General features: G+C 64.8%; 55 protein-coding genes, 1 tRNA gene and 1 pseudogene. 44 read left to right on the top strand and 13 right to left on the bottom strand.

What is annotated here, in order from left to right:
* Positions 1–76: 76 nt before the first annotated feature.
* The 22 genes from WKH79_RS04330 to WKH79_RS04225 all read left to right on the top strand — a co-directional run bounded on the left by WKH79_RS04330 (position 77) and on the right by WKH79_RS04225 (position 20,541).
* Positions 77–1,507 carry a coniferyl aldehyde dehydrogenase gene (locus tag WKH79_RS04330; RefSeq protein ID WP_082847423.1) on the top strand — a complete coding sequence of 477 codons (1,431 nt, stop codon included), beginning with the start codon at positions 77–79 and terminating at the stop codon, positions 1,505–1,507.
* 130 nt (positions 1,508–1,637) lie between these two features.
* Positions 1,638–2,012 (top strand): NADH-quinone oxidoreductase subunit A, encoded by a 375-nt coding sequence (gene ndhC / locus WKH79_RS04325; RefSeq protein ID WP_050601222.1) that lies wholly within the window; start codon positions 1,638–1,640, stop codon positions 2,010–2,012.
* 1 nt (position 2,013) lies between these two features.
* Entirely contained in the window at positions 2,014–2,580 is a 567-nt protein-coding gene (locus tag WKH79_RS04320) for an NADH-quinone oxidoreductase subunit B (RefSeq protein ID WP_082835494.1), read from the top strand.
* A gap of 6 nt (positions 2,581–2,586) precedes the next feature.
* Complete coding sequence (locus WKH79_RS04315; RefSeq protein ID WP_341859707.1) at positions 2,587–3,477, top strand: NADH-quinone oxidoreductase subunit C; 891 nt, start codon at positions 2,587–2,589, stop codon at positions 3,475–3,477.
* Positions 3,474–4,007, top strand: coding sequence for a hypothetical protein (locus WKH79_RS04310; protein ID WP_341859706.1), 534 nt, complete (start codon positions 3,474–3,476; stop codon positions 4,005–4,007). Before WKH79_RS04315 ends, WKH79_RS04310 begins: the two co-directional genes overlap by 4 nt.
* A complete protein-coding gene (locus WKH79_RS04305) occupies positions 4,004–5,221 on the top strand; it encodes an NADH-quinone oxidoreductase subunit D (RefSeq protein WP_341859705.1) in 1,218 nt (405 codons plus the stop codon). Before WKH79_RS04310 ends, WKH79_RS04305 begins: the two co-directional genes overlap by 4 nt.
* Positions 5,218–5,400 (top strand): hypothetical protein, encoded by a 183-nt coding sequence (locus WKH79_RS04300; RefSeq protein ID WP_063511447.1) that lies wholly within the window; start codon positions 5,218–5,220, stop codon positions 5,398–5,400. The genes WKH79_RS04305 and WKH79_RS04300 overlap by 4 nt, the downstream gene beginning before the upstream one ends.
* Positions 5,393–6,061: an NADH-quinone oxidoreductase subunit NuoE gene (nuoE, locus tag WKH79_RS04295; protein WP_050601227.1), complete on the top strand. Its 669-nt coding sequence runs from the start codon at positions 5,393–5,395 to the stop codon at positions 6,059–6,061. The genes WKH79_RS04300 and nuoE overlap by 8 nt, the downstream gene beginning before the upstream one ends.
* Positions 6,061–6,201: a hypothetical protein gene (locus tag WKH79_RS04290; protein ID WP_197458229.1), complete on the top strand. Its 141-nt coding sequence runs from the start codon at positions 6,061–6,063 to the stop codon at positions 6,199–6,201. The genes nuoE and WKH79_RS04290 overlap by 1 nt, the downstream gene beginning before the upstream one ends.
* Positions 6,201–7,493, top strand: a complete 1,293-nt coding sequence (gene nuoF, locus WKH79_RS04285) for an NADH-quinone oxidoreductase subunit NuoF (protein WP_083437405.1) — start codon at positions 6,201–6,203, stop codon at positions 7,491–7,493. The genes WKH79_RS04290 and nuoF overlap by 1 nt, the downstream gene beginning before the upstream one ends.
* Positions 7,493–9,502 (top strand): NADH-quinone oxidoreductase subunit NuoG, encoded by a 2,010-nt coding sequence (gene nuoG / locus WKH79_RS04280; protein WP_341859704.1) that lies wholly within the window; start codon positions 7,493–7,495, stop codon positions 9,500–9,502. Before nuoF ends, nuoG begins: the two co-directional genes overlap by 1 nt.
* Positions 9,499–10,545, top strand: a complete 1,047-nt coding sequence (gene nuoH / locus WKH79_RS04275; RefSeq protein WP_050601229.1) for an NADH-quinone oxidoreductase subunit NuoH — start codon at positions 9,499–9,501, stop codon at positions 10,543–10,545. Before nuoG ends, nuoH begins: the two co-directional genes overlap by 4 nt.
* A complete protein-coding gene (nuoI, locus tag WKH79_RS04270) occupies positions 10,542–11,027 on the top strand; it encodes an NADH-quinone oxidoreductase subunit NuoI (protein ID WP_050601230.1) in 486 nt (161 codons plus the stop codon). Before nuoH ends, nuoI begins: the two co-directional genes overlap by 4 nt.
* Before the next feature lie 145 nt (positions 11,028–11,172).
* Positions 11,173–11,796, top strand: coding sequence for an NADH-quinone oxidoreductase subunit J (locus WKH79_RS04265; RefSeq protein ID WP_050601231.1), 624 nt, complete (start codon positions 11,173–11,175; stop codon positions 11,794–11,796).
* The gene (gene nuoK / locus WKH79_RS04260) at positions 11,793–12,098 is read left to right on the top strand and encodes an NADH-quinone oxidoreductase subunit NuoK (protein WP_050601232.1); all 306 of its coding nucleotides are present in this window, start codon (positions 11,793–11,795) and stop codon (positions 12,096–12,098) included. Before WKH79_RS04265 ends, nuoK begins: the two co-directional genes overlap by 4 nt.
* A 6-nt stretch (positions 12,099–12,104) precedes the next feature.
* Positions 12,105–14,096, top strand: coding sequence for an NADH-quinone oxidoreductase subunit L (gene nuoL, locus WKH79_RS04255; protein WP_050601233.1), 1,992 nt, complete (start codon positions 12,105–12,107; stop codon positions 14,094–14,096).
* The gene (locus WKH79_RS04250) at positions 14,096–15,652 is read left to right on the top strand and encodes an NADH-quinone oxidoreductase subunit M (protein WP_341859703.1); all 1,557 of its coding nucleotides are present in this window, start codon (positions 14,096–14,098) and stop codon (positions 15,650–15,652) included. The genes nuoL and WKH79_RS04250 overlap by 1 nt, the downstream gene beginning before the upstream one ends.
* Positions 15,652–17,115 carry an NADH-quinone oxidoreductase subunit NuoN gene (nuoN, locus tag WKH79_RS04245; RefSeq protein ID WP_341859702.1) on the top strand — a complete coding sequence of 488 codons (1,464 nt, stop codon included), beginning with the start codon at positions 15,652–15,654 and terminating at the stop codon, positions 17,113–17,115. Before WKH79_RS04250 ends, nuoN begins: the two co-directional genes overlap by 1 nt.
* Positions 17,112–17,834 (top strand): biotin--[acetyl-CoA-carboxylase] ligase, encoded by a 723-nt coding sequence (locus WKH79_RS04240; RefSeq protein ID WP_341860091.1) that lies wholly within the window; start codon positions 17,112–17,114, stop codon positions 17,832–17,834. The genes nuoN and WKH79_RS04240 overlap by 4 nt, the downstream gene beginning before the upstream one ends.
* Positions 17,835–17,837: 3 nt before the next feature.
* Entirely contained in the window at positions 17,838–18,611 is a 774-nt protein-coding gene (locus tag WKH79_RS04235; RefSeq protein ID WP_063505398.1) for a type III pantothenate kinase, read from the top strand.
* On the top strand, positions 18,608–20,257 hold the full coding sequence (locus WKH79_RS04230) for a ribonuclease J (RefSeq protein WP_197459560.1): 1,650 nt from the start codon (positions 18,608–18,610) through the stop codon (positions 20,255–20,257). The genes WKH79_RS04235 and WKH79_RS04230 overlap by 4 nt, the downstream gene beginning before the upstream one ends.
* Before the next feature lie 11 nt (positions 20,258–20,268).
* Positions 20,269–20,541: a DUF1467 family protein gene (locus WKH79_RS04225; RefSeq protein ID WP_050601237.1), complete on the top strand. Its 273-nt coding sequence runs from the start codon at positions 20,269–20,271 to the stop codon at positions 20,539–20,541.
* Here WKH79_RS04225 and WKH79_RS04220 read toward each other — a convergent pair whose 3' ends face one another.
* A complete protein-coding gene (locus WKH79_RS04220; RefSeq protein ID WP_341859701.1) occupies positions 20,542–23,166 on the bottom strand; it encodes an ATPase in 2,625 nt (874 codons plus the stop codon).
* A 71-nt stretch (positions 23,167–23,237) separates the two neighbouring features.
* Here WKH79_RS04220 and WKH79_RS04215 point away from each other — a divergent pair, with 71 nt between their 5' ends.
* The 4 genes from WKH79_RS04215 to WKH79_RS04200 all read left to right on the top strand — a co-directional run bounded on the left by WKH79_RS04215 (position 23,238) and on the right by WKH79_RS04200 (position 27,203).
* Complete coding sequence (locus WKH79_RS04215; RefSeq protein WP_063505397.1) at positions 23,238–23,534, top strand: hypothetical protein; 297 nt, start codon at positions 23,238–23,240, stop codon at positions 23,532–23,534.
* An 86-nt stretch (positions 23,535–23,620) separates the two neighbouring features.
* Entirely contained in the window at positions 23,621–24,799 is a 1,179-nt protein-coding gene (locus WKH79_RS04210) for a hypothetical protein (protein ID WP_341859700.1), read from the top strand.
* 35 nt (positions 24,800–24,834) lie between these two features.
* Entirely contained in the window at positions 24,835–25,797 is a 963-nt protein-coding gene (locus WKH79_RS04205) for a hypothetical protein (protein WP_160766772.1), read from the top strand.
* Between the two features lie 2 nt (positions 25,798–25,799).
* Complete coding sequence (locus WKH79_RS04200; protein WP_341859699.1) at positions 25,800–27,203, top strand: HAMP domain-containing sensor histidine kinase; 1,404 nt, start codon at positions 25,800–25,802, stop codon at positions 27,201–27,203.
* Between the two features lie 116 nt (positions 27,204–27,319).
* Here WKH79_RS04200 and WKH79_RS04195 read toward each other — a convergent pair whose 3' ends face one another.
* Positions 27,320–28,606 (bottom strand): citrate synthase, encoded by a 1,287-nt coding sequence (locus tag WKH79_RS04195; protein WP_050601243.1) that lies wholly within the window; start codon positions 28,604–28,606, stop codon positions 27,320–27,322.
* A gap of 10 nt (positions 28,607–28,616) precedes the next feature.
* Positions 28,617–30,068, bottom strand: coding sequence for a glutamate--tRNA ligase (gltX, locus tag WKH79_RS04190; protein WP_063511699.1), 1,452 nt, complete (start codon positions 30,066–30,068; stop codon positions 28,617–28,619).
* Positions 30,069–30,189: 121 nt separating this feature from the next.
* Between gltX and WKH79_RS04185 the strand changes: the two genes are divergently transcribed.
* Entirely contained in the window at positions 30,190–32,280 is a 2,091-nt protein-coding gene (locus WKH79_RS04185; protein WP_341859698.1) for a ComEC/Rec2 family competence protein, read from the top strand.
* Positions 32,281–32,298: 18 nt separating this feature from the next.
* On the opposite strand, the gene lexA is transcribed toward WKH79_RS04185, so the two are convergent.
* The 8 genes from lexA to WKH79_RS04145 form a co-directional block, all read right to left on the bottom strand.
* Complete coding sequence (gene lexA, locus WKH79_RS04180) at positions 32,299–32,988, bottom strand: transcriptional repressor LexA (protein WP_050601246.1); 690 nt, start codon at positions 32,986–32,988, stop codon at positions 32,299–32,301.
* A gap of 147 nt (positions 32,989–33,135) precedes the next feature.
* Entirely contained in the window at positions 33,136–33,921 is a 786-nt protein-coding gene (trpC, locus tag WKH79_RS04175) for an indole-3-glycerol phosphate synthase TrpC (RefSeq protein WP_341859697.1), read from the bottom strand.
* Between the two features lies 1 nt (position 33,922).
* Positions 33,923–34,915 carry an anthranilate phosphoribosyltransferase gene (gene trpD / locus WKH79_RS04170; protein ID WP_341859696.1) on the bottom strand — a complete coding sequence of 331 codons (993 nt, stop codon included), beginning with the start codon at positions 34,913–34,915 and terminating at the stop codon, positions 33,923–33,925.
* Positions 34,912–35,526 carry an aminodeoxychorismate/anthranilate synthase component II gene (locus WKH79_RS04165; RefSeq protein ID WP_063511164.1) on the bottom strand — a complete coding sequence of 205 codons (615 nt, stop codon included), beginning with the start codon at positions 35,524–35,526 and terminating at the stop codon, positions 34,912–34,914. The genes trpD and WKH79_RS04165 overlap by 4 nt, the downstream gene beginning before the upstream one ends.
* Positions 35,527–35,616: 90 nt before the next feature.
* Positions 35,617–36,579 (bottom strand): prolyl aminopeptidase, encoded by a 963-nt coding sequence (gene pip, locus WKH79_RS04160; protein WP_341859695.1) that lies wholly within the window; start codon positions 36,577–36,579, stop codon positions 35,617–35,619.
* On the bottom strand, positions 36,576–37,409 hold the full coding sequence (locus WKH79_RS04155) for a phosphodiester glycosidase family protein (RefSeq protein WP_341859694.1): 834 nt from the start codon (positions 37,407–37,409) through the stop codon (positions 36,576–36,578). Before WKH79_RS04155 ends, pip begins: the two co-directional genes overlap by 4 nt.
* Positions 37,406–38,893 carry an anthranilate synthase component I gene (gene trpE / locus WKH79_RS04150; RefSeq protein WP_341860090.1) on the bottom strand — a complete coding sequence of 496 codons (1,488 nt, stop codon included), beginning with the start codon at positions 38,891–38,893 and terminating at the stop codon, positions 37,406–37,408. Before trpE ends, WKH79_RS04155 begins: the two co-directional genes overlap by 4 nt.
* A gap of 19 nt (positions 38,894–38,912) precedes the next feature.
* Positions 38,913–40,847 carry a SurA N-terminal domain-containing protein gene (locus WKH79_RS04145; protein WP_341859693.1) on the bottom strand — a complete coding sequence of 645 codons (1,935 nt, stop codon included), beginning with the start codon at positions 40,845–40,847 and terminating at the stop codon, positions 38,913–38,915.
* A 196-nt stretch (positions 40,848–41,043) separates the two neighbouring features.
* Here WKH79_RS04145 and tpiA point away from each other — a divergent pair, with 196 nt between their 5' ends.
* The 3 genes from tpiA to WKH79_RS04130 all read left to right on the top strand — a co-directional run bounded on the left by tpiA (position 41,044) and on the right by WKH79_RS04130 (position 43,995).
* Complete coding sequence (gene tpiA / locus WKH79_RS04140) at positions 41,044–41,805, top strand: triose-phosphate isomerase (RefSeq protein ID WP_050601253.1); 762 nt, start codon at positions 41,044–41,046, stop codon at positions 41,803–41,805.
* 79 nt (positions 41,806–41,884) lie between these two features.
* Positions 41,885–42,256 carry a preprotein translocase subunit SecG gene (gene secG / locus WKH79_RS04135; RefSeq protein WP_063511866.1) on the top strand — a complete coding sequence of 124 codons (372 nt, stop codon included), beginning with the start codon at positions 41,885–41,887 and terminating at the stop codon, positions 42,254–42,256.
* Between the two features lie 104 nt (positions 42,257–42,360).
* Positions 42,361–43,995 (top strand): CTP synthase, encoded by a 1,635-nt coding sequence (locus WKH79_RS04130; protein WP_050601255.1) that lies wholly within the window; start codon positions 42,361–42,363, stop codon positions 43,993–43,995.
* A 324-nt stretch (positions 43,996–44,319) separates the two neighbouring features.
* On the opposite strand, the pseudogene WKH79_RS04125 reads toward WKH79_RS04130, so the two are convergent.
* A pseudogene (locus WKH79_RS04125) lies at positions 44,320–44,798 on the bottom strand (Hsp20 family protein).
* A 165-nt stretch (positions 44,799–44,963) separates the two neighbouring features.
* On the opposite strand from WKH79_RS04125, the gene grxC reads away from it, so the two are divergent.
* From grxC to WKH79_RS04105, 4 genes are all read left to right on the top strand, one after another.
* Complete coding sequence (grxC, locus tag WKH79_RS04120) at positions 44,964–45,227, top strand: glutaredoxin 3 (RefSeq protein WP_063507145.1); 264 nt, start codon at positions 44,964–44,966, stop codon at positions 45,225–45,227.
* Positions 45,228–46,049, top strand: a complete 822-nt coding sequence (locus WKH79_RS04115; RefSeq protein ID WP_341859692.1) for a carbon-nitrogen hydrolase family protein — start codon at positions 45,228–45,230, stop codon at positions 46,047–46,049.
* An 8-nt stretch (positions 46,050–46,057) separates the two neighbouring features.
* Positions 46,058–46,519 carry a DUF1178 family protein gene (locus tag WKH79_RS04110; RefSeq protein WP_230832993.1) on the top strand — a complete coding sequence of 154 codons (462 nt, stop codon included), beginning with the start codon at positions 46,058–46,060 and terminating at the stop codon, positions 46,517–46,519.
* A gap of 37 nt (positions 46,520–46,556) precedes the next feature.
* Positions 46,557–46,633: transfer RNA gene (locus tag WKH79_RS04105), tRNA-Arg, on the top strand.
* Between the two features lie 156 nt (positions 46,634–46,789).
* Here WKH79_RS04105 and WKH79_RS04100 read toward each other — a convergent pair.
* A complete protein-coding gene (locus WKH79_RS04100) occupies positions 46,790–47,458 on the bottom strand; it encodes an OmpW family outer membrane protein (RefSeq protein ID WP_341859691.1) in 669 nt (222 codons plus the stop codon).
* 141 nt (positions 47,459–47,599) lie between these two features.
* Here WKH79_RS04100 and WKH79_RS04095 point away from each other — a divergent pair, with 141 nt between their 5' ends.
* From WKH79_RS04095 to WKH79_RS04050, 10 genes are all read left to right on the top strand, one after another.
* Positions 47,600–48,301, top strand: a complete 702-nt coding sequence (locus WKH79_RS04095) for a helix-turn-helix domain-containing protein (RefSeq protein WP_341859690.1) — start codon at positions 47,600–47,602, stop codon at positions 48,299–48,301.
* Positions 48,302–48,380: 79 nt separating this feature from the next.
* Positions 48,381–50,054 (top strand): cytochrome-c oxidase, cbb3-type subunit I, encoded by a 1,674-nt coding sequence (gene ccoN, locus WKH79_RS04090; RefSeq protein ID WP_050601272.1) that lies wholly within the window; start codon positions 48,381–48,383, stop codon positions 50,052–50,054.
* A gap of 13 nt (positions 50,055–50,067) precedes the next feature.
* Complete coding sequence (gene ccoO, locus WKH79_RS04085; RefSeq protein ID WP_050601273.1) at positions 50,068–50,832, top strand: cytochrome-c oxidase, cbb3-type subunit II; 765 nt, start codon at positions 50,068–50,070, stop codon at positions 50,830–50,832.
* Complete coding sequence (locus tag WKH79_RS04080) at positions 50,829–50,993, top strand: CcoQ/FixQ family Cbb3-type cytochrome c oxidase assembly chaperone (RefSeq protein WP_063507159.1); 165 nt, start codon at positions 50,829–50,831, stop codon at positions 50,991–50,993. The genes ccoO and WKH79_RS04080 overlap by 4 nt, the downstream gene beginning before the upstream one ends.
* Entirely contained in the window at positions 50,983–51,894 is a 912-nt protein-coding gene (gene ccoP, locus WKH79_RS04075; RefSeq protein ID WP_063507160.1) for a cytochrome-c oxidase, cbb3-type subunit III, read from the top strand. The genes WKH79_RS04080 and ccoP overlap by 11 nt, the downstream gene beginning before the upstream one ends.
* On the top strand, positions 51,881–53,464 hold the full coding sequence (gene ccoG / locus WKH79_RS04070; protein ID WP_341859689.1) for a cytochrome c oxidase accessory protein CcoG: 1,584 nt from the start codon (positions 51,881–51,883) through the stop codon (positions 53,462–53,464). Before ccoP ends, ccoG begins: the two co-directional genes overlap by 14 nt.
* The gene (locus WKH79_RS04065) at positions 53,464–53,910 is read left to right on the top strand and encodes a FixH family protein (RefSeq protein ID WP_050601352.1); all 447 of its coding nucleotides are present in this window, start codon (positions 53,464–53,466) and stop codon (positions 53,908–53,910) included. The genes ccoG and WKH79_RS04065 overlap by 1 nt, the downstream gene beginning before the upstream one ends.
* Positions 53,907–56,030 carry a heavy metal translocating P-type ATPase gene (locus WKH79_RS04060; RefSeq protein ID WP_341859688.1) on the top strand — a complete coding sequence of 708 codons (2,124 nt, stop codon included), beginning with the start codon at positions 53,907–53,909 and terminating at the stop codon, positions 56,028–56,030. The genes WKH79_RS04065 and WKH79_RS04060 overlap by 4 nt, the downstream gene beginning before the upstream one ends.
* Positions 56,027–56,179, top strand: a complete 153-nt coding sequence (ccoS, locus tag WKH79_RS04055) for a cbb3-type cytochrome oxidase assembly protein CcoS (protein WP_050601277.1) — start codon at positions 56,027–56,029, stop codon at positions 56,177–56,179. The genes WKH79_RS04060 and ccoS overlap by 4 nt, the downstream gene beginning before the upstream one ends.
* Positions 56,176–56,385 carry a hypothetical protein gene (locus WKH79_RS04050; RefSeq protein ID WP_063510498.1) on the top strand — a complete coding sequence of 70 codons (210 nt, stop codon included), beginning with the start codon at positions 56,176–56,178 and terminating at the stop codon, positions 56,383–56,385. Before ccoS ends, WKH79_RS04050 begins: the two co-directional genes overlap by 4 nt.
* The last annotated feature ends 30 nt before the right edge of the window (positions 56,386–56,415 follow it).

Below are 56,415 nucleotides of genomic sequence, written 5' to 3'. Positions count from 1 at the left end.
ATCGGTTGCCAATGGCGACCTATCTGGTGGCCCACAACCTAGTGCTGCGATGCAGCAATATCAAACGGAGAGAGCAATGGCGGACGACCGGAAAACCGAAATGGAAGCCGTATTGCGCAAGCAGCGCGCCGCGCACCACCAGATGCGCCCCGAACCGCTGGCGCTGCGCAAGGACCGCATCCAGCGCGCGATGAAGCTGCTCACCGATCATGCCGACGACCTTTGCAAGGTGATGGCCGCCGATTTCGGCAATCGCTCGCCGCACCAGTCGATGATCACCGACATCGCGGGCACGGTGAACTTCGGCAAGTACTGTCTCAAGCACATGGACAAATGGTCGCGCCCCGAAAAGCGCCATGTCCAGTTCCCGCTCGGCCTGCTGGGTGCGAAGGCCGAGGTGCGCTACGAGCCCAAGGGCGTGGTGGGCATCCTCAGCCCGTGGAACTTCCCCGTCAATCTCAGCTTCGGCCCGCTGATGCAGATCTTCGCTGCGGGCAATCGCGCGATGATCAAGCCGAGCGAATTCACCGAGAAGACCAGCCTGCTGACCAAGGAACTGGTCGAGGAATACTTCACCCCCGACGAATGCGCGGTGTTCACCGGCGGGCCCGAAGTCGCCGCCGCGTTCAGCGAACTGCCGTTCGACCACCTGATCTTCACCGGTTCGACCGCGACGGGGCGCAAGGTTATGGAATCGGCGGCCAAGAACCTCGTCCCCGTCACGCTCGAACTGGGCGGCAAGAGCCCGGTGTTCCTCGGCGAAAGTGCCGATTTCGCCAAGGCGGGCGAGCGGGTGGCATTGGGCAAGATGCTCAATGCGGGCCAGATCTGCCTCGCGCCCGATTACCTCTACGTCCCCGAAAGCAAGCAGGACGAGGCAATCCACGGCGTGTGGCAGGGCACGGCCAACATGTACCCCACGCTGCTCGATAACGAGGACTACGCCAGCGTCGTCACCGACCGCCATTTCGACCGCCTGCAGGAGCTGGTTGCCGATGCGCGCGACAAGGGCGCAGAGGTGATCGAGGTCAATCCCGGGAACGAGGATTTCTCCAACACCAATGCGCGCAAGATGCCGCTGACGATCCTCAAGAACGTCAATGACGACATGCGCGCGATGCAGGAGGAAATCTTCGGCCCGGTCCTGCCGGTGAAGACCTATCGCCACATCGACGAGGCGATCGATTACGTGAACGACCACGATCGCCCGCTGGGCCTGTATTTCTTCGGCCAGGACAGCGACGAGCGCGAGAAGGTGCTGTCGCGGACGATCAGCGGCGGCGTGACGGTCAACGACGTTATCTTTCACGTGTCGATGGAAGACCTGCCGTTCGGCGGAGTCGGACCGAGCGGGATGGGCAGCTATCACGGGGTCGAGGGCTTCCGCGAATTCAGCCACGCACGCAGCATCTATACCCAGCCCAAGATCGACGTCGCCAAGCTGGGCGGATTCAAGCCGCCCTATGGGCCCGCGACTGAAAAAGCGGTCAAAACGATGATGAAGTAACACCCCGGGGCAGGGGGTGTGCGCGGGGTGCGGAATTGTTGCGAATTGTTCGCATTTCTGCACCCTTGCGCCATCTGGGTGAGGGGCCTAGAGGCGGGCGCGAACCAAGCTTTACGCCTAGGAATCATTCGTGGTCGACCTCGAACAATACCTGCCCATCCTGATCTTCCTGATATTCGCCGCAGGGCTTTCGGCGCTGTTCGTCTTCCTGCCGATGGGCGTGTCGCGGCTGACCGGAGCGCACAAGCCGGATGCCGAGAAGCTTAGCGAATATGAATGCGGTTTCCCCGCCTTCGAAGACCCGCGGAGCCAGTTCGACGTCAAGTTCTACCTCGTGGCGATCAGCTTCCTGCTGTTCGATCTCGAGGCCTCGTTCCTGTTTCCCTGGGCGGTAAGCCTCGAATACACCGGCTGGACCGGCTGGATCGCGATGATCATCTTCCTCGGCATTCTGGCGGTCGGCCTGGCCTATGAATGGAAGATGGGCGCACTGGACTGGGAATGACATGAGCAATTCGACCATCATCACCCCGCCGCAGACCGTGCCCGCCGCGCAGGGCGGCGAAACCCGCCAGCCCGACGCGGACTATTTCAACGCGCTCCAGACCGAGGTGAACGACAAGGGGTTCCTCGTCACCAGCACCGAGGACCTGTTCCAGTGGGCGCGCACCGGATCGCTGTGGTGGATGACCTTCGGCCTCGCCTGCTGCGCGGTCGAGATGATCCACGTCAACATGCCGCGCTACGACATGGAGCGCTTCGGCGTCGCTCCGCGCGCCTCGCCGCGGCAGAGCGACGTGATGATCGTCGCCGGTACGCTGTGCAACAAGATGGCGCCCGCGCTGCGCAAGGTCTACGACCAGATGTCGGAGCCCAAGTATGTCATCTCGATGGGCAGCTGCGCCAATGGCGGCGGCTATTACCATTACAGCTATTCGGTGGTGCGCGGCTGCGACCGTATTGTCCCCGTCGACATCTATGTTCCCGGGTGCCCGCCGACCGCCGAAGCGCTGCTTTACGGCGTGATGCAGCTGCAGCGGAAAATCCGCCGCGCGGGCACGATCGAGAGGTAGGGCGCAATGGCTACGCTACATTCCGCACCCCGCTTCACGCAGATCAACGGGCTGAAGGACACGCTGGGTAAGGCGCTCGGCGCGCACTTGCTCGATGTGCATGAAGAGCACGGCGAACTGCTGTTCACCGTAAAGCGCGAGAGCATCGAGGACGTGCTGCGCATCCTGCGCGACGACCACAAGTACCAGCAGCTGATGGAAATCGCCGGGGTCGACTATCCGAGCCGCGCGGAGCGGTTCGAAGTCGTTTACATGCTGCTTTCGCTGACCACGAACAACCGCATCATGGTCAAGTGTTCGGCGAGCGAGGACACGCCGGTCCCGACGGCAACGACGCTGTGGCCCAATGCGGGCTGGCTCGAGCGCGAAGTGTTCGACATGTACGGCGTGCTCTTCGCGGGCAACACCGACCTGCGCCGGATCCTTACCGATTACGGTTTCGAAGGGCACCCCTTCCGCAAGGATTTCCCGCTCACCGGCTATCACGAGCTGCGCTATTCGGAAGACGAGAAGCGCGTGGTCTACGAACCGGTCGAGCTCGCGCAGGACCTGCGCCAGTTCGACTTCATGAGTCCCTGGGAAGGGGCCGATTACGTGCTGCCGGGTGACGAGAAGGCGGATGTCCCGCCGGTCGACGAACCCAAGACCACCGAAACGCCCAAGGACACGGGTGCGGGCAAGAAAACCGACGAACATGCGGCCGACAAGGTCAGCGCCGGTGCCCCGGCCGAGGAAGACGGCGGCGAGAACGCCCCGGCTCCCGAACCGACCGAGGACCAGCCCGCACGCGCCGAGCGCGAGGGCAAGACCACCGACACCGCCGAAGCGACCGAGCCGGATGCGCCGGATAACGATGCCGGCGGCCCCGCGCCTGCGGCCGGGAAGCGCAAGCCATGAAGCGGCTGCTCCTGATTGCCCTCCCGCTGGCGCTCGCCGGGTGTTCTTCGGAACCCGCCGAGCAGGAAAGCGCCGACGATTTCGCCAGCCGTATCGGCCAGGACGGCAATGCCACTGGCGGACCGCAGGCCGATCCCGACCTGCCCAACACTGCAAGCGTTACGGCGCCCGGCGGTGCCGATCTGACCCAGCTCCAGAAGCTGGGCGATATCGGCGGCGTCGACCTGGGGGCGCGCGACGGCGGCTGCACGCTGATGGTCGGCAAGGACGAAATGCTGATCGCCGGTGCGCCCGATGACGCCTCGGTTCCCGGCAAGGCGGTGGTGCGCCTGGGCGACAGCCTGGTGCTGACCGATGCCGCGGCGGGCGGTCTCGACGCCATCCGCAACGGGACCAGCTTCGCGGGCGAAGGCTTCACCGTCTCGGTCGCTCCCGCTGCGGGCACCGAGCAACGCCGTCCCGCGAATGTCACCGTGACCGACGCGGCGGGCAAGACGCAAAGCTACAGCGGTAACTGGATCTGTTCATGAGCCACGCCATGCATCTGGAAGAGTCGCCGACCACCGGCGACGAAGTGATCACCAATTACACGATCAACTTCGGGCCCCAGCACCCCGCGGCGCACGGCGTGCTGCGCATGGTGATGGAGCTCGACGGCGAGATCATCGAACGGATCGATCCGCATGTCGGCCTGCTGCACCGCGGCACCGAAAAGCTGATCGAGCACAAGACCTATCTGCAGGCGCTGCCCTATTTCGACCGGCTCGACTACTGTTCGCCGCTGGCGCAGGAATACAGCTACGTCCTCGCGATCGAGAAGCTGCTCAATGTAGAGGTGCCCGAACGCGCGCAATACCTGCGTGTGCTGTTCGCCGAGCTGACCCGCATCTGCAATCACATGCTCAACATCGGCGCCCATGTCATGGATGTCGGCGCGATGACGCCGAACCTGTGGGTGTTCGAGCTGCGCGAAGACTGCATGAACTTCTTCGAGCGGGCCTCGGGTGCGCGCATGCACAGCGCCTGGTTCCGCCCCGGCGGCGTCCACCAGGACGTGCCTGAAAAGCTGTTGGTCGACATCGGCAACTGGGTCGATGGCCGGCTCCAGGAACTGTTCGGCGATGCGATGAGCCTCGTGCTCGACAACCGCATCTTCAAGCAGCGCAATGTCGATATCGCCGTGGTCAGCAAGGACGATGCGGTCGCCTGGGGTTTCTCCGGCCCGATGATCCGCGCTGCAGGCATCCCGTGGGACCTGCGCAAGTCGCAGCCCTACGACGTCTACGAGCGGATGGAATTCGACATTCCCGTGGGCACCAATTCCGACTGCTACGACCGTTTCGTGGTGCGCGTGAAGGAAGTCTACGAAAGCGCGAAGATCATCAAGCAGTGCCTGGCGCAGATGCCCGGCGGGCCGATCTGCTCCCACGACCGCAAGGTCTCGCCGCCCAAGCGCGCCGAGATGAAGCAGTCGATGGAAGCGCTGATCCATCACTTCAAGCTCTACACCGAAGGGTTCCACGTCCCCGCCGGCGAAGTCTATGTCGCGACCGAAAGCCCCAAGGGCGAATTCGGCGTCTATCTGGTCAGCGACGGGTCGAACAAACCCTATCGCTGCAAGATCCGGCCGACCGCGTTCAGTCATTTGCAGGCGATGGATTTCATGAGCCGCGGCCATATGCTGCCCGACGCCACCGCCATTCTCGGCGCCATCGACGTCGTGTTCGGGGAGTGTGACCGGTGATCGCGCGCGAAGTATTCATCTTCATCGCGGCATTTGCGGCATTCGCTTCGGCGGTTGCTGCCTATCTGTTCGCCTTCCATGGCGAAAGCTCGCTCAAGGAAATCCTTTCGACGGCCTTCGCTGCCGTCATCGGTCTCTATGTGGGCCGTTATGTCGAACGCAGGTTGATCAATGGCTGACCGTTCCCTCGCTCCCGATACCCCCGAGCTGCGCGAGCGCTGGGGCGGTTTCGAGTTCACCGAAAGCTACCGGGCCCGTGCCGACAGGGCGATTGCGCGCTATCCCGAAGGGCGCCAGCGCTCGGCAGTGATGCCGCTGCTCGACCTCGCCCAGCGCCAGGTCGGCGAAGAAACAAACACGCAGGGCTGGCTGCCGCTGCCGGTGATCGAATATGTCGCCGATTACCTCGACATGCCGGTGATCCGCGTACTCGAGGTTGCGACCTTCTACTTCATGTACAACCTCCGGCCCGTGGGTAAGTACCACGTGCAGGTGTGCGGCACGACGCCGTGCATGCTGCGTGGTTCGGACGGCCTTCTCGCTACCTGCAGCAAGCGCGGGATGAAGAAGGGCCACGTGTCGGAAGACGGGTTGTGGACGCTGACCGAAGTCGAATGCATGGGCAATTGCGCGACTGCGCCGATGGTCCAGATCAACGACGACAATTACGAAGACCTGACCCCCGAGCGCCTCGACGCGGTGCTCGACGCACTGGCGCGGGGCGAGCAGCCGAAGACCGGCACGCAAGAACCCGGCCGGCACACTAGCGAACCCGCCGGCGGGCCGACCACGCTGACCGAGATGGTCGATGCCAATCACGATTACCGGAAGGAATGGTGATGGAGATCGTCACTATCCTCGTCGCGTTGGTGCTCGCCTGGATCGCCTGGAAGGTGCTGGTGGGCCTCGTGAAATTCGGCGTTCTCGCGCTTATCGCGGTCGCTGCCATCTATTTCCTCTCGCAAGGGGGCGCATTCTGATGCTTGCCGACAAGGATCGCATCTTCACCAATGTCTACGGCTTCCAGGACTGGGGCCTCAAGGCGGCGCAGCAGCGCGGCGACTGGGACGATACCAAATCGCTGATTGCGCGCGGCCATGACAGCATCATCGACGAGATGAAGGCTTCGGGCCTGCGCGGGCGGGGCGGGGCAGGCTTCCCCACCGGCCTGAAATGGTCGTTCATGCCGAAGGAATCGAAGGACGGCCGTCCCAGCTTCCTCGTCATCAATGCCGACGAATCCGAACCCGGCAGTTGCAAGGACCGCGAGATCATCCGCCACGATCCGCACAAGCTGATCGAAGGCGCGCTGGTCGCCGGCTATGCAATGCGTGCGCGCGCGGCCTATATCTATATCCGCGGCGAATACATCCGCGAGGCGGAGACTCTTCAGGCCGCGATCGACGAAGCCTATGATGCGGGGCTGATCGGCAAGAACGCTTCGAAGTCGGGCTACGATTTCGACGTCTTCCTGCACCGCGGCGCGGGCGCCTATATCTGCGGCGAAGAGACCGCGATGATCGAGAGCCTCGAGGGCAAAAAGGGCCAGCCGCGGCTTAAGCCCCCGTTCCCCGCGGGAGCAGGTCTCTACGGCTGCCCGACCACGGTCAACAATGTCGAATCGATTGCCGTCGTGCCAACCATCCTGCGTCGGGGCGCATCGTGGTTCAGCTCGTTCGGGCGCGAGAACAACAAGGGCACCAAGCTCTTCCAGATCAGCGGCCATGTGAACAAGCCCTGCGTGGTCGAGGAAGCGCTCAGCATTCCGTTCAGCGAGCTGATCGAGAAGCATTGCGGCGGTATCCGCGGCGGCAAGGACAATCTGCTCGCGGTGATCCCGGGCGGATCGTCGGTGCCGCTGGTTCCGGCCGAGCAGATCTGGGATGCGCCGATGGATTTCGACGGGCTCAAGGAGCTCGGCTCGGGTCTCGGCACTGCCGGCGTCATCGTGATGGACAAGTCGACCGACATCGTCCGCGCGATCAGCCGCATCAGCTATTTCTACAAGCACGAGAGCTGCGGCCAGTGCACGCCCTGCCGCGAAGGTACGGGCTGGATGTGGCGGATGATGGAGCGCCTGCGCACCGGCGATGCCGCGATCGAGGAAATCGACATGCTGCAGCAGGTCACCAAGCAGGTCGAAGGCCATACCATCTGCGCGCTGGGTGATGCGGCTGCCTGGCCGATCCAGGGCCTGATCCGCCACTTCCGCCCCGAGCTCGAGCGCCGGATCGAAGAACACAACGCCAAATTTGCCGAGGCAGCGGAATAATGCCCAAAGTCACCGTAGACGGACAGGAAATCGAGGTCCCCGATGGCGCGACCGTCCTTCAGGCCTGCGAGCTTGCGGGCAAGGAAATCCCGCGCTTCTGCTATCACGAGCGGCTGAGCATCGCCGGCAACTGCCGCATGTGCCTGGTCGAAGTGAAGCCCGGACCGCCCAAGCCGCAGGCGAGCTGTGCGCTGCCGGCTACCGACGGGCAGGAAATCCGCACCGACAGCGAAATGGTCAAGACCGCGCGCGAAGGCGTGATGGAATTCCTGCTGATCAACCATCCGCTCGACTGCCCGATCTGCGACCAGGGCGGCGAATGCGACCTGCAGGACCAGTCGGTCGCCTATGGCCGCGGGGCCACGCGCTACGAAGAGAACAAGCGCGCGGTGACCGAGAAATACATGGGCCCGCTGATCAAGACGGTCATGACCCGCTGCATCCACTGCACCCGCTGCGTGCGCTTCTCCGAAGAGATCGCCGGCGTGGACGAAATCGGCGCGCTCTATCGCGGCGAGGACATGCAGATCACCACCTATCTCGAGCAGGCGGCCGAGCATGAGCTGTCGGCCAATGTGATCGACCTGTGCCCGGTCGGCGCGCTGACCAGCCGCCCCTATGCCTTCGAAGCGCGCCCGTGGGAGCTCAAGAAGACGCTCAGCATCGACGTCTCGGATGCGGTGGGGTCGAACATCCGGCTCGACAGCCGTGGCCGCGAAGTCATGCGCGCGCTGCCGCGCATCAATGACGACGTCAACGAGGAATGGATCTCGGACAAGACCCGTTACCAGGTCGACGGCCTGTCGAAGCGGCGCCTGGACAAGGTCTTCATGCGCAAGCGCGGCAAGCTGCAACCGGCGAGCTGGGACGAGGCGTTCAAGGCGATCGCCAAGGCCAAGCCGGGCAACAGCATTGCCGCCATCGCGGGCGACATGGTCGATTGCGAAACCATGTTCGCCGCCAAGACGCTGCTCAAGGCCTGCGGTTCGTCGCTGATCGAAGGCCGCCAGACCGGCATGGATTACGACGTGTCGAACTTGGCCGCGGTCAATTTCAATTCGACCTTTGCGGGTATCGAAACCGCCGATGCTATCCTGATCGTCGGCAGCCACATCCGCTGGGAAGCGCCGCTGGTCAACGTGCGGATCCGCAAGGCGGTGAAGCGCGGCGCCAGGGTCTTCGTGGTCGGTCCGCAGTGGGACACGACCTATCCGGCGCAGTTCCTCGGCGAGGACCTCGCAGTGCTCGGCGAATTGCCCAAGGAGGTGGTCGATGCCTTCGCCGGCGCCGAACGCCCCGCCATCATCATGGGCGGCGCGGCGCTTGCCAAGGGCGCGCTGGGGGCAGGCCTCGCCTTTGCCGAAACGCACAAGCTGGTGCGCGAGGGCTGGAACGGCTTCAATGTGCTGCACTTCAGTGCAGCACGGATGGGCGGATTGATGCTCGGTTTCGCGCAGAAGGGCGGGATGAAGGACATCGCCGCGGCAGGGCCCAAGGTGGTCATCAGCCTGGGCGCCGACGAGATGGATTTCGAACCCTTCGCCGACAGCCTGAAGGTCTATATCGGCCATCACGGCGACAAGGGCGCGCATGCAGCGGACATCATCCTGCCGGGTTCGAGCTTCGCCGAGAAGGACGGGACCTACGTCAATACCGAAGGCCGCGTGCAATTCGCCGAACGAGCTGTGTTCGCGCCGGGTGACGCGCGCGAGGACTGGACGATCCTGCGCGCGCTGGCCGATGCGCTCAAGGTCGAGGTCGGCTTCGACAGCTTTGCCGAATTGCAGGCCAACATGATCCGCGAAGTCCCCGCGCTGGGCGAGGAAGGCCTTGCCGCTTATGGGGACTTGCCCAAGGGTGGCAGCACGGCCAGGGCGGAAGGGCGGATCACCGCCTATCCGATCAAGGACTTCTACCTCACCAATCCCATCGCCCGCGCCAGCGCGGTGATGCAGCAATGTTCGAGCGAACTGCTCGGCAGCGGCGAGCTTGCGGAGGCCGCGGAATGACCGAATTCTTCCAATCGCTGGGCATGACCTACGAATGGGCCTGGGGTCTTGCGACCTTTGCCGGGATCCTGCTGATCGCGCTGCCGCTGATGCTCAGCGTCGCGATGGTCATCTATGTCGACCGCAAGGTGTGGGCGGCGATCAACCTGCGCCGCGGTCCCAATGTGGTAGGCCCGTTCGGCCTGCTGCAGAGCTTTGCCGACGGGTTGAAGGTGTTCCTGCAGGAAACGATCATTCCCTCGGCGGCGAACAAGGGGATCTTTCTCCTCGCTCCGATCCTCACCTTCACCGTCGCGCTCGGCGCGTGGGCGGTGGTGCCGTTCAGCGCCGAAGCGGTGCTGGCGGACATCAACATCGGGCTGCTCTACATTCTCGCGATCAGTTCGCTGTCGGTGTACGGCGTGGTGATGAGCGGGTGGGCGAGTAACTCGAAATACCCGTTCTTCTCGGCCATGCGCGCCGCTGCGCAGATGATCAGCTACGAAGTCTCGATCGGCTTCATCCTGGTGTGCGTCGTGCTGTTCGCGGGCACGTTCAATCTGAACGACATCGTCCGCGCGCAGGAAGGCTTCGGCCTCGGCTTCATCAACGCCTATGGCATCCATCCGCTGCTGTTCCCAATGTGGGTGATGTTCTTCATCAGCTCGCTCGCGGAAACGCAGCGCGTGCCGTTCGATCTGACCGAGGCGGAAAGCGAGCTCGTCGCCGGGTACCAGACCGAATATAGCTCGATGAGCTTCGCGCTGTTCTGGCTGGGCGAATATGCCAACATCCTGCTGATGTGCATTCTCAATGCGCTGCTGTTCTGGGGTGGCTGGCTGCCGCCGTTCGACTGGGCGCCGCTCTATTACGTGCCCGGGATCGTCTGGCTGCTGCTCAAGACCTTCTTCTTCTTCTTCATGTTCAGCTGGGTGATGGCGACCGTACCGCGCTATCGCTACGACCAGCTGATGCGCCTGGGCTGGAAGGTGTTCCTTCCGATCAGCCTCGGCTTCGTCGTCGTCATTTCGGGCTATCTGATGGCCACGGGACATTACGGATGAGTATCGCGCAAACCATCAAGGCGTTCACCCTGTGGGAGTTCGTGAAGGCGCATGCCCTCACGCTGAAGTATTTCTTCAAGCCCAAGGTCACGATCAACTACCCGTTCGAGAAGAACCCGATCTCGCCCCGCTTCCGCGGCGAGCATGCGCTGCGCCGCTATCCCAACGGGGAAGAACGCTGCATCGCCTGCAAGCTGTGTGAGGCCGTCTGCCCCGCGCAGGCGATCACGATCGAGAGCGAACCGCGCGAGGACGGCAGCCGCCGCACCACGCGCTACGACATCGACATGACCAAGTGCATCTATTGCGGCTTCTGTCAGGAAGCCTGCCCGGTGGATGCCGTGGTTGAGGGGCCGAACTTCGAATACGCCACCGAAACGCGTGAGGAACTGCTGTACGACAAGGCCAAGCTGCTGGCGAACGGGGACAAGTGGGAGCGGGCGATCGCCGCGAACCTTGAAGCCGATGCGCCCTATCGCTAGGGGCCGCGCGTGACTGGGGCATACCAACTCACCACCATTTCCGTCATCCCCGCGCAGGCGCGGATTCATCAGGCGGCAGTGGCACCATGCAACGTTATCCGGACCCCCGCCTTTGCGGGCGTGACGCAAGAGGTTTGAGGGAAAAGTGATACAGACTATCGCCTTTTACCTGTTCGCAGCACTGGTCATCGCCAGCGCCGTCATGGTCATCATGTCGCGCAACCCGGTGCATTCGGTGCTGTGGCTGATCCTCGCCTTCTTCAATGCGGCCGGGCTGATGGTCCTCGTCGGCGCCGAATTCATCGCCGCGCTGATGGTCATCGTCTATGTCGGCGCAGTCGCGGTGCTGTTCCTGTTCGTGGTGATGATGCTCGACATCGACTTTGCAGAACTGCGCGCGGGCTTCATCAAGAACTTCCCGCTGGGTATCGCGATCGCGCTGGTGCTCGCTGCCGAGCTGATCTTCGGGATCGGTGCCTATCAGGCCGGGCGGATCGACCTGGGCGTCGCCAGCGGCGCTGCTGCCCCCATCCTCGGGGAATCCAATACCGCCAGCATCGGCGCGGTGCTGTACCGCGACTATATCTTCCTGTTCGAAGCCGCAGGCCTGATCCTGCTGGTGGCAATGGTCGGCGCGATCGTGCTGACGCACCGTAAGCGCCCCGACGGTGCGCGCGGCCAGCAGGACATTACCCGCCAGGTGCGCCGCAATCCGGACGAGGCAACCGTCATGAAACAGCCCGAAGTGGGCAGGGGGGTCGAGCTGTGATCGGCATCGAACACTATATCGTGGTCAGCGCGATCCTGTTCGTGCTGGGCGTGCTGGGTATCTTCCTGAACCGGAAGAACATCATCGTCATCCTGATGGCGATCGAACTGATCCTGCTCAGCGTCAATCTCCAGCTGGTCGCGTTCAGCGCCTTTCTCGGCGATCTGGTGGGGCAGGTCTTCGCCATGTTCGTGCTGACCGTGGCAGCGGGCGAAGCCGCCGTCGGTCTCGCCATTCTCGTCACCTATTTCCGTAGCCGTGGCACGATTGCCGTCGACGACGTCGACCGGTTGAAGGGATAAGCACCCGTGCACCCGATCCTCTTTATCGTATTCCTGCCGCTGCTGGCGGCGCTCGTCGCCGGCCTGACCAACAAGGCCGCGCCGCCGGTCTTCGCCAAGGCGGTGACCACCGGGGCGCTGTTCATCAGCGCCGCGCTCAGCTGGCCGATTTTCCTCGGCTTCGTGGGCGGATCGTCCGAAGCGACCGTGGTGCCGGTGCTTACCTGGATCCAGTCGGGCACGCTGGCATTCGACTGGGCGCTGCGCGTCGATACGCTGACCGCGGTCATGCTGGTGGTGATCAACACCGTTTCGGCGCTCGTCCACCTCTACAGCTGGGGCTATATGGACGAAGACCCCGACCAGCCGCGGTTCTTCGCCTATCTGTCGCTGTTCACCTTCGCCATGCTGATGCTGGTGACGGCGGACAACCTCGTCCAGATGTTCTTCGGTTGGGAAGGCGTGGGCCTGGCATCCTACCTGCTGATCGGTTTCTGGTTCCGCAAGCCGAGTGCCAATGCCGCCGCGATCAAGGCCTTCGTGGTCAACCGCGTCGGCGACCTTGGCTTCATGCTGGGCATTTTCGGCACCTATCTGGTGTTCGACACCGTCTCGATCACCGAAATACTCGCCGCCGCGCCCGGTATGAGCGGGGCGACGATCGGCTTCCTCGGCTTCACCGTGCAGACGATGGACGTGCTGTGCATCCTGCTGTTCATCGGCGCGATGGGCAAATCGGCGCAGCTCGGCCTGCACACCTGGCTGCCCGACGCGATGGAAGGCCCGACGCCGGTGTCGGCACTGATCCATGCCGCGACCATGGTGACCGCGGGCGTGTTCATGGTCTGCCGCCTTTCGCCCATGTTCGAAACCGCGCCCGTGGCGCTGGGCATGGTGACCTTCATCGGCGCTGCCACCTGCATCTTTGCCGCCACAGTCGGCACCACGCAGTGGGACATCAAGCGCGTGATCGCCTATTCGACCTGTTCGCAGCTGGGCTACATGTTCTTTGCCGCGGGCGTCGGCGCATATGGCGTGGCGATGTTCCACCTGTTCACTCACGCCTTCTTCAAGGCGCTGCTGTTCCTGGGTGCGGGCTCGGTCATCCATGCGATGCACCACGAACAGGACATGCGCTATTACGGTGAGCTGCGGAAGCACATCCCGCTGACTTTCTGGGCGATGATGATGGGTACGCTGGCGATTACCGGCGTGGGCATCTATCATCTCGGTGCAGGCTTCGCCGGCTTCTGGTCGAAGGACGCGATCCTTGAAGTGGCCTATGGCCGCGGGACAGAGCTGGGCAATTTCGCCTTCTGGATGGGCACCTTCGCCGCGCTGCTGACCAGCTTCTACAGCTGGCGGCTGATGTTCCTCACCTTCTGGGGCAAGCCGCGCTGGATCGAGAGCGAGCACATCCAGCATTCGGTTCACAAGACCCCCGCCGAAGCGGGCGAGGACACGACCGGCGGCTATCATCCGCATGAAAGCCCGCTGTCGATGCTGATCCCGCTGGGCGTGCTGTCGATCGGTGCGGTCCTGGCCGGACAGATTTTCGCGCCGACCTTCCTCGATGATGCCGCGTTCTGGGGCAGCTCGATCTTCTACAACGAACCGCTCATCCACGCGATGCACGGCGTGCCCTATCTGGTGAAATACGCCGCCTTCATCGTCATGCTGATCGGCCTGTTCGTCGCCTGGCTGGCCTATATCAAGGACACCAGCATTCCGGGCAAGACGGCCGAACAGCTCGGGCCGATCTACCGCTTCCTCTACAACAAGTGGTATTTCGACGAGCTCTATCACTACCTGTTCATCGTCCCCGCCTTCTGGCTGGGGCGCCAGTTCTGGAAACTCGGTGATGTCGGCACGATCGACCGCTTCGGCCCCAATGGCATTGCCTGGGTGGTCGAGAAGGGGGCCGTTGGCGCCCGCCGCTTCCAGACCGGATATCTGTATAGCTATGCGCTGGTGATGCTCCTCGGGCTCGTCGCCGCCATCACCTGGGTGCTGTTCTGATGGAATTCCCCATCCTTTCGCTGATGCTCGCCGTGCCGCTGGCCGGCGCTATCGCCTGCCTGTTCCTTGGTGCGCACACCGCGCGCATGATCGCGCTGGTGGCCACGCTGGTCGATCTCGCGCTCGGCGTGTTGCTGTGGCTCAATTACGATATCGGCGGGGCGCAGTGGCAGTTTACCGAACGCGCGGAGATCTTCGCGGGCTTCAGCTATGCGCTGGGGATCGACGGGATCGCGCTGATGCTGATCATGCTCAGCGTGTTCCTGATGCCCATCTGCATCCTCGCCAGCTGGGATGCGATCAGCAAGCGCGTCGGCGAATACATGAGCGCCTTCCTGCTGATGGAAGTGCTGATGATCGGCGTCTTCGCCTCGCAGGACATGTTCCTGTTCTACATCTTCTTCGAAGCCGGCCTGATCCCGATGTACCTGATCATCGGCGTATGGGGCGGCGATAACCGCATCTACGCCTCGTACAAATTCTTCCTCTACACGCTGCTCGGTTCGGTCCTGATGCTGATCGCGATGCTGTGGATGGCGAACGAAGCGGGCACGACCGATATCCCGACGCTGCTGAACTACGACTTCTCGCCGCAGGCGCAGACCTGGTTATGGCTGGCCTTCTTCGCCAGCTTCGCCGTGAAGATGCCGATGTGGCCGGTGCATACCTGGCTGCCCGATGCCCACGTGCAGGCGCCGACCGCCGGATCGGTCATCCTCGCGGGCGTGCTGCTCAAGCTGGGCGGCTACGGCTTCATCCGCTTCAGCCTGCCGATGTTCCCCGAAGCCAGCGCGCAGTTCACCTGGTTCGTCTTCGTCCTGTCGATGATCGCGGTGATCTACACCTCGCTTGTCGCGCTGGTGCAGAGCGACATGAAGAAGCTCATCGCCTATTCCTCGGTCGCGCATATGGCGATCGTGACCGCGGGAATCTTCGCGTTCAACGCGCAGGGCATCGAAGGCGCGGTGATGGTCATGCTGGGCCACGGGCTGGTCTCGGGCGCGCTGTTCCTGTGCGTCGGCGTGATCTACGACCGGCTGCACACGCGCGAGATCGCGCGCTATGGCGGCCTCGCCATCAACATGCCGCGCTATGCGCTGTTCTTCCTGCTGTTCACGATGGCCTCGATCGGCCTGCCGGGCACCAGCAACTTCGTCGGCGAATTTCTTGCGCTGGCGGGCCTCTACAAGGTCTCAACGCTGGTCACGCTGGTCTGCACCACCGGGATCATCCTCGGTGCCGCCTACATGCTGTATCTCTACCGCCGCGTCGTCTTCGGGCTTCAGGTCAACGAAGATGCCGCGCGCATGCCCGACCTCAACGCCCGCGAATGGGCCATGCTCGCCCCGATCGCAGCCGCCGTGCTGTGGATGGGCGTCTATCCGGAAAGCTTCCTAGCCCCCATGCGTCAGGATATTGCCGCTCTCGAGGCGCGCGTGGCACGCGCCGCACCCGATTTCGATGCCGACAACACCATCGGCACGCCGCGCGAACACAATGCCAATTACGTCGGATCCGCGCATGGCGAAGCCCGCGGTGAAGAGGGAGCGCACTGATGTCCTACGCTACCTCGCTCTATCTCACCGCGGCGGAAATCGGCCTGTCGATCACCGCGCTCGTCCTGCTGCTGCTCGCCGCATGGAACGGGGACCGGTCCGCCCGCCTGCTGACCATCATCGCCGTGGCCGCGCTCGTCGGTGCAGCGATCTTCAGCATCGGCTTGTTCGACCGCAGCGCAAGCGAAGTCGCCGAACGGGCTTTTGGCGATCTTTACCGTGCCGATGCCTTCGGCAGCTTCGGCAAGGTGCTGATCTATCTCGCCTCGGCGGCGGTCCTGATCGTCACCCCGCGTTTCTTCACCCAGCTGGGCGGTTACCGCGCCGAATATCCCGTGCTGATGCTGTTCAACGCGGTCGGCATGGGCATCATGGTGTCCGCCACCGACCTGATGACGCTCTACATCGGTCTCGAAATGTCGAGCCTGTCGAGCTACGTGCTGGCCAGCTTCCTGCGGCAGGACGACCGGTCGAGCGAGGCCGGGCTCAAGTACTTCGTGCTCGGCGCGCTGGCGTCGGGCATCATCCTCTACGGCGTCAGCCTGGTCTACGGTTTCACCGGTTCGACCAATTACGACGGCATCCGCGCCGCCTTTGCGCTCGATTTCTCCACCGGTGCATTGTTCGGCGTCGTCTTCGTGCTGGCGGGTGTCGCCTTCAAGATCAGCGCCGTGCCGTTCCACATGTGGACCCCCGACGTTTACGAAGGCGCACCGACGCCGGTCACGGCCTTCTTCGCCAGCGCACCCAAGGTCGCGGCGATGGGCGTGCTGGTGCGGATCGCGATGGATCCCTTCGCGGGCGAAGTCGATGCTTGGCGGCAGATCATCATCTTCGCCGCGCTGGCATCGATCGTGGTGGGCGCGCTCGGCGCCATCGGGCAGCAGAACCTCAAACGCCTGCTGGCCTATTCGTCGATCAACAACGTCGGCTTCATCCTCATCGGTCTTGCCGCCGCGACCGCGGCGGGCGTCGCCAGCGTGCTGACCTATCTGACGATCTACGTCGCCATGGTGATCGGCAGCTTCACCGCGCTGTTGATGCTGCGCGACCCGGCCGGTCAGAACCTCGAAACCTTCGCCGATATTGCCGGGCTCTCGACCCGGCGGCCGGCGCTCGCCTGGTGCCTGCTGGTGCTGATGTTCAGCCTCGCGGGCATTCCGCCGCTGTTCGGGTTCTGGGGCAAGTTCGTGGTGTTCCAGGCCGCCGTGCAGGCCGATCTGGTCGCACTGGCGGCTATCGGGATCGCCGCCAGCGTGATCGGCGCGTTCTATTACCTCAAGTTCATCAAGGTGATGTTCTTCGACGAACCCACGCGCGATGTCGAGACGAGCAGCCCGGTGAGCCACTGGGCCGTGCTGGGCGTGTGCGTCGCGATCCTGTCGCCGCTCGGCTACCTGCTGACCATCCCGCTGGGTGAATGGACGGCGCAGGCCGCGGCATCCTTCGTCGCTGCGATGTGATCCGCTTCGTAACCGAAACCGGTTCGACCAATTCCGATCTCGCCGCGCAGGTGCGCGCGGGCGAGGTGGTGGCCGAGGGTCACTGGCTGGTGGCCGATCGGCAGGTCGCGGGGCGCGGGCGGCAGGGACGCAGCTGGTTCGACGGCAGCGGCAATTTCATGGGCTCGACCGCGGTTCGCATTTCGCCGCGCGATCCCGCCCCGGCAACGCTGGCGCTGGTCGCGGGCGTGGCGGCCTACGAGGCCGTGTCCGCCGTGCTGGCCGAACCCGGCAAGCTGCGGCTAAAATGGCCCAACGATCTCATGCTCGGCGATGCCAAGCTGGCCGGCATCCTGCTCGAACGCGAAGGCGACAGGATCATCGTCGGCATGGGCGTGAACTTGGCTGCCGCGCCCGACCTGCCCGACCGCAAGACCGTGGCGCTGGCCGAACTGGGGCCCGCGCCCGATCGCGACATGTTCGCCCGCACCCTGGCCGAGGCCTTCGACCGCGAACTCGAGCGGTGGCGCACCTACGGCCTCGAACCGCTCACGCGGCGCTGGGCCAGCGTGGCCCACCCGCCCGGCACGCGGCTGACCGTGCAACCGCCGGGCGAGGAGCGGATCGAAGGCGCCTTTGCCGGTTTGACCCCCGACGGCGCGTTGTCGCTGCGCTTGGCGGACGGATCGACCCGTGCCATCCATGCGGGCGACGTGATGCTCGCAAACGAGGAGAGCTGAGCCATGCTGCTCGCCGCCGATGTCGGAAATACCAATGTTGTCTTCGCGCTGATCGACAAGGGCGAGATCAAGGCGCGCTGGCGGATCGCCTCCGACCCGCGCCGGACGGGCGACGAATATGCCGTATGGCTGCTGCAACTGGCCGAATTCCAGGGCTTCGACAGCGGCGAGATCGATCAGGTGATCATCGGCTCGGTCGTTCCCAAGGCGATCCACAATCTCACGGTCCTGTCGGAAAAGTATCTCGGGATCACGCCGCTCATCGCGGGCCAGGACAAGGCGGCCTGGGGAATCGAGCTGGATATCGAACAGCCCAGCTCGCTGGGTGCGGACCGCGCGCTCAACACCATTGCGGCGCATGCCAAGCACGACGGCGATCTTATCGTCATCGATTTCGGTACCGCGACGACATTCGACGTCGTCGATTTCAACGGCGCCTACAAGGGCGGCATCATTGCGCCCGGGATCAATCTGTCGCTTGACGCGCTGGTAGGGAACACGGCCAAATTGCCGCGGATCGCCATCGAGAAGCCCGAAAGCGACAGCGTCATCGGTCGCAACACCGAGGACCAGATGCTGATCGGGGTTTTCTGGGGCTATGTATCTCTGATCGAAGGACTTGTTGCCCGCATGAAGGCTGAAATCGGACGTCCCGCCAAGGTGGTCGCGACAGGGGGCCTGGCGATCCTGTTTGATGAACACACCGACCTGTTCGACGTGGTCGATCCCGACCTCACGCTCGAAGGGCTTGCCATTCTGGCAGGGCGCGCCGCGTGAAGAAGGACTTCACCCCCGAAGACGAACTGCTGTTCCTCGCGCTCGGCGGTTCGGGCGAAATCGGCATGAACGTCAATCTCTATGGCTGCCAGGGCAAATGGCTGATGGTCGATCTGGGAATGACCTTCTCGGGCGACCAGTATCCCGGCGTCGACCTGGTGTTCGCCGATCTGGAATTCATCGAGGAACGCGCCCATCAGCTCGAAGCCATCGTGCTGACGCATGCGCATGAAGACCACATCGGTGCGGTCCCCTATTTCGCCGCCGATCTCGGCGTGCCGATCTATGCCACGCCGTTCACCGCCGACCTCGTCCGCCGCAAGCTCAAGGAAGCGGGCCTGGTCGACGAGGTCGAGCTGCATGTCATCGAAGAGGACCACGGCCAGTTCGCCGTCGGCCCGTTCGAGGTGACCTATATCCCGCTCGCGCATTCGATCGCCGAAGGCAATGCGCTGCTGATCGATACCCCGCACGGGCGGATCTTCCACACCGGTGACTGGAAGCTCGACGAAGACCCCATCATCGGCGAACCGACGACCGAGGAAGAACTGGTCGCGATCGGCGACGAGGGCGTGCTGGCGCTGGTCTGCGACAGCACCAATGTCTTCAATCCCGCGCCGAGCGGTTCGGAAGGGGCGGTCTACAAGGGCTTGCTCGAGGAAGTGCAGCGCCATGCGGGCAAGCGGGTGATGGTGACCACCTTCGCCAGCAATGTCGCACGGCTCCAGACGCTGGGCGATGTCGCGCGCGAAACCGGCCGCCAGGTTTGCGTCGCCGGCCGCTCGCTCGACCGCATCATCGAGGTCTCGCAGGATAACGGCTATCTGCAGGACTTCCCCGACCCGGTCGATTTCGACACCGCGATGGGGCTGCCTCGCGGCGAAGTGCTGATCATTGCGACCGGCGGGCAGGGCGAACCGCGCGCCGCGCTGGCGCGGGTGGCGGACGAAAACCACCCGATCGAACTGGTCAGCGGCGATGTCGTGCTGTTTTCGAGCCGGCAGATCCCGGGCAATGAACTGTCGATCGGGATCGTGCAGAACAAGCTCGCTGCGCGCGGTATCACCATGGTCACCGACCGGCAGAGCATGATCCACGTGTCGGGCCATCCGGGCCGCCCCGAGCTGGAAGCGCTCTATGGCTGGATCCGGCCGGACATCCTCGTCCCCGTGCATGGCGAGATGCGCCACATGCAGGAGCAGGGCAGGCTGGGTAAGGAATGCGCGATACCCGACCAGGTCGTCCAGCAGAACGGCGATCTCGTGCGGCTCGCGCCCGGTGCGCCCGGCAAGATTGCCGAAGTGAAGGCGGGCCGCCTGGTGCTCGATGGCGATCTCATCATCCCGGCCGATGGCGAGGCGATCGCCATGCGGCGCCGGATCATGCGCGAAGGCGTGCTCATCGTCGCGCTCGACGGCGATCTCAACCCGCGGATCGACAGCCTGGGGTTGCCGCTGGACGAGGATTACGACGATTTCGTTGCCGAAGCGACGCGGGACATCACCGCCGCGATCGGCAAGCTTCGCGGCGGCGACCGGCGCGACGAGGCAAGCGTTCACGAGGCTGCGCGGCTCGCCGCGCGCCGGGCGGCGCAGCGCTGGTCGGGCAAGCGACCGCAGGTGCGCGTGATCGTACCCAATCTGTAGGAGGCGCAGCCATGCAGTGGACCAGCATTCTCGCGATCTATTTCCTGTTCTTTGTGTTCAGCGCCTTCGTGCTGCTGCCCTTCGGCGTGCGCACGCATGACGAGGCGGGGATCGAGAAAATCCCCGGGCAGGCCGATAGCGCGCCGGTGGAATTCCGCGCCGGCCGTTTGCTGCTGCGCGCGGTGATCCTCTCCGCGGTCGTCACCACGCTTTACGTGCTCAACTACATCTACGGATGGATCACCGTGGACGACATCATCCTGTGGGGCCCGTCGGCGGGCTGATCACTGGCGCAGCCGTTCCAGCGCCTGCGCCAGCACTACATAGAGCTTGCCCATATCGCTGCTGAGCAGCGTCACGCTGATGGCATTGCCGTCGCGCGTGGACAGCAGCGTGCGCAGCATCGCTTCAAAATCGTGGATGTAGCGGCTGACATGGTCGCGGAAATCGTGGTCCGCATCGTACAGTTCCGCGATCTCGCGCGCCTCGGTGTTGTCGAGCAGGCGGACCGCGCGCCGGGTGAAGATCCCCCGGTCGCCGCGCAGATAGCTGGTCCACGCGGTATCGGTCACATCGGTCGACAGTGCCTTGGTGATGTCGATCGCGTTCGAATTGAGGCTTTCGCTGATCAGCGCGACACGGCGTGAGAAATCATTGTCCACGTCCTCGGCCGCGCGTTCGCGCGCGTGGGCAATGCGGCTTTCCAGATTGGCGGTCAGTTCGTTGACCTTGGCCAGCTGGTCGCGCAGCTGCCGCGTGATCTCGCGTCCCGCTGCGGCGGAACGCTCGCTCGCGGCGTCCAGTTCGGTCAGCGCATGCGCGGTCTGCTCGCGCAGCGCGTGGTCGATCGCCTCGGCGCTCTGCTGGCCGACCTCGCGCGCGATCCCGGCGATGCGTTCGGCCTGTTCGGTCTCGATCGCAGCCAGCGCTTCGCGTGCGCTGGTTTCGAGCGCGGTGATCGCATCGCGCAGCGCGGTCTGCGCCTGTTCGGAAACCCCGGCGCTCTCCTCGCCCAGCGTGGCAATGCTGCCGCGCAGCCGGGCGATTTCATGGGCATGCTCGGACGCGGTTTCGCCGAAACGGTTCTGGAACACCTCGATCCCGTCCATTGCCTCGCGGCTGCGCGCCTCGGCGGTATCCATGCTCGCGGTCAGCGCTTCGCCGGCGGATTTCGCCTGGTCGAGCAGCGCCTTCACCTCTTCGGCGCGCTGTTCGATCCGGTCCAGCCGCGCTTCGCTTGCCTCCATCGCCTGCGGCAGATCGTCGCGGCTGTGCTTCGCGCTCGCCTGGATCAGCTCGAGCAGGCGGACGCTGGCGTCGGTCAGCTGCGATACCGCTGTCTCGGTCCCGTCGAGCGCGCCGCGGCTGTCCGCCAGTTTCGCGTTGAGCGCGCCGATCCCGTCGGCGAGTTCGGTCCGCGCCTCGCGGCCCTGTTCGGCAATGGCCGCGAACACCGTACCGAGCGCCGCGATGCGTTCGCCCAGTTCGTCGCCTTCCGCAGCCATGAGCGACAGCTGTTCGGCCTGCGCCGCCCGGCGATCGGCAATCGCTTCGTCGAGCGCGGCGAGCCGCTGGGTCAGGCGTTGCTGGGCTGCCTCTTCGGCCTCGGCCATGGCGACCTGTCGCTCGGTGGTCTCCTGCGCGAACATCCGATTGCGTTCGGCAATCCGGTTATCGACGCGTTCGGCCTCGGCAGCCAGTGCCGCAAGCTTGGCATTGGCCGCTTCCAGCGCGGCATCATCGACGCGGGCGATTTCCTCGACGGCGTCGTTCATCCTCTCGCGCATGGCCTCGATCTGCTCTTGCCATGCGTTCATCGCTTGCGCTTCGCCTTTGCGTATGGTCGCCGCCGCATGCGCGGTTTCCTCGCGAATGGCGGCGAGCCGCTCGGTCAGGCTGGCGACCGCGGTTTCACGGTCCGCCGCGGTAGCGGTCTCGGTCTCGGCGAATTCGCTGCGCAGCTTGTCGAAGCGGGTGCGCAGCGATGCCAACGCCTCGACTTCGCGGCGGTCGAGTTCGCCGCGGAAATCCTCGCTGCCCTCGCGCAGTTCCGAGAACCGCCGATCGGCGATCTCGGCGAGATGATCGGCCTGCTGTGAAAAAGCCTCGAGCGCGCCATCGATCCGCTCGCGTAGCGAGGCGACCTGCCGCTCGCTCGCACAGCCGAACTCGTTGAGCCTGGCGAAACCGTCAACCAGCCCGTCGAGCTGGTTCTGCGCTTCGCGGCCGGCGCTACCGATCTGGTTCGACACATCCTTGGCCGAGCTGGCGACAACAGGCAGGTTGTCGCGGAGTTTGTCCATGTTTTCCAGAGCGGTAACGCTCACACGTGCGATCGCTTCGACCTGTTCGCCATTGTCCGCGACCAGCGCCTGCAACCGGTCGGCATGTTCGGACAGCCGGTCGGTCGCGGTCCGACCGAGATAGTCGAGATCGCGCGTCTGGCTGGTCAGGAATTCGCGCGCGAGGCTGAGTTCGCGGTTGATCGTTGCCAGCCGGCTTTCCAGTTCGGCGCTCTGCGCTGACAGATCGTGGGCGACAGTGGCGAAGCGGCGCGCTTCGCGGGCCGAATTGCGCATTGCCAGAAGCCATACGCCGATTACCAGCAGGACGGGCACTGCCCATTGGGTGACCAGCGCGGTCCAGGCGCGGGGCGTGGGGAAGGCCATCAGCTGGCTGGCATGCGCCCAGGCAAAAAACGCCGTCCAGCCCGCTATCGCTAGGATCGCGGCAGCTGGGAGCAGCCAGGTAAAGCGCCGCCGGGCCGCGGACTCATCGTCCCAGACCACCTCGTCGTCTTCTTCGAGTTCCGGCGAAGTTTCTGCGACAAACTCTTCGGAAACAACGGTTTCCTCATGGGTTTCGTCAGGCGTCTGATCGACGGCCTGGATAAGCGAGCGCTTTCTCATAATGGGGCAAACTACCACCAAAGCGATCAGGCTTAAACCTGAATTAACCGCCTCGCGCTTACGGTTGCCCGATGGCCTATCACACTACAGGTTTCGAAGCCGCGCTGGCCCATGCTGCCGGGGACGACTTCGCCCTGCGGGAAGACCTGAAGCAGGCGTTCGTGCAGAGCGCGTCGGCGCATCACGACCTGCTGCGCCGGGCCCGGTGCGATGCCAATTGGGCAATGGCGGCCGAGCGGCTCGGGAAACTGGCCGCGAGCTTTCATGCAACCGAACTGATGGATCTCGCCGAAGAAGCCCGCGCCGGGGCACCGGGAGAACCCACGGTGATCAGCCGCATCGAAAGCGTCATCGCCGCTCTCAACTGAGGGAAACCGCCGCCGCACCCTTGGCGGAAGCTGCTCTGCACACCTAGAAGCATGACCACCCGTCGAACCGCCAACCGGAGTCCTGCGTGCGCGTCGCCCTGCTGTCCGTGCTCGATCGCCAGACCGGCCCGCAGCAGGTGCCGGCTCCCTTTCGCCTGCTTGCCGGCGCGAGGCTGGTAGAACGCCAGCTCGACATCGCGCTGGCTGCGGGATGCGAAACCATCGCCTGTCTCGCGCAGGCGGTCGGCCGCGAGGTGATCGAACTCCAGCACCGGGCGGAGGCCGCCGGTGCGCGTTTCATCGCGCTGCACGAACCCCGCAAGCTGTCGGGCATGGTGAGTGCATCGGACGAATTGCTGGTCATGGCGCCGGGCGTGCTGCCCGAAGAGGAGGCGGTGCTGCGGCAGCTGGCCAAGCCGGGCGTGCTGGTCTTTCCCGAGGATCCTGCGGTGCAGCGCGGCTATGAGCGCATCGATGCGCATTTCGCCTGGGCCGGCGTCCTGCTGACGAGGGGGCAGGCGGTCGAACAGCTCGCGCAATTGCCCGACGATGTCGATACGCCCTCCGCGCTGCTGCGTATCGCGCTGCAATCGGGCACGCGGACCTATCCGCTCGAGACCCGCCTGCTCGACGAGGATATCTGGCTCAACGACCCGGCGCCCGAACAGCTTGCAGTGCGCGAACGCAGCTGGGTGGCGGGGCATGCCGACGTCGCGCCGTTCAAGGCCCCCGGCCTTGCTGTCGCGGAACGCATGGGGGCGCGGCTCGCGCGCGATACGATGCGCGGCAATCTGGCACGCTTCCTCGCGCTGGGTTCGGCTGCGGCCGCCGTGCTTGCGCTGGCCGTTGCAGTATTCGGGTGGCTGGTGCCCGGTTTCGGCCTCGCTGCGGTCGCCGCGTTGCTGTTCGCGATGGAGGCGGTGGTGCGCCGTGTATCGTCGGCGGGCCAGGTCCGTCCGCGCGTGCCCTTGCTGGTGCAGGCCCTGGCCATCCTCATCGATCCCGTGATCGTCCTGCTGATCGTCCTCGCATCGCCTGAAGACACCGCCTGGCTGCGGCTTTTCGTGCCTGCGGTCCTGTTCGGCCTGCTGCACCTGGGCGAGCGGTTGGCGCAGCGCGACTGGCGCCGCAGCTATGCCGATCGCGTCATGCTGACGGCGCTGCTGATCCCCGCGGCGCTGTTCGGCGTGATCCAGCCCGCGGCCGCGGTGGTCGCGCTGGGCGTTCTCGTGTCGCTTTTTCTCACTGCACCGCCGCGCGGCTAACCGCCATTTAACTATGGCGATGGTACCAACCGGTCATGTCGATCCCTGATCCCGCATCCGAGCCGCAGGGCGCCGGCCACGATTCGCTGCGCGAAGCCCTTGCGCAGGGCAATGCGTCGCTTGCACGGATCACGCCGATCCTGACGCATCTGCTGGCCACGCCCGATCATTCGTTGTTCAGCGACGAGATCGTCGCCCGGGTTCGCGGCATGTGCCACCACCTCGCCTGGCAGGTGCTGCGTGCGCAGGCCGAGGCGGCGGGGCAGTCCGAACGCGAAACCTTCGTCGAACGCCACGGCGAAGCCCTGGCCGAACATTTCGTCGGACGGCCCGCTCTGCTGGCGCATTGCCATTCGCTGGCGATCGAGTGGCAGCTGGCGGAAGCGCTGGAAGTGCGTTCGGGCATCGATCCGGTGCTCTCGCCGCTGGTGCAGGAACTCATCGCGCATGACGACGATGGCGTCTCCGGCGCAGCGATGGCCGCATTGACCGCACAGGCGCGCTTCGCCCAGACCCAGCGCCGCATGGAATTGCCGCTCAGCGAATTGCCGGGCGACCTCCTGCACGACCTGCTGGTCGGATGGCGCGAATTCAGCAACCAGCTGCGTTCGGATGCCATGATGCGGGCCGAAACCAAGCTCCGTTCCAGTTTCGACGAAGGCGCAGGGCGGCTGTCGCTGCTTGCGCGGGTCGTGACGGGTATGGGGGCTGCGGGCGCGCGCGCGCTCGATATCGATCGCGCTGGCGTGGCGCTGTTCCTGACAGCGCTGGCGACGCGATCGGGCCAGTCGCGCACAGCTGCGGTGCTGTCGACCAACAACCGCCAGACTGCGCGCCTTGCGCTGGGCCTGCGCGCCGCAGGGCTGTCGGGCGAGGACGCCGAACGACAGGTCCTGCGGATCAATCCGCAGGCCGAACCGCCCGCCGAGGCCGTTACCATCGATCCCGACGATGCCCGCCGGCTGATCGCCGATACACCGCTCACCGAGGTAGACTAACCATGGCGACGACTGTTGGAACCCATTATATCGCCCGGGCCCGCGCCGATGCCGAGGCGCGACTGGTCGAAGCGGACGAAATCGTCGCGCGCCTCCAGCATGCCTGCGGTGGTTCGCTGGGTACGCGTATCGCCATTCCCGAACTGCTTGCGCTGGTCGAGAAGGCCCAGCGTTATGGCCTGCGCCTCGCGCGCCAGTTCGAAGCCATCGACGGCGAGAACCGGGTCACCGCCTGGGTCGAAATCGCGCCGGTGACAAACGAGGCGGGCGAATCCGATGGCTGCGCGATCGACGTGGTCAGCTGGCACAGCGAGGAACTGCCGCCCGAGAACGATATCGAAGCGGCCCGGCGTCGCGTCGAGATCAACCGCCATACGGCCGACTGCACCGCGCGACTCGATTCGCAGCAGCGGCTCCTGTCGCTCGAAACCGAAGCTTCCGACCTTGCCGAGTTTTCCGAGCAAGCACGGGCAAAGGTCGGCAAGCCGTGGACCGAGCTGGTCGACCTGCCCGGCACCAGCCACCAGCAGCCGCTGCACTGGCGCCTGCTCGACGGTGCGAGTTGCAGCATCGCGGGGTCGAACCGCAACTGGACCGCGCATCTCGAACCGCTGGGACAGTCGCAGCCCGGCAGCGCGGGTTTCGTGCTCTATCTGACCGCCGACCGGCCGCTGGCCAAGGGCGATGCCGAGGACGAGGACGAGGGCGCGGAAGGGCCGTCGTTCGGACGCGACCTCACTCCCGTCCTGCGCCAGCCGATCAACCGGATCATCGCCAACGCCGAGACGATCCGGACCAAGCTGGCGGGACCGCTGGCCGACGAATACAGTTCCTACGCCGCCGATATCGCCACCGCCGCGCAGCACCTCCTCGCGCTGATTGATGATCTGTCCGATCTCGAAGTCGTCGAATCCGAGGATTTCGTGACCGCGCCCGACCGGATCGAACTGGCGGATGTGGCCCGGCGCGCCTGCGGTATCCTCGGCGTGCGCGCGCGCGAGAAGGGCATCACGCTCGTCGCGCCGCCCGAAGGGGAAAGCCAGCTGGCAATCGCCGAATTCCGGCGCGTGTTGCAGATCCTGCTCAATCTCGTCGGCAATGCGATCCGCTATTCGCCGGATGACAGCCAGGTATGGATCCGGCTCGACCGGATCGGCAGCCGCGCACTGATCACCGTCGCCGACCAAGGGCACGGCCTGGGCGAAGACCAGCAGGAACGGATTTTCGAGAAGTTCGAACGGCTCGGGCGCAGCGGCGATGGCGGGTCTGGTCTCGGCCTCTACATTTCGCGCCGCATCGCGCGTGCGATGGACGGCGACCTGACCGTCGAAAGCGCGCCGGGGCAGGGCGCGCGCTTTACGCTGTCGGTCCCGGCCGCAGAGGATTTGCGCCAGACACCGCGCTGAAGCCTTGCCGTTGCCGCGCTCGCGCGCAGCGGCAGTAGCATCCCCAACGAAAAACGGGCCTTGCGAGGGGCGGGAAGCCGCCTCGCAAGGCCCGTTCGTGTTACCTGGCGTGAGCCTTAACGCTGGCCGATCTGGACGTAATCGCGTTCGGTCGGGCCGGTGTAAAGCTGGCGCGGACGGCCGATCACCTGAGCGGGATCCGAGATCATTTCGTTCCACTGCGCGACCCAGCCCACGGTGCGGGCGAGTGCGAACAGCGCGGTGAACATGGTCGTCGGGAAACCGATCGCGTTGAGGATGATGCCCGAGTAGAAGTCGACGTTCGGGAAAAGCTTCTTTTCCTTGAAGTAGTCGTCGTTGAGCGCGAGCTCTTCAAGCTTGAGCGCGGTCTCGAACACCGGGTCGTTGACGTTCAGCGCTTCGAACACTTCACGCAGCGTCTGCTGCATCACGGTCGCGCGCGGATCGTAGTTCTTGTACACGCGGTGGCCGAAGCCCATCAGGCGGAACGGGTCGTTCTTGTCCTTGGCGCGCTCGATATAGTGCGGGATGCGATCGGGCGAGCCGATTTCCTGCAGCATGTTGAGCGCCGCCTCGTTGGCGCCGCCGTGCGCCGGACCCCACAGGCAGGCAATGCCGGCCGCGATGCAGGCGAAGGGGTTCGCGCCCGACGAACCGGCCAGTCGCACGGTCGAGGTCGAGGCGTTCTGTTCGTGGTCGGCATGGAGGATGAAGATGCGATCCATTGCACGCTCGATGGCGGGATGGATTTCATATTCCTCGGCCGGCACGCCGAAGGTCATGCGCAGGAAATTGCCCGTGTAGCTCAGCGAGTTGTCGGGCTGCATCATCGGCTGACCGACCGAATACTTATACGCCATGGCGGCGATGGTCGGCATCTTGGCGATCAGCCGGTGGCTGGCGATCTTGCGCTGCTCGGGATCCGAAATGTCGGTGCTGTCGTGATAGAAGGCCGACAGCGCGCCGACCACGCCGCACATGATCGCCATGGGGTGCGCATCGCGGCGGAAACCCTGGTAGAACTGGCGCAGCTGGTCATGCAGCATGGTGTGCCGCGTGATCGTGTAGGTGAAATCGTCGAGCTCGGTCTGCTGCGGCAGTTCGCCGTTGAGCAGCAGGTAGGCGACTTCCATGAACGACGAATTTTCCGCCAGCTGGCCGATCGGATAGCCGCGGTGCAGCAGGATGCCTTCTTCGCCGTCGATATAGGTCAGCGCGCTTTCGCAGCTGGCAGTCGACTTGTAGCCCGGGTCGTAGGTGAACTTGCCGGTGGTGCCGTACAGCTTGCGGATGTCGACCACGTCGGGGCCAACGCTGCCCTGCAGCACGGGGAATTCCTGGGTCTGACCACCCAGATCGAGGGTTGCCTGCTTGTCGGCCACGCGTGTCTCCTCACTCGTTCTCTTCGGTGCCTGCGGGCGAGGCGGCCTGCGCATCGATACGCAAGAGCGACTCTTCCTTGCCCAACAGGACCAACACATCGAAAATGCCGGGTGACGTCGTCGTCCCCGTCAGTGCTGCGCGCATGGGCTGCGCGAGCTTGCCGAGACCCAGTTCGAGCTGCTCGGCATAGGCCTTCGTAGTGGCTTCCAGAGCCTCGATTGTCCAGTCATTTTGCACATGCAGCATTTCGGACAAGCCGGCGAGCCGCGCCCGCGCTTCATCATCGAGCAACCCCGCCGCCTTGTCGGTCATCTGCAAGGGGCGCGTGGCGAAAAGAAATCCTGCACCCTCAGCAAGTTCATTGATGGACCTTGCACGCGTCTTGAGGACCGGCATGGCTTCGGCAAGCAGCGCGCGGTCGGCTTTCTCACCGATCTTGTCGGCGACGATGTCGGCCAGCCGTTCATCATCCGCCTCGCGGATGTAATGGCCGTTGAGGTTCTGCAGTTTCTTGATGTCGAAACGCGCCGGGCCCTTGCCGACGCCATCGAGGTCGAACAGTTCGATCGCTTCGTCGCGGCTGATTTCCTCGCGATCGCCATGGCCCCAGCCGAGCCGCAGCAGGTAGTTGAACAGCGCTTCGGGGAGCACGCCTTCTTCGTCGCGATAGGCTTCGACGCCGACCGCGCCGTGGCGCTTCGACATCTTCGCCCCGTCGGGTCCGTGGATCAGCGGGACATGCGCATAGACCGGATCGGGCCAGCCACCCTCGATCGCATCCATCGCGCGGATCACCGGCAGCTGGCGGAAGGCGTTGTTGAGGTGATCGTCGCCGCGAATGATGTGCGTGACGCCCATGTCGTGATCGTCGACCACCACCGCCAGCATATAGGTCGGCGTGCCGTCCGCGCGCAGCAGCACGTAATCGTCGATCTCGGCATTCTTCACCGTGACCTTGCCCTGGACCTGGTCGTGGATCGTGGTTTCGCCCTCGGTCGGGACCTTGAGCCGGATCACATAGGGCGCGCCCGCGGGAGCTTCGCTCGCATCGCGATCGCGCCAGCGGCGGTCGTAGCGCATCGGCTGCTTGTTTGCGCGTTGCTCGGCGCGCATCGCCTCGAGTTCCTCGGGCGTGGCGAAGCATTTGTAGGCATGGCCCGCCTCGAGCAGCTTGTGCGCCACTTCGGCATGGCGCTCGGCGCGGTCAGACTGGAACACCGGTGCATCGTCGAAATCGAGGCCGAGCCAGCCAAGCCCGTCGATGATCTTGTCGATCGCGTCCTGCGTGCTGCGCTTCTTGTCGGTATCTTCGATCCGCAGCAGCGCGCGGCCGCCGTGATGGCGCGCATAGAGCCAGTTGAACAGCGCGGTCCGCGCCCCGCCGATATGCAGATAGCCGGTGGGCGAGGGAGCGAAGCGGGTGACGACCGGAGGGGTCTCGCTGTCACTATCGCTTGCCATTGTCACTCGCTTCCTTTCAAACATTCACATGGCGACACGGGGGACGCCTTCGATACCGATGGGAGAAGCGGGCGAAACCGCCCGCGAAACAGTGCCGCGCCCTTGGCGCATGCGCGGCGCAATGTCCAGTTTGGCAGCCCGGTTCGAGGCATTTCTCGCGGGCGCCGAATTCGATCGCGGTCCATGGCTGGCGGTCGCCTTCGGCTGCGGCATCGGGCTGTGGTTCCTCCTTGCCGGGCCGTGGCAATGGCTCGCCGTGATCGCCGGTTCGCTGGTCGTCGCCTTCGCAGCCATCGCCGCATGGCGCGGCCGCGAGAACCGCAATTATGCGCTTGCTGCGCTGCTTTCGATTGCTCTCGCCATATCGGCGGGCACCGCGCTGGTCTGGGCGCGGTCGGCGACAGTGGGTGCCGAGCCGATCCCCTATCCGCGGTTGGAACGGATCGATGGACGCATCCTTGCGCGCGAGGAACAGCCGGCGGAAGGACGGGTAAGGCTGGTGCTGGCGGCACGCGACCCCGAGACAGCCCGGGCAGTCGCCTACCGCGTCAATCTGCCGCTGGAAGCCGACGGGCCGCAGCTGCGCGAAGGGGCACGGATCCGTCTGAGCGCGCGGTTGATGCCGCCATCGCCGCCGATCGTCCCGGGTGCTTACAATTTCGCGCGCCGGGCATGGTTCGATGGCCTGTCCGCCACCGGATCGGTGGTCGGTGACGTCGAACTCGTCGAACCGCCCGCGGAGACGCTTGTGTCGATCGCCGTGATCCAGCGCCGCCTGTCGGCGCATGTGCGGCGCAATCTCGACGGGACGGCGGGCGCTATCGCGGCCACGCTGGCAAGCGGCGACCGCGGTGCGATCCCCGAGGCCGACGAAGAAGCCATGCGCGATGCCGGGCTCACCCATCTGCTTTCGATCAGCGGCCTGCATGTCAGCGCGATTATCGCCGCGACCTATCTGGTGGTGCTGAAACTGCTGGCAGCCTGGCCTTGGCTGGCGCTGCGCGTGCGGTTGCCGTTGGTGGCGGCGGGTGCAGCCGCGCTTGCGGGCATCGGCTACACGCTGCTTACCGGCGCGCAGGTGCCGACCGTTCGCAGCTGCATCGGCGCCTTGCTCGTGCTCGTCGCGCTGGCCCTGGGGCGCGAACCCCTGTCGCTGCGGATGGTTGCGATCGCCGCCGGCGTGGTGCTGGCGCTCTGGCCGGAATCGCTGGTCGGGCCGAGTTTCCAGATGAGCTTTGCCGCGGTCATCGCCATTGTCTCGCTCCACAATGCCGCTTGGGTCCGCAGCTTCCTGGCGCCGCGCGAGGAAAGCTGGCTATCGCGCCTGGCACGGCGTGCAGCGATGCTGTTCCTGACCGGGCTGGTCATCGAATTTACGCTGATCCCGATCGTGCTGTTCCATTTCCACCGTGCTGGCCTCTACGGCGCGGCGGCCAATCTGATCGCGATCCCGCTGGTAACCTTCGTGTCGATGCCGCTGGTTGCGCTGGCGCTCTTCCTCGATCTGGTGGGGGCGGGGGCGCCGGCCTGGTGGCTGGTCGGCCAGTCACTCGACGTGCTGCTTGCGATCGCGCATTTCTTCGCCGAGCAACCCGGTTCGGTCAAACTGTCGCCGCGCATCGGCATGGGCACGATGGCGCTCTATATCGGCGGTGCACTGTGGCTGGCGTTGTGGCAGGGCAGGGCAAGACTGTGGGGCGCGGTGCCGATCGCGCTGTCCACGATCCTGATCGTGACAGCCCCGGTTCCCGACCTGCTGATCACCCGTGACGGGCGCGATCTGGGTATTGCCAGCCAGGCCGACCGCCTGCTCGTCCTCCGCGACAGTGCCGGGGGCTATGCGCAGCAGAACCTGCTCGAACTGGCGGGAACCGACCGCGAGCCCATGGCCATCGCGGCGTGGCCGCAGAGCCGCTGCAGCCCCGAGTTCTGCGTCCTCCCCGTCAAGAGAAGCGGAAAGACATGGAGCGTGCTCGTGGCCCGCAATCGCGACTTGATCGCCGAACGTGCGCTGGCCGCAGCCTGCGGGAAGGCGGATATCGTCGTGTCCGACCGCTTCCTGCCGCGCAGCTGCCGGCCGCGTTGGCTCAAGGCCGATCGGCGCTATCTGCAACGCGAAGGCGGCGTCGCGGTCTATCTCGATCGCGAACGCGTCGATACGGTCGCGCAGGACCAGGGGGCGCATGGCTGGTGGCCGGCCCCGCGCCGATAGGGCGCGGTGCCCGCACCATCAGTGATAGCGGCGCAAGAGCCCGGCGAGCTTGCCCTGTACCTGAACGCGGTGCGCATCGTAGACCTGGGGGTCATAGGCGCCATTGGCCGGATCGAGGATCACGCGCCCCGCGTCCTTGCGCAGATATTTGAGCGTGGCTTCCTCGTTGTCGACCAGCGCCACCACGATTTCGCCATCGCGCGCGCTGTCGGTTCGTTTCACGAGAGCGAAGTCGCCATCGAAAATGCCGGCCTCGATCATCGAATCGCCCGAGACTTCGAGCGCGTAATGTTCGCCGGGACCGAGAAGGGCAGCGGGAACCGGCATGCTCGACTGGCCTTCGATCGCCTCGATCGGCGCGCCAGCGGCAATCCGTCCGTGCAGCGGCACGTCGATGATGTCGTTGGCGGGTTCGGGTGCCACGGTCTTGGTCGGCATTGCCGCCCCGACCAGGTCGTTCGCAGCACTGGGCTTGTCGCTCCCGGTAACTGCGTCTTCGGGAAGCTTGACCACTTCCAGTGCGCGCGCACGGTTGGGCAGCCGGCGGATGAAACCACGTTCCTCGAGCGCCGAGATCAGGCGGTGAACGCCCGACTTGCTCTTGAGGTCGAGGGCTTCCTTCATTTCCTCGAAACTCGGGGAAATGCCGGTGTCTTCCAGGCGTTGCTGGATAAAGCGGATCAATTCGTGCTGCTTGGCGGTCAGCATGGTGCGAACTCCCGTATCGCCTGTTCACAAAGCTGTGAACGAATACGGAACAAGTAGGCAACCCGAATCGGCAAGTCAAGCAATTGCGCCGGTTTAGCGGTATGGAGGCGAGAACAGCTGTTCCTGCTTTGCCCCGGGCGCGACGGTTCAGCCGTGCAGCAGCGTCCTGGTCGCCGCAGCGACATCGGCCTGCCGCATCAGGCTCTCACCAACGAGGAAGCTGCGCACACCCGAACCTGCGAGACGGGCACAATCCGCATGCGAGCTGATCCCGCTCTCGCCCACCAGCAGGCTTTCCGCCGGGGCCCGCGGGGCAAGCTGCTCGGTCGTTGCGAGATCGGTGGTGAAGGTTTTCAGGTCGCGGTTGTTCACCCCGATGAGCCGCGAGGAAAGCCGCGCCGCGCGGTCCATTTCGGCGGCGTCGTGGACTTCGATCAGCACATCCATCGAATGGTCGAGCGCGGCCGCCTCGATCTCGGCCATGACGCTGTCATCGAGCGCCGCGACGATGATCAGGATGGCATCGGCACCGAGCGCGCGTGCTTCGGCGACCTGCCACGGGTCGACCATGAAATCCTTGCGCAGGACGGGCAGGTCGCAGGCCTCGCGGGCGGCGATGAGGTAATCCTCATGGCCTTGGAAATAGGGCGCATCGGTCAGCACGGAAAGGCATGCCGCGCCCCCTGCGGCATAGGCCCTGGCATGCGCCGCAGGCTCGAAATCGGCGCGGATCAGGCCCTTCGACGGCGAGGCTTTCTTGATCTCGGCAATAAGTCCGAAGCCGTCATGCTGCGCGCGGGCGAGTGCAGCCTGAAACCCGCGCGGCGGGGTCTGCGCACGGATCGCGGTTTCGAGATCGGACAGCGAGCGTTCCTGCTTGCGGGCAGCCACTTCTTCGCGCTTGGTGGCGCAGATTTCTTCCAGCTTGTTCATGTCAAACGCTCAGTGCGATCCAGTCGCGCAGGAGGGTCAGGGCAGCGCCGGAATCGAGCGCCTCGGCAGCGATCTGGGCGCCTTCGGTCCAATCGTCGGTCCGGCCGGCGACGATCAGCGTGGCGGATGCGTTGAACAGCACCGCATCGCGATAGGGGCCGGGGGTGCCTGCCAGCAGCGCCTCGAGCGCGCGGGCGTTGTGCGCCGGATCGCCGCCGCGGATGGCTTCGACCGGGGCGTGCGGCAGATTGGCCTGCACTGCCAGCACGCGGCGCATTTCGAAGTTGTTGCCCATCACGTCGGCAAGTTCGTTGCCGCCCGCGAGGCTGAGTTCGTCGAGGCCCTCGTCGCCCGAGGCGATGAAGCTGCGCTCGGTTCCGAGCCGGGCCTTGGCCGCGGCATAGATCGGAACATAGGCGGGGCGGGCGATACCGATCAGCTGGCGCCGGACCCCGGCGGGATTGGAGAGCGGCCCCATCAGGTTGAAGATCGTGCGCACCCCGAGCTTCTGGCGGATGGGCTGGATCCGGCCCATTGCCGGGTGGTGGTTCTTGGCGAACAGGAAACAGATGCCCAGTTCGGCGAGCGTCTTCTCCGCGCTGCGGCCTGCCGCTTCCATGTCGAGTCCGAGCGCTTCGAGCGTATCGGCCGCGCCCGCCTTGCTGCTGGCAGCGCGGTTGCCGTGCTTGGCCACTGGGACGCCGCAGGCCGCCACGACCAGGCTGACCGCGGTGGATACGTTGAGCGTATGATGGCCATCGCCGCCGGTGCCGCAGCAATCGACCGTACCCTCGGGCGCAGCGATGGGGATCATCCGGTGACGCAGGGCTCGGGCCGCGCCCGCGATTTCCTCGGAGGTTTCACTGCGCGCCGACATGTCGACCAGGAAACGGGCGATCGCGTCGTCATCGGCTTCGCCATCGAGGATCCAGCCGAAGACTTCCTCGGCCTCGGCTTCGGCAAGGTGCCGGGTGGCATCGGGGAGCTGTTTCATGCGGGCACCTTGGCGGCGATGCCGCAGATGGCAAGGAAGTTCGCCAGCAGGGCGTGGCCGTGTTCGGTGGCGATGCTTTCGGGGTGGAACTGGACACCGTGGAGCGGAAGATCGCGGTGGCGGAACCCCATGACGCTGCTGCCGTCGAGGCCCGGGGTCTCGCTGGTCGCGTTGATCGCCAGGCAATCGGGAATGTCTTCGACCACCAGCGAATGGTAGCGCGTCGCGGTGAAGGGCGAGGGCAGATCGGCAAACACCCCGTCGCCTTCATGCGTGACGGGCGAGGTCTTGCCGTGCATCAGACCGCCGCGCACCACGCGGCCGCCGAAATGCTGGCCGATCGCCTGGTGGCCGAGGCAGACGCCGAGCAGGGGTTTGCCCGCTGCGGCGCAGGCCGCGACGATATCGAGGCTGATGCCGGCTTCGTTGGGAGTGCAGGGTCCGGGAGAAATCAGATAGCCCGCATGACCGCCATCCATCGCCTCGACCGCCGATATGGCATCGTTGCGCACCACCTCCACGCGGGCGCCCATCTCCATCAGGTAATGGACCAGGTTGAAGGTGAAGCTGTCGTAATTGTCGATTACGAGAATGGATCGGCTGTCGGTCATCGATACGGTCCTTGAAGCGATGGCGACGTGCTTTCAAGCAAGGAAAGGTTTGCAGGCCAGCGCGGCCGGCGCCGCGTGTCGCGCAGCAAATCAGCCGGTCTTGCCGGCCAGCTTGTCCGTGGCGCGGACGAGGCCATCGACGATGCCCGGTTCACCGGCGCTGTGACCGGCATCGGGCACGATCCACAGGTCGGCTTCGGGCCAGGCCTTCTTGAGCGCCCATGCCGCGCCCGGCGGGGTACAGATATCGTGGCGGCCCTGAACGATGATCCCGGGTATTCCCGCCAGCGCATCCACGTTCCGCAGCAGCTCGCCTTCCTCGAGGAAGAAGTTCTCGAGGAAGAACTTGGCGCAGATGCGTGCAAACGGAACCGCCTTGGCCGGATCGCCGAAGCTTTCGAGCAGGTCTTCATTGGGCAGCAGTGTCGCGACATGCCCTTCCCACAGCGACCATTCGCGCGCCGCGGCAAGCCGGGTCGCCTCGTCCTCGCTGGTCAGGCGGTTGTAATAAGCGCGCACGAGGTCGCCGCGCTCGGCTTCGGGAATGAGACCGGTGAACGCATCCCATTGCTCCGCCATGATCTCGCTCGCGCCATAATCGTAGAGCCACGACTTTTCCTGCTGCCGCGCGAGGAACACACCGCGCAGCACCAGCTCGCTCACGCGGTCGGGATATTTCTGCGCATAGGCAAGCGCGAGCGTCGAACCCCAGCTGCCGCCGAACGCCTGCCACTTTTGGTGTCCGCACATCTCGCGCAAGCGCTCGATGTCCTCGACGATGCGCCATGTGTCATTGTGTTCTATTTCAGCAAAGGGCAGCGACTTGCCGCAACCGCGCTGGTCGAACAGCAACACGTCGTAGAGTTCAGGGTCCCACTGGCGGCGATGATCGGGAGCCATGCCCCCGCCGGGCCCGCCATGCAGGAAAACCGCCGGCTTGGCGCCCGGTGTGCCCACGCGCTCGTAATACAGCGAATGGCTTTCGCCGACATCGAGCATGCCGGTCTCGTAGGGTTCGATCTCCGGATAGAGCGTGCGGCGGGTATCGGTCATTCGCTTGCTTTCTTTCTGACCACGAGGATCGGGCCGATGGCGGCACCGGTGTCGAGCCGGTCGGTCGCCGGATTCCACAGCAGCGACACGGTATCGTCGAGGAACAGCGCGTTCTCGGCCTCGAGCTCGTTCTTGTAGAACCGGGCGAGTTTGCCGAAGGAAATCGGGGCGTTCGAAATCACGAAATGCGCGCGCCCTTCGCCATCGATGCCCACCGCATTGCGGATCTTGCGCGACGGGCCGTCATGGACGATCTGCGGATGGATCTTGCCGCCGACGATCAGCATCGGCCCCGACTGCGTGCCGAATTGCGGGCGCTCGGTGACATTGGCGAGGAACCAGTCGGTCTCGCGCACCTGCCAGTCACCGCCGCTGCCGTAGAACACCCCGTTGGGTTTCATGTAGAAATTGCCCGATCCCGAACCGGTGTCGAGTTCGCTCAATCGTTCGGAATCTTCCACGAAATAGCCCGCCGGGCGTTCGCCTTCGCCGAAAATCCCCGCGTTCATCGCGAAGGCGATGGTGTCGCCGTCATTGGCATCGGCATATCTGGCGAGGCTGCCGTAGCGCGATCCGCCCCGGTCGAGCGCAGTCGAGATCTTGTGGCGTTCGGGCACGGCGAGGCAGTGCGTCAGCGGCGTATCTTCGAAAATGATCGAGCGGCAGGCGCTTTCGACCTGGCTCGCCAGCGTCGCCGCCGGAGTGGGCGTGTCGCCGGCTGCATCCTGCGGCTGTCCGTCGATCCGCGCGCGGGCCACCGGTTCACCCTCGGGTTGGGCTTCGCATGCAGTCAGCGCGAGCAGCGCCAGCGCGGCAAGTGTCGTTCTCATTGGCCGAATCCGGGTTCCTTCGCGAGGCGGACGGCTTCCTTCGCCGCAGCGAGCAAGGCGCCCGCTTTCGCTTCGCATTCTCTCTGCTCATACGCGGGTTCGCTATCGGCGACTATCCCCGCGCCGGCCTGCACGTGCATGGTTCCGTCCTTCACCACCGCAGTGCGCAGCACGATGCAGCTGTCGACCGAACCATCGGGCGCGAAATAGCCCACGCCGCCGGCATAGGGGCCGCGCGTCGCCGGCTCGAGTTCCGCGATGATCTCGCAGGCGCGCACCTTGGGCGCACCGCTTACCGTGCCCGCGGGGAAGCCGGCGAACAGCGCATCGATCGCGTCTTTCGCCGGATCGAGCTGGCCGGTCACATTGCTGACGATATGCATCACGTGGCTGTAGCGTTCGACCATGAAACTGTCGGTGACGGTCACGCTGCCCGATTGTGCCACGCGTCCGACATCGTTGCGGCCCAGGTCGAGCAGCATGAGGTGTTCGGCGCGTTCCTTCGGGTCCGCCAGCAGCGAGCGTTCGGCGTCGCGATCCTCGGCCTGCGTCGCGCCGCGCGGGCGAGTGCCGGCGATGGGCCGGATGGTCACTTCGCCTTCGCGCACGCGGACCAGGATTTCCGGGCTCGACCCCACGATCGCAAACCCGGGCATGTCGAGGAAATAGAGGAAGGGTGAGGGATTGACCCGTCTGAGCGCGCGGTAAAGCGCCATCGGCGGCAGTTCGAACGGGGTGGCGAAGCGCTGTGACAGCACGACCTGGAAGATGTCGCCGGCCTCGATATAGTCCTTCGCACGCAGCACCATCGCCTCGTAGTCCGCGGCGGGCATCGTCGGCGTCAGAGCGGGTTCGGGATGATCGGCGGCGCGTGTTTCCGACGGGATCGCTGGCCGGGCGAGCCTGCGCAGCACCTCGTCGATGCGTTCGCCCGAACGTTCGATCGAACCGCCCGACCATACCGGGGCAATACAAAACAGCGCGTCGCTGAGCCGGTCGAACACCAGCAGCACGGTCGGCCGCACGAACAGCATGTCGGGTACGTCAAGCGCACCCTGCGGCGGGCGCGGGAGTTTTTCGACCAGCCCGATGGTCTCATAGCCGAAATGCCCGACGAGGCAGGCGAGGGCGGGAGGCAGTTCGCCGGGAACCGCGCAATGGCAGCTTTCGACCAGTGCGCGCAAGCTGTCGAGCGTGCCGGCATCGCAGGGCTCGAAAGCCTCGCGGTCGTGTTGCCAGCGACGGTTGATCGCCGCGCTGTCGCCCGTCGCGCGAAACACCAGATCGGGATCGAGCCCAATGAGGCTGTAACGGCCGCGGACTTCACCGCCCTCGACCGATTCGAGCAGGAAATCGCCGCGCCCTTCCTCGAACAGTTTGAGCGCCGCGCCGACAGGGGTTTCGGTGTCGGCCACGATTTCGCGCCAGATCAGCGCGGGAGTGCCCTGCGCCAGTGCGGTGCGCGCCCGGTCGACGCCTTTCAGGCCGTTATCCAACTGGACCTCAGTTGCCGGAGAGCTGGGCACGCACGGCTTCGATCGCCGTGGCATTGCGCGAGACGCCCAGTTCTTCGCGCATCGCGCGGCTGAACTGTTCGGCGTATTCTTCGCCCAGCAGCGGACCCATCTGGCGGGTGGCCTGCGCGATTAGCGGATCGTCGCCGGCGATCTCGCCCATGGTGATATCATCAACATCGACCACGAAAAAACCGGCATTGTTGCCCGCCTCGAGCCGCTTCGTCGTTCCCTCGGCCATGCTGAACAGCAGGGCGATCGGGGGCGGGATGCGCTGTTCGCGCTGGCGCGCGAGATCTTCGCGGGTCATGTCGACGCTCTGCGCGGGGGGAACACGGCGCTCCTCCTCGGCGAGCGCGGCTGCCATAGTCTTGCCCGACCGCACGCGTGCGATCACCCGGTCGGCCGCGGCCTGCGCGGCTTTCATGCCCTCGGTAGCACGCCAGCGCGCTTCGACCGCATCGGCGATCTGTGCATAGGGGGCGACGGCAGCGGGCGTGATGTCGTCCACTTCGTAAACCAGATAGGTCTGCCCGCTTTCGATCGGGGCGATCTCGGGTTCTTCGACTTCCATCTGGAACAGCGTGGCAAGGGCGGGCTGGAGCACCTCGGGCACCGTGCCGCGGGGCTCGTCGAACAGCTGGCCATTGGCGAAAACCGGGCCGACCGTTTCCAGCTCGAGACCCAGTTCTTCGCCCACTTCGCTGAGCGTGGCGCCGTTTCCGAGCTGCTCTTCGATCTCGCTTGCGAGATCTGCCAGGCCGCGCACTCGCTTTTCCGCGCGCAGCGTATCGGTGATATCGCCGCGCACCTGGCTCAGCGAGCGGGCAAGAGTGGTTTCGACCGCGTCGATCCGCGCGACATGCCAGCCCAGCGGGCTGCGCGCGGGCGTGGTCATCGCGCCGCGTTCGGCGGAGAAATAGGCTGCGGCGACCGCAGGCGACGCCTGGCTCGCGAGACCTTCGCGAACGACATCGACCACGGGCGAAGCGCGCAGCCCCGCTTCGCGGGCGACCTGTTCGAACGACGCGCCACCGGCAACGCGGTCACGGATCGACTTGGCGGCGGCTTCTGTCGGTACGATCAGCTGGGTGACGTCGCGGGTTTCCGCAGCGGCGTATTGTTCGGCATCGCGTTCATAGCGCGCGGCGATTTCGGCATCGGTCGGTTCCGCCCGGTCGCCCAGTGCTGCCGCGTCGAAGGTGGCATAGCGGATCGTCCGGCGTTCCGGCCGTACGAACGCATCACGGTTCGCATCGAAATAGGCGCGCAAGACCTTGGGGTCGGCTGCGCCGCTCGGGGCGTATGTCGCTGCGGGGAGCAACGCGATCGAACCTTCGCGCCGTTCCTTGAACAATTGCGCATAACGGTACGCAAGTTTGTCGGGCACGGTCGCTCCGAAGCTCGCAGGAAGCAGCATCTGCTGCGACAGCAGGCCGATCCCCAGGTCCTCGCGCACGTCGGCATCGCTCAGCCGCTGCAGGGCCAGCGCCTGACGATAGGTATCCTCGCTGAAATTGCCGTCGGGGCCGCGGAACGCGGGAATCATCCGGATTTCGCTGTTGACCAGATTGTCGCCCGCCCGGAGCCCGTAGCGCTGGGCATACTCCTTCAGCGCGGCGCGGCTGATCAGCGCTTCGAGCGCGGAATCGAGCCCCCCACCGCGCAGGAAGGCCTGCATGGTGGCCGTAGGCTGGTCCTGCCGCACCCGGTCGAGCCCGTTGTTCGCGCCCTGGATCAGATCCGCGGTGGATATCTTTTCATCCCCGACGACAGCCACGCGGTCACCGCCCGCGATGCCGCCGAAAGTCCCGGTGGACGAAACATCCGCGCTGGCGAACGCCAGGGCGATCAGACCGAGGAAGGCGAGCGCGATTGCCAGCCCGAGCTTGGTCTTGAAGAAATTGCGGAAGAATTGGAACATGATAGACGGACGATCCGGTTGGATGGCTGCTGTTGTTCAGGCGGAGCCTGGATGGGTTGGGGCGCTTTATCCCCCCTGCGACCTCGCGGCAACAGGTTGCAAAGGGTTTTGACGCGGGAAGAAACCTTGTCTAGCGGAGCGCATTCCAAGCCCCATATAGCGGGCCACACATTTCAATAAATCGCAGGACCAAGACATGGCCGAACGGCCCTACATCGTCGGAAACTGGAAAATGAACGGCACGCGCGCCATGCTTTCCGAAGCACGCGCGATCGATCGTGCCGCGCAGCGTTACATGAAGGTCGAGGTCGCCGTGGCGCCTCCCTACACGCTGATTCACGCGGTCCATAAGGAAGCCGAACAGATCGGCGTCGGCGCGCAGGATTGCCACCCGGGCGCGGAAGGTGCGCATACCGGGGACATCAATTCCTCGATGGTTGCCGATGCAGGCGCGAAGTTCGTGATCCTGGGCCACAGCGAACGGCGCCAGGGCCACGGCGAAAGCAACGAACTGATCAACGCCAAGATCGAATCGGCCATCGAGTCGGGCCTGCGCATCATCCTCTGCTGCGGCGAACCGCTCGATACGCGTGACGCGGGCAAGGCCGAAGAATACGTGCTGGCCCAGATCAAGGCCGCTCTGACGGTGGTTGAAGATCCCGCCGAGCGCCTGACGATCGCTTATGAACCGATCTGGGCGATCGGTACCGGGCGCACCGCAACCGGCGAGGATATCGCAGCCATGCACGGGGCGATCCGCCGGCTGCTCGACGAAACCTATGGCGAAGAGGAATCCGCCAAGGTCCGCATCCTCTATGGCGGTTCGGTGAAGCCCGACAATGCGCGCGAGATCCTGGCGACCCCCGATGTGGGCGGCGCGCTGGTCGGCGGTGCCAGCCTGTCTGCGGAAAGCTTCCTCGGGATCGTGGTCGGCGCCTCCGAAGCCGAAGAGGCCTGATCGCACCCGACCTTGCCGTTTGCCGCCGGCGCGCCTAGATGCGCCTGAGCTCCGCTAAAGCCTTTCCAAGAGTATTCGCATGTTCCTGTTCCTAACCGTCGTCCAGGCGATCATCGCAGCCGCGCTTGTCGGCGTCATCCTGATGCAGCGCTCCGAAGGCGGCGGGCTTGGCATCGGTGGCAGCCCGTCGGGCATGCTCAGCGCGCGCGGAGCCGCGGATTTCCTGACCCGTTCGACCAAATGGCTCGCGGTGCTGTTCGTCGTCCTGTCGATCGCGCTGGCTGCAGTCGCAGTCGAGACGACCGGCAGCGACGCCATCGAATCGACGCTCGATCGCACGGTTGCACCGGCCGATCCGCTGGGTGCGGCCACGACCGGCGAAGCCGCTCCTGCCGCCGATCCCCTGGGCGCTCCTGCGGACGGCGATCCGCTGTCCGGCGCGACCGAATAATCTCCAATCCATCGCAGAGCTGTGGATTGCGCCGTGCAAATGGCGCGATCCATGTGCGTTTGCGCTTGCCCCGACTCAATCCCACAGCTTAAGGCCCGACCCCCATGGCGCGGTATATCTTTATCACCGGCGGCGTGGTCTCCTCGCTTGGCAAAGGTCTCATGGCAGCATCGCTTGCTGCCCTCCTCCAAGCGCGTGGCTACAAGGTCCGTATCCGGAAATTCGACCCCTATCTCAACGTCGATCCGGGGACGATGTCCCCCTATCAGCACGGCGAGGTCTATGTGACCGACGACGGGGCAGAGACCGATCTCGATCTCGGCCATTACGAGCGTTTCACCGGCGTATCGGCGCACCAGGGCGACAACATCACCTCGGGCCGGATCTACCAGGACATCATCGCCAAGGAACGCCGCGGCGACTACCTCGGCGCGACCGTCCAGGTGGTCCCGCACGTGACCGACGAGATCAAGGCCTTCGCGCTGGCCGGGCAGGACGACCATGACTTCGTGCTGTGCGAGATCGGCGGAACCGTGGGCGACATCGAAGGCCTGCCGTTCATGGAGGCCATCCGCCAGCTGCGCAACGAGTTGGAGCCGTGGCAGACGCTGAGCGTCCACGTCACGCTGGTCCCCTATATTGCCGCGGCGGGCGAGTTGAAGACCAAGCCGACGCAGCACTCGGTGCGCGAACTGGCCAGTCTCGGGATCAAGCCCGATGTGCTGCTGTGCCGCGCCGAGCATCCGATCCCCGAATCCGACCGCCGCAAGATCGCGCAGTTCTGCAACGTGCGGCAGGAAGCGGTCATTCCGGCGCTGGACGCGCCGTCGATCTATGCCGTGCCGCTGCAGTATCACGGCGAGGGGCTCGATACCGAAGTGCTGCGCGCCTTCGGGATAACCGATGCGCCCGATCCCGACCTGTCGCGCTGGTACGACGTCGTGGATCGCCATTCCAACCCCGAGGGCGAAGTCACCATCGGCGTGATCGGCAAATATGTCGGCCTGCAGGATGCTTACAAATCGCTCAACGAGGCGCTGGTGCACGGCGGCATGGCGCACCGGGTCAAGGTCAACATCAAGTGGATCGACGCCGAAGTGTTCGAAGGCGACGATGCCGACATTGCCGCCAAGCTCGAACCCATGCATGCCATCCTCGTGCCCGGCGGGTTCGGTGAGCGCGGCAGCGAGGGCAAGATAGCGGCAGTCCGTTTCGCCCGCGAACGCAAGGTGCCGTTCTTCGGCATCTGCCTTGGCATGCAGATGGCGTGCATCGACGCTGCGCGCGAGGCCGGCTTTGCCCGCGCCTCGTCAACCGAATTCGGCGAGACCGAAGAACCGGTGGTCGGCATCATTACCGAATGGATGACCGAAGAGGGTCTCCAGAAACGCGAAGCCGGCGGCGATCTCGGCGGGACCATGCGGCTGGGTGCATATGATGCCAAGCTTGCGGTGGGCAGCCACGTGTCGAAGGTCTATCACGGGGCGACCAGCATCTCGGAACGCCACCGCCACCGCTACGAAGTGAACGGGGCCTATATTGAGCCGCTGGAGAAACAGGGCCTGGTCTTCTCGGGCATGTCGCCCGACGGCCTGCTTCCCGAAATCGTCGAACGCCCCGATCACCCATGGTTCGTGGGCGTGCAGTTCCATCCCGAGCTGAAATCGCGGCCCTTCGAACCGCACCCGCTGTTCGCCGGTTTCGTCGGCGCGGCGCTGGAACAGGCACGTCTGGTCTGATCCAGCGCCGAGATGGCGGCATTTTAAGCCTCTGATTTCGTTGGAGGCGTCGAAATTACGCTTGTAGCTATGCGACAAAATGATGTCGCGGGCACGAGACCGGTTTATCTTTTGTTATGTTTGGGCCAGAATACGGCTGTTCCACACCTCGGGTGTGGGCGCATGGAGACACATGCTTTGCCAGCACGAGGCGGGGCTTGCTTCGAAGCCGGTTGTCTTCTGCGACCCGGACGGCCGATTTCGGGGTTTGGCGGCGTTCAACGTCGCGGGGGCGGAACCTGGTTCCGCCCCCTATTCATTTCACCAGTGCAGGTGAAGGCGGGATCAGGCCGCCTTGGTCGTGTCGCCGTCGCGCTCGTCGTCCTTGACGACTTCGAGCGGCTGCGTTTCGCCGATGGCGATCTTCTTCGGCTTCATCGCATCGGGCACTTCGCGCACCAGATCGATGACCAGCAGGCCATCGGCCAGGTCGGCATGGGCCACGCGGACATAGTCGGCCAGTTCGAAACGGCGTTCGAATCCGCGATTGGCGATCCCGATATGCAGCATTTCGCCGTCGGTGAGTTCGTCGCGCTTCTTGCCGGTCACGACGAGCAGGTTCTGCTGCGCAACGATATCGAGATCCGGCTTGCGGAAGCCCGCGACCGCCAGCGTGATGCGATATTCGTCATCGCCGCGGCGTTCGATGTTGAAGGGGGGTAATTGTCGCCGCCGGCATTGCGAGCCTGACGTTCCATCAGGTCGAATACACGGTCGAAGCCCACGGTGGAGCGGCGGAAAGGCGTAAGGTCCATACGGTTCATCGAAACAAATCCTCTTGTGAGCGATTCTATGATGGCGGGGCCCGGTATCGGCGCCCCGTCGCCGCCACGAACACCGTGACGGTATTTTCGAGATAGGCGCGTCCTTTGCGCTTTCAAGACTTCTTGTCGCGCGCTAGTTTCGCCGCGGAAAACAAGGGAATATCAATGAGCCACCACCCGGTCGACATTTACACCAAATTCGGTTGCGGATTCTGCGTCCGAGCCAAGCGCCTGCTCGACGAGAAGGGCGTGGACTATACCGAACACGACATCACGATGGGCGGGCCGAAGCGCGAAGAGATGCTGGAACGCGCGCCTACCGCGCGGACCGTGCCGCAGATCTTCATCGGCGATACGCATGTCGGCGGTTCGGACGAACTCGCCGCGCTCGAGCGCGAAGGCAAGCTCGACGCGTTGCTGGCGGGCTGAATGGCACGCGTCGCTGTCCTGCAGATGACTTCGGGCATCGATCCCGGGGCCAATGCCGTAGCGCTCGAAGACGCGGTCGCACAGGCTGCGGCCGGGGGCGCCGACATGCTGTTCACGCCCGAAATGTCGGGCCTGCTCGATCGCGATCGCGAACGCGCTTCCCGGTCGATCTGCAGCGAAGACGCTTCGCCCGTCCTTGCCCGTGTCCGTGAAGCTGCGCGCCAGCACGGCCTGTGGGTATCGCTCGGCTCGCTCGCACTCGACGGCGGTGGTGGGGGCGAATGGGTCAACCGCGCTTTCGTCATCGCGCCTGACGGCACGATTGCCGCGCGCTACGACAAGATGCACATGTTCGATGTCGACCTGGCAAGCGGTGAAAGCTGGCGCGAATCCAATGCCTATCGTGCAGGTGACAGCGTCGGGCTGATGGAGGGCACACCGCTCGGCCGGCTCGGCCTCACCGTGTGCTACGACATTCGCTTCCCTGCCTTGTTCGAGGCGCTGGGGCGCGCGCACTGCGACTGCATCGCCATACCCGCTGCTTTTACCGTACCGACCGGCGCAGCGCATTGGCACGTGTTGCAGCGCGCCCGCGCCATCGAGGCGAGCGCTTTCGTCGTGGCCGCGGCGCAGGTTGGCGAGCACGAGGACGGCCGCCGGACCTATGGTCACAGCCTGGTGGTGGATCCGTGGGGCGAAGTGCTGCTCGACATGGGCGGAGAGGAGGCCGGACTGGGTTTCGTCGATGTCGATCTGGAGCGGGTGGCCGAGGTGCGCGAACAGGTGCCCAGCCTTGCCAACCGCAGGCATATCACCGCATAGGCCGCCGCATGATCGTTTACGACCTATCCTGCAGCGAAGGCCACCGCTTCGAGGGCTGGTTTTCGTCCTCGAGCGACTACTCGGACCAGAAAGCGCAAGGCTTGCTGCAGTGTCCCGCCTGCGGGTGCGAAGATGTCGGCAAGGCGCCGATGGCCCCCTCAGTCCCGGCCAAGGCCAATGCCGTCGCAGCCCCGGCGGGAGAAAAGGCGCAGCTAAGCACGGGCGACATGCCCCCGGCCGTCAAACAAGCGTTCGAAGCGCTGGCGAAGGCTCAGGCCAAGGCGCTCGAGAGCAGCACCTGGGTCGGCGACTGCTTTGCCGAAAAGGCCCGCGAAATGCACTATGGGGAAAGCGAAAACGCACCCATTCACGGTCGCGCCACGCGCGACGAGGCCGAGGACATGGTCGCGGAAGGCATCGCCGTCGCCCCCCTGCTGGTGCCGGTCGCGCCGCCCGACGAACTGAACTGATTGCTTGCGCGCGATCGTCTGCTAAATGCGGCGGCGGGCGCCCGTAGCTCAGTCGGATAGAGCACCAGATTCCTAATCTGGGGGCCACAGGTTCGAATCCTGTCGGGCGCACCATTTCCGAACATCGCTGGAAGATGGCGACAGGTGCCGGAAAAAGCTCGCTGGGCTCAGCGGATTGAGCGCCGTGACTTCACGGAGAGAGCCCCCGGTGCCGCGGGGCGCCGGGGGCTTTTCGGATTTCGGGTTCGTAGGCGGAGCGACGCCGCCCGATCAGAAGCGATAGCTTACGCCTGCGCTCAATACCCACGGGTCGAGCTTGTGTTCGGTTTCGATTGCGAGCGTGTCGCCGGCATACCAGCGCGCGGTCGTGTCGACAAAATAGCGTTTCGCGTCGATCGTCAGGCCGAGACCGCTGTCGCCAAGCGCGATATCGGTACCTGCCTGCAGCACGAGGCCGAATTCGTCCGACAGCGTGGTGCGCGTCACACCGAGCGGAATGGTGTCCGCACCCGGTTCGACATCGACCCACCAGAAATAGGTGGCCCCGGCACCGAGATAGGGTTTCACGCCGCCGAGATCGAAATGGTACTTCGCCGTGAAAGTTGCGGGGATGACCTTGGCGTCTGACACCAGCTCTGCACCCGGCAGCCCGGCCACCGCATCGACATCATGTTGTGTCACGCAGCAGATCGTCTCGATCGAGAAATTCGGCGCGGCGAAATATCCGATTGCCAGCGTGGGTACGAAATTGTCGCTCGCCTCGGTCTGCGTCGTGGCGGGAAGGCCCACGATATCCGTGTTGATATCGGTGATTTTGCCATTGGGTGCGACAAGGGTGCCGAGCAGCTTTACCTGCAGCTTGCCGTCGTTGTCCGCGGCCTGGGCAGGTGCGGCGAACATTGCCGTACCGGCCAGCGCAGCTACCAGATACTTCTTCATTCGATCGTCCTCGAGCGCGGCAGTGGCCGCCCCATGCGGCCCAGGGATGTTGCAGCGCTGGGATGGCTGTGGCGCGAAAATTTCTTGCCGGCATTGATCTGGGTCAAGGAAGCGCCGGCTTATCGGGGCGAGGGCGGCTTCATGATCACACCAGCCGAACCCTTCCAGCGATTTGCCAACCGGATACTTCCCGCAAATCTGTCGGATACCGTATACCTCCGGTTCCAGGCGCTCGCCCGGGCAAGCCGGCTTGCCAAGGCGCATTCGCTGGATTTCGCGGGGGCGGGCCAGCAGATCGTCTTCGTCGTCGACGGGGCTACCAAGCTGGTGGCGCACGCGTCAGAGTCGCGCGACCAGATCGTCGCTTTCCAGTTCGCTGGCGAGGTCTTCACTGTCCCCGGTCCCGACAACTATTCCTACTCCGTCAGCGCGCTCAAGGACTGCGACATCCTGGCTTTCGACTCGGCCGAATTCCTCCGGCTGGCATCGAGCGAAGCGGGGGTCCTTCACCATTTGCTGGAAAACACCACGCTTTCGCTGCGCCGGTGCCGCGAGAAGACGATCGCGCTGGCCCGCAAGACGGCGGGCGAACGCATTGCCGTGTTCCTGGTCGGGATGGCCGCGCGGATCGGGGTCGAGCAGGACGGCCGGCTGGTTCTCGAATTGCCGATGTCCCGCCGTGATATCTCGGACAGTCTCGGGCTCACGATCGAGACTGTCAGCCGTCAACTATCGAAGCTGAGGGACGACGGGGTGATCGAGACGGTGGGCCGTTCAGGCGTGATTTTGAACGCCCTGGAGAGCCTCCGGGACCGCGCGGGTTTCCTGCGCGAGGCCGCGTGAAATCTTTTCCGAATTTGATCTGGGTCAATGCCCTTCGCGGGATACCCGCTTAACCCCCTGCAAAAGGACGGAGAATTCTATGCAAGCGGAAACGGCGCTGGGCCGGGTGGGCCTGTGGTTCCTGGTCATGCTGGTCGCGATGGCGGCAGCGCTCGGGGCGGCGGATAGCGGCTTCGCGGCGCACGCCTGGATCATTGCGGCCCTTGGTTTCGTGATGATCTGGGTCAGCGCCTCGCGGTTCGACCCGCTGGGCAAGGCGCGGGGCTTCTTCAAGCTTCCTGACGGACCTTCGCGGTATGACGACGATCCCATTCGCTGGGGCGTCATCGCCACCATGTTCTGGGGCCTCGCGGGCCTTCTGGCGGGCGTTTTCATCGCTGCCCAGCTGGCTTATCCGCAGCTGAATTTCGAACCCTATCTCAATTTCGGACGCCTGCGTCCGCTGCATACCAGCGCGGTGATCTTCGCCTTCGGCGGCAACGCCCTGCTGGCGACGAGCTTCTACGTCGTGCAGCGCACCTGCCGCACACAGCTGGCTTTTCCCAATCTCGCGCGGTTCGTCTTCTGGGGCTACCAGCTGTTCATCGTGCTGGCAGCGACCGGCTACCTGCTCGGCATTACCCAGTCGAAGGAATATGCCGAGCCCGAATGGTACGTCGACTTGTGGCTGACGATCGTCTGGGTTGCCTATTTCGTGGTCTTCGTCGGCACGCTGGCGCGCCGCAAGGAACCGCATATCTACGTCGCCAACTGGTTCTATCTCGCCTTCATCGTGACGGTTGCGATGCTGCACATCGTCAACAACCTGGCGATGCCAGTGAGCCTGCTGGGCGCCAAGAGCTACAGCGCGTTTGCCGGGGTGCAGGATGCGCTGACGCAGTGGTGGTACGGCCACAATGCGGTCGGCTTCTTCCTCACTGCGGGCTTTCTGGCGATGATGTATTACTTCGTCCCCAAGCAGGCTGAACGCCCGGTCTATTCCTACCGGCTGTCGATCATCCACTTCTGGTCGCTGATCTTCCTCTACATCTGGGCGGGCCCGCACCACCTGCACTACACAGCGCTGCCCGACTGGGCGCAGACGCTGGGCATGGTCTTCTCGATCATGCTGTGGATGCCGAGCTGGGGTGGCATGATCAACGGGCTGATGACCCTCAACGGGGCCTGGGACAAGGTTCGCACCGACCCGATCATCCGCATGATGGTAATGGCACTCGCCTTCTACGGCATGAGCACCTTCGAAGGACCGATGCTGTCGATCAAGAGCGTCAACAGCCTGTCGCACTACACCGACTGGACCATCGGCCACGTGCATTCGGGCGCGCTCGGCTGGAACGGCATGATCACCTTCGCCTGCGTCTATTTCCTCGTACCGCGCCTGTGGAAGCGCGAACGGATGTATTCGCTGCGCATGATCAACTGGCACTTCTGGCTCGCGACGATCGGCATCGTTTTCTACGCCGCGAGCATGTGGGTTGCCGGTGTCACCCAGGGCCTGATGTGGCGTGAATACGGGCCGGACGGATACCTGGTGAACAGCTTCGCCGACACCGTTGCCGCGCTGCACCCGATGTATGTCATGCGCGCCGCGGGCGGCCTGATGTACCTCGGCGGTGCCCTCATCATGTCCTACAACATCTGGATGACGCTGGCCGGGAAGCAGCGTGTCGAAGCTCCGCTCAACGACGCTGCCTACGATCCCGAAGCGGATCGTCCGATCGTCAACCAGCCCAGCGCCGTTCCGGCCGAATAGGATCACCCAAGCCATGACCGATCCCGTCGTCGAAGAAACCGTCAAGGGCCACAAGCGGCTCGAGCGCAACATCACCCTGCTGGCCATCGGCACTTTCGTGACCGTCGCCATTGGCGGTCTCGTCCAGATCACGCCTTTGTTCTATCTCGACAATACCATTGAGGAGGTCGAGGGCGTGCGCCCGTACACCCCGCTCGAACAGGCAGGGCGCGACATCTACATCCGCGAGGGTTGCTACGTGTGCCATAGCCAGATGGTCCGCCCGTTCCGTGACGAGGTGGAGCGCTACGGCCACTACAGCCTCGCTGCCGAAAGCATGTACGACCATCCGTTCCAGTGGGGCTCCAAGCGCACCGGACCCGACCTCGCGCGCGTGGGTGGCCGCTATTCCGACGAATGGCACGTCCAGCACCTCGAGGACCCGCAAAGCGTGGTGCCCGAAAGCGTCATGCCGCAATACGGCTTCCTCAAGGAGACCGAACTCGAAATCGGCGATCCCGAAGCGACCATGGTCGCGCTCATGCGGGTGGGCGTGCCCTATACCGAGGAAGACCTCGCGAATGCCGAGGCCGATATGCTCGCGCAGGCGGATCCCGATCGCGATCCCGGCGATCTCGCGGCGCGCTATCCCAAGGCGCAGATCCGCGATTTCGATGGCAATCCCGACAAGCTGACCGAGATGGATGCGCTCATCGCCTATCTGCAGATGCTTGGCACGCTCGTCGATTTCGACAGCGCCGCACCGCTCGAGGAACTGGCCGAGGAGAAGGGCCGATGAGCATCTACGAAACCCTGCGCCACTTCGCCGACAGCTATGCGCTGGTGCTGATGCTGGCGCTGTTCGTCGGGCTGTGCGCCTGGCCGTTCCGACCCGGCGCGAAAGAACGCAACCGCGACGCTGCAAACCTGATCTTCGAAGGAAAAGCCGATGGCGAATAAGCGCATCGACCAACCGACCGGCACGCCCACCGTCGGCCATGAATGGGATGGCATCGAGGAACTCGATACGCCGCTGCCGCGCTGGTGGCTGTGGACCTTTTATCTGACGATTGCCTTCGCGGTGGGCTATGTGATTGCCTATCCAGCCTGGCCGATGATCGACCGGGCGACCGAGGGCGTGCTGGGCTGGTCGAGCCGGGGGGAACTGGCAGAGGAAATGAGCGCTGCCGACCAGGCCCGCGCTACCGTGCGCGAGCAGCTGGCCCGCATTCCGATCGAACGCCTGCCCGAAGACGGCCCGCTGATGCAGCAGGCGGTTGCCGGTGGCGCAGCTGCGTTCCGCGTCAATTGCGTGCAGTGTCATGGTTCGGGCGCGGCGGGCAGCCAGGAACTTGGCTATCCCAACCTCAATGACGACGACTGGCTATGGGGCGGCGATCTCAAGGCGATCGAATACACGCTTGCGCATGGCATTCGCCAGGCTGGCGACGACGAGACCCGCAGCAGCGTCATGCCGCCCTTCGCGGGCGCGTTCGATACCGACCAGCTCAATGCCCTGACCGATCACGTTCTCGCCTTCAGCGGCAAGGCCGAGAGCAATCCGGTGGGTGCACAGATCTATGCCGACAATTGCGCTGCCTGCCACGGCATCCGCGGGGAAGGGGACCGGGCGCAGGGCGCACCCACGCTCAACGACGCGATCTGGCTGCGGGGCAGCAGCCGCGAGGCGATCAAGCAGCAGATCCTAAATCCGCGTATGGGCATGATGCCCAAGTGGGAGGGCCGGCTCGATCCGGTGACGCTGAAGATGTTGGCGGCCTATGTACACTCGCTCGGGGGAGGCGAAGACTTCGTGGAAGTTGCCGAGGATCCCGAGGTAGCGGTCGATGAACAACCCTGAAGACAACAAGCCACCGGGTGAACGCGACTGGTCGGTAGTCGTCGAGGACGGCATCGCCAAGAGCAACCAGCCGGTCTCGAGTGCGATTGCCGATCCTGCGGCGACGACGCGTCGCCACGAACCGCACGAACCCGTGCGAGAGCACTTGCCCGAACGGCTCTACGAGCCGCGCAAGGCTGTGCACAACAAGCGGATCGACGGGCCTTTCCGCCGGTTCAAATGGCTGGTGATGCTGGTCACCCTGGGGATCTACTATGTAACGCCGTGGATCCGCTGGGACCGCGGCCCCTACGCGCCCGACCAGGCCGTGCTGGTGGATCTCGCCAATCGCCGCTTCTACATGTTCAGCATCGAGATCTGGCCGCACGAATTCTACTTCGTGGCCGGGCTGCTGATCATGGCGGGGATCGGCCTGTTTCTCGTGACCAGCGCCGTGGGGCGCGCATGGTGCGGCTATGCCTGCCCGCAGACAGTGTGGACGGACCTGTTCCAGCACGTCGACCGCTTCGTCGACGGCGATCGCAATGCGCGCATCCGGCTCGACGCGGCACCGTGGACCTGGGGCAAGGTGGCGCGCCGCGCCTTCAAGTGGAGCATTTACCTGTTCATCGGGTTCTGGACCGGTGGCGCGTGGATCATGTATTTCGCCGATGCGCCCACGCTGGTCCAGGATTTCTGGCGCGGCGAGGCGGCATCGGTTGCCTACATAACGGTCGCGGTGCTGACACTGACTACGGTCACGCTGGGCGGCTTCATGCGCGAACAGGTGTGCATCTACATGTGCCCCTGGCCGCGCATCCAGACGGCGATGATGGACGAAAAATCGCTGCTGGTGACCTACAAGGACTGGCGCGGCGAGCCGCGCGGAAGCGTCAAGAAGGCAGCGAAGAACCCCGACCGGTTCGGCGACTGCATCGATTGCACCCAGTGCGTGCAAGTGTGCCCGACGGGGATCGATATCCGCGAAGGACCGCAGATCGGCTGCATCACTTGCGGGCTGTGCATCGATGCCTGCGACCGGGTCATGGACGATATCGGACGCCCGCGGGGTCTGATCGATTATGCGACGCTCGAAGATTGCGAGCGCGAGGCAGCCGGCGAAGCCGTGAAATCGCCCTGGCGCACGCTGCTGCGGCCGCGCACGATCGCCTATACGATGATCTGGGCTGGGATCGGCGGAGCGCTGCTGTTCGCGCTGGGTACGCGCAGTCATACCGAACTGACCGTCGCCCCCGATCGCAACCCGCCCTTCATGCTCATGTCGGACGGGTCGGTGCGCAATTCCTACACGCTCAAGATCCGCAACATGGAAAGCCGCCCGCGCGCCATGGAGATCGCGGTCGAGGGCCTGGCCGGCGCTCTCATGTGGACCGACACGATCAACCGCGACGAGGCCTCAGCCACGCAGCGGGTTACAGTGCCGGCCGATCTCGTACGGGCAGTGCGCGCCTATGTCGCCGTGCCGGTCGGCACCGCACCGCAGCAATTCGAATTCCGCGTCACCTCGCTCGACGAGCAACGTGAAACGGATGTGGTGGAAACGCGCTTCGATGCACCGGAGGATGAATGATGCGCCGTGAATTCACAGGACGGGACATGGCCATGGTCATGGTCGCCGGTTTCGGGGTCGTGGTTGCGGTGAATTTCTACATGGCCTCGCTTGCGATCGGCGGTTTCGGCGGCGTGGTGGTCGAGAACTCCTATGTCGCGAGCCAGAAGTTCAACGGCTGGCTCGACGAGGCGCGCGAGGGCCGCAAGCTTGGCTATGCTGCGCAGATGGCTCGCGCCGCGGACGGCAGGCTGATGGTAACGACGCAGGGTGTGCCGGCGGCGGCACGCGTCTCCGCCGATTTGCGGCGACCGCTCGGCCGGCCGCAGGACATGTCCTTGCAGCTGGAGCAGGCAGGGGCGGGCAGCTATCTCTCGGCCGAAACCCTGCCCGCGGGCCGCTGGATCGCGCGCGTTACCATCGCCGTCGGTGACCAGCGCTGGATGGATGAAGCGGAAGTGCAATGAACGCCCCGCTTGCACTCGACACGCAGGGTAGCATGCACTTGCGCGACAGCCGGTTCACCGTGCCGGGCATGCGCTGCGCCGGGTGCATATCGAAGATCGAGCGCGGGCTGGTGAAGCTCGAAGGTGTCGACGCGGCGCGGGTGAACTTCTCCGCCAAGCGTGTCGCCGTCCGCCATCACGCGCGACTGGGTGAGGATGACCTGGTCGAAGCGATCGCCGCCATCGGGTTCGAGGCCCAGTCCGTGGCCGACAATCCGATGGCGCGCGACGACCGCGAATCGGCGGCGCTGATGCGGGCGCTCGCCGTGGCCGGCTTCGGCATGATGAACATCATGCTGCTTTCGGTCAGCGTATGGTCGGGCGCGGAAGGGGTTACGCGCGACCTGTTCCACTGGCTGTCGGCGATGATTGCCCTGCCGGTGGTGGCCTATGCCGGCCGGCCCTTCTTCGCGAGCGCTGCAATGGCACTGCGCCACCGACGCACCAACATGGACGTGCCGATCTCCATCGGGGTCCTGCTGGCGACGGGCTTGAGCCTCTACGAGACCATCGCGGGCACGGGCCATGCCTATTTCGACAGCGCGGTCATGCTGCTGTTCTTCCTGCTTGCCGGGCGCGCGCTCGACGCGACGATGCGCAACCGGACGCGCGCAGGAATCGGAGCCCTGCTATCGCGGATGGGTCGCAGCGCGATGGTCCTCGATGAAAGCGGGGCGCATCGCACCGTCGCTGCGGAGGATCTCGAGCGGGGCATGCTGATGATCGTTGCGGCGGGCGAGGCGCTCGCAGCCGATGGCGTGATAGAGGAAGGCGAGACGACGCTCGACAATGCCATGCTGACCGGGGAAAGCGCACCGCAGGCGGCACGGGTCGGCGATACGGTTTATGCCGGGGCGATCAATCTTGGGAATGCAGTGCGCGTGCGGGTGACAGAGGCCGCTTCGGATACGGCGCTCGCGGGGATCGCGCGGCTCATGGACGAGGCGGGCCAATCACGCAGCCACTATGTCCGCATTGCGGATCGCGCATCCCGGCTTTACGCCCCGGCGGTGCACTCGCTCGCGCTGCTGGCCTTTGCCGGGTGGATGATCGCCGGGGCGGGTTGGTACCAGTCGCTGGTGATCGCGATTGCGGTGCTGATCATCACCTGCCCGTGCGCAATGGGGCTCGCGGTTCCGGCAGCGCAGGTCGTGGCGTCAGGGGCACTCGCCAGGAACGGCCTGCTGGTCAAGGATGGCAGCGCGCTAGAACGGCTTGCCGAAATCGATACCGCGCTGTTCGACAAGACGGGCACGCTGACCGTGGGCGAGCCGGTGCCCGAGTTGGGCCATCTTACCGACCGGCAGGCAGCGATCGCCCTGGCACTTGCCCGCACCAGCCGCCATCCGCTGAGCAAGAGCATCACCCGCGCGCTCGAAGGGCGCGGCGTGCAACCCGTCGACTTGTCGAGTGTGCAAGAAACGGGCGGCAACGGTGTCTCCGCTGTCTTCGGCGATATCGCAGTCGCGCTCACCCGCCCCGATACCGACGGGTTCCGTATCGCTACCGGACTGCGCATCGGCGACGAGGTCACGAATATCGCGTTCGACGACCCCGTTCGGCACGATGCCCAAGCGACATTGGACGAGCTTGCCGCTGCGGGCATTGAAAGTACGGTGGTCTCGGGTGACAGGGCGGGGCCGGTGAGCGCGGTCGCCGGCGACCTGGGGCTCGAGTGGAAGGCCGAACTTCACCCCGACGCCAAGCTTGCACATATCGAAAAACTCAAATCGGCCGGGCATCTCCCGCTCATGGTGGGGGATGGCATCAATGACGGCCCGGCGCTGGCCGCGGCGCATGCTTCGATAGCGCCGGGCAGCGCCAGCGATGTGAGCCAGCAGGCAGCCGATGCGGTCTTCCTCGGCCGGTCGCTGCGTCCCGTCGTGCTGGCGGTACGGGTCGCCCGTCGGACCATGCGGATCGTGCGCCAGAACTTCACTTTCGCGATCGTCTACAATGTCTTTGCCGTGCCACTGGCGCTGGCCGGTCTTGTAACGCCCTTGATCGCAGCGGTGGCGATGTCGCTCAGCTCGCTCGTCGTGGTAGGCAATTCGCTCAGGCTTGCCAGGGCGGCGCAATGAGCGGCCTCGCCTTCCTGATCCCGATTGCGCTGGGTCTTGGGATGCTCGGTCTCGCCGCGTTCTTCTGGGCCATGAAGCGGGGCCAGTTCGAGGATCTCGATGGCGCTGCGCAGCGTATCCTGATCGACGATGAGGAGGACGAGCGATGACCGGATCCGTGCTTCCGGGCATCCTCGTGTTGCTGCCACTGGCGGTCGGTCCGCTGCCGCAGCCCGCACGGACCATCACCGCCGATCTGTGCAACGGCGGATCGGTGGAAATTCCCGTCGATCGCAACCCGGCGCGTGAGGAGCCCTGCGCCGTGAAGGCGTGCCACGCAGGTTCATGTCGCAAGAGATTTGATCTGGCGCAATGACGCGCGTGGTGCGCGCCTTCAAGCAGGCCC

This window comes from Qipengyuania sp. GPGPB31 (assembly GCF_038396345.1).
Classification (GTDB): Bacteria; Pseudomonadota; Alphaproteobacteria; order Sphingomonadales; family Sphingomonadaceae; genus Qipengyuania; species Qipengyuania citrea.
The sequence above is the reverse complement of the archived record's forward strand: the minus strand, read 5'-3'. Positions and strand labels throughout refer to the sequence as shown.

Excerpts from the sequence above, each read along its gene's own strand:
- WKH79_RS04330 (WP_082847423.1), top strand. The coding sequence starts at position 77 with ATGGCGGACGACCGGAAAACCGAAATGGAAGCCGTATTGCGCAAGCAG.
- WKH79_RS04320 (WP_082835494.1), top strand. The coding sequence starts at position 2,014 with ATGAGCAATTCGACCATCATCACCCCGCCGCAGACCGTGCCCGCCGCG.
- WKH79_RS04315 (WP_341859707.1), top strand. The coding sequence starts at position 2,587 with ATGGCTACGCTACATTCCGCACCCCGCTTCACGCAGATCAACGGGCTG.
- WKH79_RS04310 (WP_341859706.1), top strand. The coding sequence starts at position 3,474 with ATGAAGCGGCTGCTCCTGATTGCCCTCCCGCTGGCGCTCGCCGGGTGT.
- WKH79_RS04305 (WP_341859705.1), top strand. The coding sequence starts at position 4,004 with ATGAGCCACGCCATGCATCTGGAAGAGTCGCCGACCACCGGCGACGAA.
- nuoE (WP_050601227.1), top strand. The coding sequence starts at position 5,393 with ATGGCTGACCGTTCCCTCGCTCCCGATACCCCCGAGCTGCGCGAGCGC.
- WKH79_RS04290 (WP_197458229.1), top strand. The coding sequence starts at position 6,061 with ATGGAGATCGTCACTATCCTCGTCGCGTTGGTGCTCGCCTGGATCGCC.
- nuoF (WP_083437405.1), top strand. The coding sequence starts at position 6,201 with ATGCTTGCCGACAAGGATCGCATCTTCACCAATGTCTACGGCTTCCAG.
- nuoG (WP_341859704.1), top strand. The coding sequence starts at position 7,493 with ATGCCCAAAGTCACCGTAGACGGACAGGAAATCGAGGTCCCCGATGGC.
- nuoH (WP_050601229.1), top strand. The coding sequence starts at position 9,499 with ATGACCGAATTCTTCCAATCGCTGGGCATGACCTACGAATGGGCCTGG.
- nuoI (WP_050601230.1), top strand. The coding sequence starts at position 10,542 with ATGAGTATCGCGCAAACCATCAAGGCGTTCACCCTGTGGGAGTTCGTG.
- WKH79_RS04250 (WP_341859703.1), top strand. The coding sequence starts at position 14,096 with ATGGAATTCCCCATCCTTTCGCTGATGCTCGCCGTGCCGCTGGCCGGC.
- nuoN (WP_341859702.1), top strand. The coding sequence starts at position 15,652 with ATGTCCTACGCTACCTCGCTCTATCTCACCGCGGCGGAAATCGGCCTG.
- WKH79_RS04235 (WP_063505398.1), top strand. The coding sequence starts at position 17,838 with ATGCTGCTCGCCGCCGATGTCGGAAATACCAATGTTGTCTTCGCGCTG.
- WKH79_RS04225 (WP_050601237.1), top strand. The coding sequence starts at position 20,269 with ATGCAGTGGACCAGCATTCTCGCGATCTATTTCCTGTTCTTTGTGTTC.
- WKH79_RS04220 (WP_341859701.1), bottom strand. The coding sequence starts at position 23,166 with ATGAGAAAGCGCTCGCTTATCCAGGCCGTCGATCAGACGCCTGACGAA.
- WKH79_RS04215 (WP_063505397.1), top strand. The coding sequence starts at position 23,238 with ATGGCCTATCACACTACAGGTTTCGAAGCCGCGCTGGCCCATGCTGCC.
- WKH79_RS04205 (WP_160766772.1), top strand. The coding sequence starts at position 24,835 with ATGTCGATCCCTGATCCCGCATCCGAGCCGCAGGGCGCCGGCCACGAT.
- WKH79_RS04200 (WP_341859699.1), top strand. The coding sequence starts at position 25,800 with ATGGCGACGACTGTTGGAACCCATTATATCGCCCGGGCCCGCGCCGAT.
- gltX (WP_063511699.1), bottom strand. The coding sequence starts at position 30,068 with ATGGCAAGCGATAGTGACAGCGAGACCCCTCCGGTCGTCACCCGCTTC.
- WKH79_RS04185 (WP_341859698.1), top strand. The coding sequence starts at position 30,190 with ATGTCCAGTTTGGCAGCCCGGTTCGAGGCATTTCTCGCGGGCGCCGAA.
- lexA (WP_050601246.1), bottom strand. The coding sequence starts at position 32,988 with ATGCTGACCGCCAAGCAGCACGAATTGATCCGCTTTATCCAGCAACGC.
- trpC (WP_341859697.1), bottom strand. The coding sequence starts at position 33,921 with ATGAACAAGCTGGAAGAAATCTGCGCCACCAAGCGCGAAGAAGTGGCT.
- trpD (WP_341859696.1), bottom strand. The coding sequence starts at position 34,915 with ATGAAACAGCTCCCCGATGCCACCCGGCACCTTGCCGAAGCCGAGGCC.
- WKH79_RS04165 (WP_063511164.1), bottom strand. The coding sequence starts at position 35,526 with ATGACCGACAGCCGATCCATTCTCGTAATCGACAATTACGACAGCTTC.
- pip (WP_341859695.1), bottom strand. The coding sequence starts at position 36,579 with ATGACCGATACCCGCCGCACGCTCTATCCGGAGATCGAACCCTACGAG.
- WKH79_RS04155 (WP_341859694.1), bottom strand. The coding sequence starts at position 37,409 with ATGAGAACGACACTTGCCGCGCTGGCGCTGCTCGCGCTGACTGCATGC.
- WKH79_RS04145 (WP_341859693.1), bottom strand. The coding sequence starts at position 40,847 with ATGTTCCAATTCTTCCGCAATTTCTTCAAGACCAAGCTCGGGCTGGCA.
- tpiA (WP_050601253.1), top strand. The coding sequence starts at position 41,044 with ATGGCCGAACGGCCCTACATCGTCGGAAACTGGAAAATGAACGGCACG.
- secG (WP_063511866.1), top strand. The coding sequence starts at position 41,885 with ATGTTCCTGTTCCTAACCGTCGTCCAGGCGATCATCGCAGCCGCGCTT.
- WKH79_RS04130 (WP_050601255.1), top strand. The coding sequence starts at position 42,361 with ATGGCGCGGTATATCTTTATCACCGGCGGCGTGGTCTCCTCGCTTGGC.
- grxC (WP_063507145.1), top strand. The coding sequence starts at position 44,964 with ATGAGCCACCACCCGGTCGACATTTACACCAAATTCGGTTGCGGATTC.
- WKH79_RS04115 (WP_341859692.1), top strand. The coding sequence starts at position 45,228 with ATGGCACGCGTCGCTGTCCTGCAGATGACTTCGGGCATCGATCCCGGG.
- WKH79_RS04110 (WP_230832993.1), top strand. The coding sequence starts at position 46,058 with ATGATCGTTTACGACCTATCCTGCAGCGAAGGCCACCGCTTCGAGGGC.
- WKH79_RS04100 (WP_341859691.1), bottom strand. The coding sequence starts at position 47,458 with ATGAAGAAGTATCTGGTAGCTGCGCTGGCCGGTACGGCAATGTTCGCC.
- WKH79_RS04095 (WP_341859690.1), top strand. The coding sequence starts at position 47,600 with ATGATCACACCAGCCGAACCCTTCCAGCGATTTGCCAACCGGATACTT.
- ccoN (WP_050601272.1), top strand. The coding sequence starts at position 48,381 with ATGCAAGCGGAAACGGCGCTGGGCCGGGTGGGCCTGTGGTTCCTGGTC.
- ccoO (WP_050601273.1), top strand. The coding sequence starts at position 50,068 with ATGACCGATCCCGTCGTCGAAGAAACCGTCAAGGGCCACAAGCGGCTC.
- WKH79_RS04080 (WP_063507159.1), top strand. The coding sequence starts at position 50,829 with ATGAGCATCTACGAAACCCTGCGCCACTTCGCCGACAGCTATGCGCTG.
- ccoP (WP_063507160.1), top strand. The coding sequence starts at position 50,983 with ATGGCGAATAAGCGCATCGACCAACCGACCGGCACGCCCACCGTCGGC.
- ccoG (WP_341859689.1), top strand. The coding sequence starts at position 51,881 with ATGAACAACCCTGAAGACAACAAGCCACCGGGTGAACGCGACTGGTCG.
- WKH79_RS04065 (WP_050601352.1), top strand. The coding sequence starts at position 53,464 with ATGCGCCGTGAATTCACAGGACGGGACATGGCCATGGTCATGGTCGCC.
- WKH79_RS04060 (WP_341859688.1), top strand. The coding sequence starts at position 53,907 with ATGAACGCCCCGCTTGCACTCGACACGCAGGGTAGCATGCACTTGCGC.
- ccoS (WP_050601277.1), top strand. The coding sequence starts at position 56,027 with ATGAGCGGCCTCGCCTTCCTGATCCCGATTGCGCTGGGTCTTGGGATG.
- WKH79_RS04050 (WP_063510498.1), top strand. The coding sequence starts at position 56,176 with ATGACCGGATCCGTGCTTCCGGGCATCCTCGTGTTGCTGCCACTGGCG.